The organism is Pseudomonas sp. NPDC007930, from assembly GCF_042958985.1.
Taxonomy (GTDB): Bacteria; Pseudomonadota; Gammaproteobacteria; order Pseudomonadales; family Pseudomonadaceae; genus Aquipseudomonas.
In genome coordinates this window covers 1-46,626 of record NZ_JBIBKC010000026.1, presented here as the reverse complement: position 1 = coordinate 46,626, position 46,626 = coordinate 1, and the positions used below count along the sequence as shown (strand labels likewise).

At 67.4% G+C, this 46,626-nt stretch carries 43 protein-coding genes; 24 read left to right on the top strand and 19 right to left on the bottom strand.

Annotated elements, in window-relative coordinates; all coding sequences use genetic code 11:
• Positions 1-854: 854 nt before the first annotated feature.
• From ACFZCE_RS25990 to ACFZCE_RS25975, 4 genes are all read right to left on the bottom strand, one after another.
• Entirely contained in the window at positions 855-1,925 is a 1,071-nt protein-coding gene (locus ACFZCE_RS25990; protein WP_390943421.1) for a nitronate monooxygenase, read from the bottom strand.
• Complete coding sequence (locus ACFZCE_RS25985; protein ID WP_390943420.1) at positions 1,922-3,100, bottom strand: YbfB/YjiJ family MFS transporter; 1,179 nt, start codon at positions 3,098-3,100, stop codon at positions 1,922-1,924. The genes ACFZCE_RS25990 and ACFZCE_RS25985 overlap by 4 nt, the downstream gene beginning before the upstream one ends.
• A complete protein-coding gene (locus tag ACFZCE_RS25980; RefSeq protein WP_390943419.1) occupies positions 3,097-3,987 on the bottom strand; it encodes a LysR substrate-binding domain-containing protein in 891 nt (296 codons plus the stop codon). Before ACFZCE_RS25980 ends, ACFZCE_RS25985 begins: the two co-directional genes overlap by 4 nt.
• A gap of 116 nt (positions 3,988-4,103) precedes the next feature.
• A complete protein-coding gene (locus ACFZCE_RS25975) occupies positions 4,104-5,018 on the bottom strand; it encodes a LysR substrate-binding domain-containing protein (RefSeq protein WP_390943418.1) in 915 nt (304 codons plus the stop codon).
• Positions 5,019-5,519: 501 nt separating this feature from the next.
• On the opposite strand from ACFZCE_RS25975, the gene ACFZCE_RS25970 reads away from it, so the two are divergent.
• From ACFZCE_RS25970 to ACFZCE_RS25950, 5 genes are all read left to right on the top strand, one after another.
• Positions 5,520-5,771, top strand: coding sequence for a DUF485 domain-containing protein (locus tag ACFZCE_RS25970; RefSeq protein WP_390943417.1), 252 nt, complete (start codon positions 5,520-5,522; stop codon positions 5,769-5,771).
• A gap of 1 nt (position 5,772) precedes the next feature.
• The gene (actP, locus tag ACFZCE_RS25965; RefSeq protein ID WP_390943416.1) at positions 5,773-7,350 is read left to right on the top strand and encodes a cation acetate symporter; all 1,578 of its coding nucleotides are present in this window, start codon (positions 5,773-5,775) and stop codon (positions 7,348-7,350) included.
• A 31-nt stretch (positions 7,351-7,381) separates the two neighbouring features.
• The gene (locus ACFZCE_RS25960) at positions 7,382-8,821 is read left to right on the top strand and encodes a CoA transferase (RefSeq protein ID WP_390943415.1); all 1,440 of its coding nucleotides are present in this window, start codon (positions 7,382-7,384) and stop codon (positions 8,819-8,821) included.
• 203 nt (positions 8,822-9,024) lie between these two features.
• Entirely contained in the window at positions 9,025-10,173 is a 1,149-nt protein-coding gene (locus tag ACFZCE_RS25955) for an acyltransferase family protein (RefSeq protein WP_390943414.1), read from the top strand.
• 237 nt (positions 10,174-10,410) lie between these two features.
• Positions 10,411-11,823: a Dyp-type peroxidase gene (locus ACFZCE_RS25950; protein ID WP_390943413.1), complete on the top strand. Its 1,413-nt coding sequence runs from the start codon at positions 10,411-10,413 to the stop codon at positions 11,821-11,823.
• Positions 11,824-11,937: 114 nt separating this feature from the next.
• On the opposite strand, the gene ACFZCE_RS25945 is transcribed toward ACFZCE_RS25950, so the two are convergent.
• From ACFZCE_RS25945 to ACFZCE_RS25905, 9 genes are all read right to left on the bottom strand, one after another.
• Positions 11,938-12,384, bottom strand: coding sequence for a hypothetical protein (locus ACFZCE_RS25945; protein WP_390943412.1), 447 nt, complete (start codon positions 12,382-12,384; stop codon positions 11,938-11,940).
• 54 nt (positions 12,385-12,438) lie between these two features.
• Positions 12,439-13,689: an NAD(P)-binding domain-containing protein gene (locus ACFZCE_RS25940; RefSeq protein WP_390943411.1), complete on the bottom strand. Its 1,251-nt coding sequence runs from the start codon at positions 13,687-13,689 to the stop codon at positions 12,439-12,441.
• 206 nt (positions 13,690-13,895) lie between these two features.
• The gene (locus tag ACFZCE_RS25935) at positions 13,896-14,828 is read right to left on the bottom strand and encodes an NAD(P)-dependent oxidoreductase (protein ID WP_390943410.1); all 933 of its coding nucleotides are present in this window, start codon (positions 14,826-14,828) and stop codon (positions 13,896-13,898) included.
• A gap of 2 nt (positions 14,829-14,830) precedes the next feature.
• On the bottom strand, positions 14,831-15,271 hold the full coding sequence (locus ACFZCE_RS25930; RefSeq protein WP_390943409.1) for a type II 3-dehydroquinate dehydratase: 441 nt from the start codon (positions 15,269-15,271) through the stop codon (positions 14,831-14,833).
• A gap of 16 nt (positions 15,272-15,287) precedes the next feature.
• The gene (locus tag ACFZCE_RS25925) at positions 15,288-15,899 is read right to left on the bottom strand and encodes a glutathione S-transferase N-terminal domain-containing protein (protein WP_390943408.1); all 612 of its coding nucleotides are present in this window, start codon (positions 15,897-15,899) and stop codon (positions 15,288-15,290) included.
• Positions 15,900-15,910: 11 nt separating this feature from the next.
• Positions 15,911-16,915, bottom strand: a complete 1,005-nt coding sequence (locus ACFZCE_RS25920) for a zinc-binding dehydrogenase (RefSeq protein WP_390943407.1) — start codon at positions 16,913-16,915, stop codon at positions 15,911-15,913.
• An 81-nt stretch (positions 16,916-16,996) separates the two neighbouring features.
• Complete coding sequence (locus tag ACFZCE_RS25915; protein ID WP_390943406.1) at positions 16,997-17,830, bottom strand: transporter substrate-binding domain-containing protein; 834 nt, start codon at positions 17,828-17,830, stop codon at positions 16,997-16,999.
• A 27-nt stretch (positions 17,831-17,857) separates the two neighbouring features.
• Positions 17,858-18,730: a phytanoyl-CoA dioxygenase family protein gene (locus tag ACFZCE_RS25910; RefSeq protein ID WP_390943405.1), complete on the bottom strand. Its 873-nt coding sequence runs from the start codon at positions 18,728-18,730 to the stop codon at positions 17,858-17,860.
• Between the two features lie 28 nt (positions 18,731-18,758).
• Positions 18,759-20,279: an ABC transporter permease subunit gene (locus ACFZCE_RS25905; protein WP_390943404.1), complete on the bottom strand. Its 1,521-nt coding sequence runs from the start codon at positions 20,277-20,279 to the stop codon at positions 18,759-18,761.
• A gap of 317 nt (positions 20,280-20,596) precedes the next feature.
• Between ACFZCE_RS25905 and ACFZCE_RS25900 the strand changes: the two genes are divergently transcribed.
• Positions 20,597-20,830, top strand: a complete 234-nt coding sequence (locus ACFZCE_RS25900; RefSeq protein ID WP_390943403.1) for a hypothetical protein — start codon at positions 20,597-20,599, stop codon at positions 20,828-20,830.
• On the opposite strand, the gene ACFZCE_RS25895 is transcribed toward ACFZCE_RS25900, so the two are convergent.
• The 3 genes from ACFZCE_RS25895 to ACFZCE_RS25885 all read right to left on the bottom strand — a co-directional run bounded on the left by ACFZCE_RS25895 (position 20,827) and on the right by ACFZCE_RS25885 (position 24,165).
• The gene (locus ACFZCE_RS25895) at positions 20,827-21,735 is read right to left on the bottom strand and encodes an alpha/beta hydrolase fold domain-containing protein (protein ID WP_390943402.1); all 909 of its coding nucleotides are present in this window, start codon (positions 21,733-21,735) and stop codon (positions 20,827-20,829) included. The genes ACFZCE_RS25900 and ACFZCE_RS25895 overlap by 4 nt on opposite strands.
• A gap of 161 nt (positions 21,736-21,896) precedes the next feature.
• Positions 21,897-23,258 (bottom strand): 2-hydroxycarboxylate transporter family protein, encoded by a 1,362-nt coding sequence (locus ACFZCE_RS25890; RefSeq protein ID WP_390943401.1) that lies wholly within the window; start codon positions 23,256-23,258, stop codon positions 21,897-21,899.
• Between the two features lie 46 nt (positions 23,259-23,304).
• Positions 23,305-24,165 carry an aldolase/citrate lyase family protein gene (locus ACFZCE_RS25885; protein WP_390943400.1) on the bottom strand — a complete coding sequence of 287 codons (861 nt, stop codon included), beginning with the start codon at positions 24,163-24,165 and terminating at the stop codon, positions 23,305-23,307.
• Positions 24,166-24,348: 183 nt separating this feature from the next.
• On the opposite strand from ACFZCE_RS25885, the gene ACFZCE_RS25880 reads away from it, so the two are divergent.
• Positions 24,349-25,230: a LysR substrate-binding domain-containing protein gene (locus ACFZCE_RS25880; RefSeq protein ID WP_390943399.1), complete on the top strand. Its 882-nt coding sequence runs from the start codon at positions 24,349-24,351 to the stop codon at positions 25,228-25,230.
• Here ACFZCE_RS25880 and ACFZCE_RS25875 read toward each other — a convergent pair.
• A complete protein-coding gene (locus tag ACFZCE_RS25875) occupies positions 25,227-26,474 on the bottom strand; it encodes an MFS transporter (protein ID WP_390943398.1) in 1,248 nt (415 codons plus the stop codon). The genes ACFZCE_RS25880 and ACFZCE_RS25875 overlap by 4 nt on opposite strands.
• A 183-nt stretch (positions 26,475-26,657) precedes the next feature.
• On the opposite strand from ACFZCE_RS25875, the gene ACFZCE_RS25870 reads away from it, so the two are divergent.
• Entirely contained in the window at positions 26,658-27,599 is a 942-nt protein-coding gene (locus ACFZCE_RS25870) for an SMP-30/gluconolactonase/LRE family protein (protein WP_390943397.1), read from the top strand.
• Between the two features lie 697 nt (positions 27,600-28,296).
• On the opposite strand, the gene ACFZCE_RS25865 is transcribed toward ACFZCE_RS25870, so the two are convergent.
• On the bottom strand, positions 28,297-28,614 hold the full coding sequence (locus ACFZCE_RS25865; protein ID WP_390943396.1) for a hypothetical protein: 318 nt from the start codon (positions 28,612-28,614) through the stop codon (positions 28,297-28,299).
• Positions 28,615-28,761: 147 nt separating this feature from the next.
• Between ACFZCE_RS25865 and ACFZCE_RS25860 the strand changes: the two genes are divergently transcribed.
• From ACFZCE_RS25860 to ACFZCE_RS25850, 3 genes are all read left to right on the top strand, one after another.
• Entirely contained in the window at positions 28,762-29,301 is a 540-nt protein-coding gene (locus ACFZCE_RS25860; protein WP_390943395.1) for a GNAT family N-acetyltransferase, read from the top strand.
• A gap of 173 nt (positions 29,302-29,474) precedes the next feature.
• On the top strand, positions 29,475-31,172 hold the full coding sequence (locus ACFZCE_RS25855; RefSeq protein WP_390943394.1) for an AMP-binding protein: 1,698 nt from the start codon (positions 29,475-29,477) through the stop codon (positions 31,170-31,172).
• A 9-nt stretch (positions 31,173-31,181) separates the two neighbouring features.
• A complete protein-coding gene (locus ACFZCE_RS25850) occupies positions 31,182-32,066 on the top strand; it encodes a MaoC/PaaZ C-terminal domain-containing protein (protein ID WP_390943393.1) in 885 nt (294 codons plus the stop codon).
• 76 nt (positions 32,067-32,142) lie between these two features.
• On the opposite strand, the gene ACFZCE_RS25845 is transcribed toward ACFZCE_RS25850, so the two are convergent.
• Positions 32,143-33,771 carry a sigma 54-interacting transcriptional regulator gene (locus tag ACFZCE_RS25845; protein WP_390943392.1) on the bottom strand — a complete coding sequence of 543 codons (1,629 nt, stop codon included), beginning with the start codon at positions 33,769-33,771 and terminating at the stop codon, positions 32,143-32,145.
• A gap of 229 nt (positions 33,772-34,000) precedes the next feature.
• Here ACFZCE_RS25845 and ACFZCE_RS25840 point away from each other — a divergent pair, with 229 nt between their 5' ends.
• From ACFZCE_RS25840 to ACFZCE_RS25780, 13 genes are all read left to right on the top strand, one after another.
• On the top strand, positions 34,001-35,224 hold the full coding sequence (locus ACFZCE_RS25840) for a CoA transferase (RefSeq protein ID WP_390943391.1): 1,224 nt from the start codon (positions 34,001-34,003) through the stop codon (positions 35,222-35,224).
• A gap of 24 nt (positions 35,225-35,248) precedes the next feature.
• Positions 35,249-36,028, top strand: a complete 780-nt coding sequence (locus ACFZCE_RS25835) for an enoyl-CoA hydratase-related protein (protein WP_390943390.1) — start codon at positions 35,249-35,251, stop codon at positions 36,026-36,028.
• Positions 36,029-36,048: 20 nt separating this feature from the next.
• Entirely contained in the window at positions 36,049-37,215 is a 1,167-nt protein-coding gene (locus tag ACFZCE_RS25830) for an acyl-CoA dehydrogenase family protein (protein ID WP_390943389.1), read from the top strand.
• 12 nt (positions 37,216-37,227) lie between these two features.
• Positions 37,228-38,100, top strand: coding sequence for a 3-hydroxyacyl-CoA dehydrogenase NAD-binding domain-containing protein (locus tag ACFZCE_RS25825; protein ID WP_390943388.1), 873 nt, complete (start codon positions 37,228-37,230; stop codon positions 38,098-38,100).
• 3 nt (positions 38,101-38,103) lie between these two features.
• Positions 38,104-38,754, top strand: a complete 651-nt coding sequence (locus ACFZCE_RS25820; protein ID WP_390943387.1) for a 3-hydroxyacyl-CoA dehydrogenase family protein — start codon at positions 38,104-38,106, stop codon at positions 38,752-38,754.
• A gap of 69 nt (positions 38,755-38,823) precedes the next feature.
• Positions 38,824-39,936: a CoA transferase gene (locus tag ACFZCE_RS25815; RefSeq protein ID WP_390943386.1), complete on the top strand. Its 1,113-nt coding sequence runs from the start codon at positions 38,824-38,826 to the stop codon at positions 39,934-39,936.
• Positions 39,937-39,948: 12 nt separating this feature from the next.
• Positions 39,949-40,947, top strand: coding sequence for a zinc-binding dehydrogenase (locus tag ACFZCE_RS25810; RefSeq protein ID WP_390943385.1), 999 nt, complete (start codon positions 39,949-39,951; stop codon positions 40,945-40,947).
• A gap of 2 nt (positions 40,948-40,949) precedes the next feature.
• Positions 40,950-42,479: a 3-hydroxyacyl-CoA dehydrogenase PaaH gene (gene paaH / locus ACFZCE_RS25805; RefSeq protein WP_390943384.1), complete on the top strand. Its 1,530-nt coding sequence runs from the start codon at positions 40,950-40,952 to the stop codon at positions 42,477-42,479.
• Between the two features lie 131 nt (positions 42,480-42,610).
• Complete coding sequence (locus tag ACFZCE_RS25800; protein ID WP_390943383.1) at positions 42,611-43,399, top strand: glucose 1-dehydrogenase; 789 nt, start codon at positions 42,611-42,613, stop codon at positions 43,397-43,399.
• A 31-nt stretch (positions 43,400-43,430) separates the two neighbouring features.
• Complete coding sequence (locus ACFZCE_RS25795) at positions 43,431-44,198, top strand: enoyl-CoA hydratase-related protein (RefSeq protein ID WP_390943382.1); 768 nt, start codon at positions 43,431-43,433, stop codon at positions 44,196-44,198.
• A 2-nt stretch (positions 44,199-44,200) separates the two neighbouring features.
• Positions 44,201-44,941: an SDR family oxidoreductase gene (locus ACFZCE_RS25790; protein ID WP_390943381.1), complete on the top strand. Its 741-nt coding sequence runs from the start codon at positions 44,201-44,203 to the stop codon at positions 44,939-44,941.
• Positions 44,942-45,135: 194 nt separating this feature from the next.
• Positions 45,136-45,864, top strand: a complete 729-nt coding sequence (locus ACFZCE_RS25785; protein ID WP_390943380.1) for an MFS transporter — start codon at positions 45,136-45,138, stop codon at positions 45,862-45,864.
• Positions 45,834-46,472 (top strand): MFS transporter, encoded by a 639-nt coding sequence (locus tag ACFZCE_RS25780; RefSeq protein ID WP_390943379.1) that lies wholly within the window; start codon positions 45,834-45,836, stop codon positions 46,470-46,472. The genes ACFZCE_RS25785 and ACFZCE_RS25780 overlap by 31 nt, the downstream gene beginning before the upstream one ends.
• Positions 46,473-46,626: the final 154 nt, after the last annotated feature.

Genomic DNA, 46,626 nt, shown 5'->3' with positions numbered 1-46,626 from the left:
CACGGGTTCTATATTGCCCTGGAAATCAAGGGTTTACACGAGTCTGGTGGGAGGCCGGCTGTGCCGGGCGATGGGCCAGTCAGGTCACGCACTCAATAAAACCATTTATAGAAATCAGTGCTTTTAACCCTGAATCTAGCGCTCTGATTGCTCAAGTGAACAGTATTACCCCACTGCCTGCTCAAGCTCTTCCACCAGTACCGCCAGCGGCGCGCCCTGGCGTTTGTGCCGAGGGCCCTTAACCCGCCACTGCCTTGCTGTTCACCTAAGCCATTGGAGGGGATCAATCTGTGAGCGCTGCTGATTTTGTGCATGAGCTTCAGGGCCTATCGCCCGGCACAGCCGGCCTCCCACGGGTTCTATATTGCCCTGGAAATCAAGGGTTTACACGAGTCTGGTGGGAGGCCGGCTGTGCCGGGCGATGGGCCAGTCAGGTCACGCACTCAGTAAAACCATTTAAAGAAATCAGTGCTTTTAACCCTCGATGTAGCGCTCTGATTGCTCAAGTGAGCAGTATTACCCCACTTCCTGCTCAAGCGCTTCCACCAGTACCGCCAGCGGCGCGCCCTGGCGTTTGTGCCCCCCCACTGCCTTGCTGTTCACCTAAGCCATTGGAGGGGATCAATCTGTGAGCGCTGCTGATTTTTTGCATGAGCTTCAGGGCCTATCGCCCGGCACAACCGGCCTCCCACGGGTTCTATATTGCCCTGGAAATCAAGGGTTTACACGAGCCTGGTGGGAGGCCGGCTGTGCCGGGCGATGGGCCAGTCAGGTCACGCACTCAGTAAAACCATTTATAGAAATCAGTGCTTTTAACCCTCAATCTAGCGCTCTGATTGCTTAAGTGAACAGTATTACCCCACTGCCTGCTCAAGCTCTTCCACCAGTACCGCCAGCAACGCCCCCGCCGGCATCGCCCGCGCCAGCGGCGCGCCCTGGCCCGCCCATTCGGCGGCGAAGGCGCTGCTGCCGCGTTGCTGGGCCAGGGCATGGAGGGCCTTGCCGGCGTCATAGGCCAGGGGGTATTCGGCCGGCAGCGGCAGGGCGCTGCCGGGGTGTTCAAGGTACAGGCGGTTGGCCAAGCCCCGCGCCGGGCGGCCCGACACGCTGCTGGTGATGCGCGTGGCCAGGCCGCGCTCGCCCAGCAGTGCCTCGCGGTGGGCGGCACTGGCGCTGGATTCGGGGCAAAGGATAAACGCCGTGCCCAACTGCACCGCGCTGGCGCCCAGTTGCAGCGCGGCGGCGATGCTGGCGCCGTCCATCAACCCGCCCGCGGCGATCAGCGGCAGCTCGATACGGCGGGCCAGCAGCCGCAGCAACGGGATCAACCCCAGTTGCGGGTCTTGCCCGGGGGCGTCATCGAATACCCCGCGGTGGCCACCGGCCTCCGCGCCCTGGGCGACGATTGCGCGCACCCCGGCCGCGGCCAGTTGCTCGGCCTCGTGCAGTTGGGTGGCGCAGCCAAGGGTGACGATGCCGGCGGCGTTGAGGCGTTGCACCCAGGCCTGTGGTGGCACGCCGAAGTGGAAGCTGACCACCGCCGGCTTGACCTCCAGCAGCATCTCGAGCATGGCGCCGTCGGCGAGGAACGAGGTGTAGATTTCCTTCAAGGCCTGCGGCGGCTGGCCGCCGAGTTCCGCGAACAACTCGCCCAAGTGGGCCAGCCAGGCAGCGTTGCGGGCCTGGTCGAAGCGCACCGGCGCGTGGCAGAACAGGTTCACGTTGAACGGCAGTGGGGTCAGCGCGCGGGTGGCCTCGATCATCGCCCGGGCCTGCGCCGGGGTGCTCGCGCCCAGGCCCAGGGAGCCCAGCCCGCCGGCATTGGAGACCGCCGCGGCGAGCGCGGGGGTCGACACGCCGACCATCGGCGCCTGGATGATCGGGTGGGTGATCTGCAACAACTCAAGCAAGCCAGGGCGGGTCATGGGCGTGGGCTCCGATGAACGTGAGAAGGCTGGAGGGTGAACAGTGCGCCGGCCACCAACGCCAACGCCGCGCTGGCCAAGGCCAGGCTAAAACCCCCGGTGAGGTTGAACAAGGCGCTGGCGGCCAGCGGGCCGAGAATCTGCCCCAGGCCATAGGCGGCGGTCATCGCCGCCAGCAGGTTGGCCTTGAAGGTGTGGGCCACGCGCTTGGCGGCGGGCAGGGCGATGGTCACGGTGCCGGTAAAGGTGGCGCCCACCAGCAGCGCGCTGCCCAGGTAGCCGGCGGCGTTGGGCAGCAGCACCGGCAGCACCACCCCCAGCGCCTGCACCAGCAGGTTCAGGCGCAAGGCGCGGTGGGTGCCCAGGCGCAGGTGCAGGCGCTGCCACAGGTAGCAGGCCGGCACCGCGCCCAGGCCGAACAGCGCCCACAGGTGGATCGGGTTAAGCGGACCGAGCAGGCCCTTGACCAGCAGCGGCAGGTAGGTGGCGGTGATGATGTAGCCGTAACCGGCCAACCCGTAGAGGGCGATCAGCGCCCAGGCGCCGAGGGCGAAGTGGCGTTGCCCGTGCACATCGCTTGCCGGCGCCGGCGCCGCTGGCGCGGGGTCTAGCCCGAGCAGGCCGAGGCCGCCCAGCAGCAGCGCGGCGGCGGCCAGGCCGGCCCACAGCGCCGGGCTGGGCAGGGCGTACGCCTCGCCCACGGCGAGCAACTCGGCCGACAGCACGATCCCCACGCCCACCCCGGCATACAGCAACGCCGCCTGCTCGGGCCGGGCGCGGTGCTGCAACAGCCACAGGGAGGCGGCGATCATCGACAGTGCGCTGAACACCCCGGCCACCCCGCGCACCACCACGACCATCCAGGGCTGGTGCAACAGCGCCAGCGCCGCCAGGCAGAGCACGCTCATCAGCACCGAATGGATCGCCCAGCGCCGCGCCTGGGCCGGGGCCAGCCGCGCGGCCAGCAGGGCGCCGAGCAGATAACCGGCGTAGTTGGCCGAGGCGGCGAGGGTGCCGTCGTGCACGCTGAGCACGCCCTCCTGCACCATCTGCGGGTACAGCCCGGTAAAGGCAAAACGGCCAAAGCCCATGCCCACCGCCATCACCAACGCCGCGGCCACGGCACCGGCCCAATGGCTGCGGGGTGCGGCCTGGGCCGCGGTGCAGGTGCTCATGGCGCCACCCCCTGGCGGGCCAGGGCGCTGAGCTGGGCCAGCGCCGGGGTGTGGTAGCCCTGGCGGTGCACCAGCCAGGTGTCGGCGTTCAGCGCGTGGCTGACGCGTACGCCTGGCAGCGCGCCGTTACGTTCGAGCACGCTCTGCGGCACAAAGCCGGCGCACTGGCCGGCGGCCACGCGGGCGATCATCTCATCGTAGGAGTTCACCTCCTGGGTTTCCAGTTGGCGGCCGGTGGCCGGCCACTGGTTGCTCAGCCAGCGCTGGCCGAGGGCGCGATAGGTGCAGCCCGGCTTGAACGCCGCCAGCCGCAGCGGGGTGTCTGCTGGCGCCTGGGCAAATGGGTGGGTGGCGGCCACCAGCAGCATGATCCGCTCGGCAAACACCGGCTCGCCCACCAGTTGCTGCGCCGCCAGGTGTGCATGCGGCGCTTCTTGTTCGTGCGGCAGCAGCGCAAGGAAGGCGCAGTCGAGTTGCTCGCCGTGCAGCGCCGCCAGCAGGCCTTGGGAATGGCCGGTGCGCACACTCAACTGCACCCCTGGCCACTGTTGGTGATAGGCACTGGCCAGCGCCGGCAGGCGTGTGGCGGCGGTGCTCTCCATCGCCCCAATGCGCAGCGCGCCGCCGGGTTCGGTGGGGTGCATGGCCTGCCGCGCTTCGTCGGCCAGCGCCAGCAAGCGCCGCGAGTAGTCGAGGAACACTTCGCCACGCTCGGTCAGTTGCAGGCGCTTGCCGTCGCGGTGAAACAGCGGCGCGCCGAGTGCTTCTTCGAGCTGCTGGATGCGCGTCGACACGTTCGACTGGGCCCGCCCCAGGCGGCTGGCGGCCTTGGTCACGCTCATTTCGGCGACAACCACCTGGAAGATGCCGAGGGTGGTGAGGTCCATCTGTATTCTCTCAATAAGATTGAATGTGCATATACAATCTCAAATAAAGAACATAAAAAGCAAACGCCAGTGACCAGCGGCCAGCCCGCCGGTGCCGTCGAGGGTGGTGCAGCCCGCTAGTGAACCTGCCCAGCCCCCGGGGCAGTGCCGTTGAAGGCCGCTTGCAGTTTATCGACGAAGCAGCTCAACGCGGTGGACACAAACCCGTCGCGGCGCCGCACCAGCAGGGTGTCGACCAGCCCCTGGCCCTTGGGCAGCGGGTGGATCGCCAGTTTGTCGGCGCGTGCCCAGGGCTCGACCACCGAGCGCGGCAACAGGCTGATGGCAATGCCGGCGCGCACACAGCCGAGCAGGCCGTCGAGGGTGCCGATTTCCATGCGCTTGATGGTGCGCACGCCCTGGCGGATCAACAGCCCTTCGAGGCGCTCACGGTAGATGCAGCCGTGGCGGAACACCACGATCTTCACCTGGGTGGGCGAGGTGACCCAGGCCGGGCGCTCGTCCAGCGGGCGCACGAACCAGGGCGCGGTGACCACCACCAGCTCTTCGGTGAGCAGCGGTTGGCTGATCAGCTCGAGGTCATCGATCGGCCCGGCCACCAGCGCGGCTTCCAGGCGGCGTTCTTTGACCTCCTCCAGCAAGCCGCGGGAGGTGCCGGTCTGGAAGCACAGGTCCACATGGGGGTATTCAGCGGCGTAATCCACCAACACGTCGGGCAGGCGAATCGCCGCGGTGGTTTCCATCGAACCGATGCGCAACTGGCCCACCGGCGAGGCTTCGTTGGCGATCGCCCGCCGTGCTTCGTCCATCATCTGGTCGATCTGGCTGGCGTAGGGCAGCAACTGCACCCCGGCGGGGGTCAGGGTCACGCCGCGGCCGTGGCGGTAGAACAGCGGCACGCCGAGTTCGTTTTCCAGCCGGCGGATGCGCTGGGTGACGTTGGACTGCACGGTGTCGAGCAGTGAGGCGGCTTTGCTGATGCTGCCGAACTTGGCGACGGCGGCGAAGAACACAAGGTCCCCGGAGTCCATGCTGGCCTCTGTTGGTAAGGGTGGGCGTGGGAGCAGCAGAGCAACGCCTGTGCCAGGGTGCGTGGCGCGCGCTGGGCTGGGGTGTGGGAGGCTAGGGGTGCCCTGAAAGGGTGCTGGTGGGGCAGGGGGTGTGCCGTTGTGGTGCCTGGGAGGGCCCTTTGCCCGGCACAGCCGTAAAACTGTTCACCTAAGCGATCAGCGCGCTGAATCGAGGGTAAAAAGCCCTGATCTCTCCCGAGGTTTTACCAAGCGCATGGCCTGGCTGGCCTATCGCCCGGCACAGCCGGCCTCCCACGGGTTCTGTGTTGTTCAGTAAATCAATCACTTACACAAATCTGGTGGGAGGCCGGCTGTGCCGGGCGAACGGCCCTGAAGCCATGCCCGCATCCGCCGTTATCACCCCCACAGATACCTCCCATCCCGATCGGTGAACCCTCGCCCCACTGGTACATGCACTGCATCGCTCCCGGCAGCAACCGACCTACCACGCCGAGGGGCAGCATGACCAAGACCATCACACCACCCGCGCAAAGCGATGAAAAACTCACCCTGGGGATCAGCCTGGCCGCCATCCAGGTGCTGGCGTTCTTCGGCTTTGTCTATGCCTGCGCGTTCCACACCCGCGCGTTGGCCGCCGACCCCTTCAGCCTGGGCCTGCCGCTGTCGTTCCTGCTGGGCCTGCTGGTGATTCTCTGCGGCGCGGTGCTGACCACCGTGTACGTGCTGGTGACCAACCATGGGCAGGAGCGCTGAGATGAAGCATCCATTCTGGGCAGTTGCCCTGTTGTTGGTCGCCAGCCCGGCCTTTGCCGCCGGCGGCCAGGCCGTGAGCGGGGTGTCGGTGAGTTTGTTCCTGGCGGTGATCGCGCTCACCCTGGGCATCACCTGGTGGGCCGCGCGGCGCACCCGTTCGGCCAGTGACTACTACAGCGCCGGCGGGCAGATTTCCGGGTTTCAGAACGGCCTGGCGATCGCCGGCGACGCCATGAGCGCCGGCGCCCTGCTGGGCCTCACGGCGTTGGTGTTCAGTTCCGGTTTCGACGGCCTGGTGTACGCCGTGGGCTACACCACCGGCCTGCCCATCGTGGTGTTCCTGATGGCCGGGAAGATGCGCCGGCTGGGCAAGTTCACCTTTACCGACGTGGTCTGCTCGCGGCTGCCTGGCACCCCGGTGCGGGTGTTCTCGGCCACCGCCTCGCTGGTGATCGTGTTGTTCTACCTGGTGGCGCAGATGGTCGGCGCCGGGCAGTTGATCCAGGTGCTGTTCGGCATCGACTACGCCTGGGCGCTGCTGCTGGTGGGCGCGCTGATGATCCTCTACGTGGCCTTTGGCGGCATGATGGCCACCACCTGGGTGCAGATCGTCAAGGCGGTGCTGATGCTCAGCGCCTGCCTGCTGATGAGCCTGCTGGTGTTGCACAGCGTGGGTTTCAGCTTTGCTGCCTTGCTGGAACACGCCGTGGCCGCGCACCCGGCCGGCGCCCAGGTGCTGCTGCCCAGCGCGGTGGCGCGCGACCCGTTGTCGGGGTTTTCGCTGGGCATCGCGCTGATGCTCGGCACCGCCGGGCTGCCCCATGTGCTGATGCGCTTCTTCACTGTGCGCGATGCCCGCGCGGCGCGCAGCTCGGTGCTGTGGGCCACGCTGATGATGAACAGCTTCTACGCGATGATCTTCATCATCGGCTTCGGCGCGCTGTACCTGCTGCGGCAGCAGCCAGCGCTGTTCGGCGCCAATGGCGTGCTGCTCGGCGGCGGCAACACCGCGGCGCTGCACCTGGCGGCAGTGCTCGGCGGCGACCCGTTCTTTGGTTTTCTCTCGGCGGTGGCCTTTGCCACCATCCTCGCGGTGGTCGCCGGGCTGACCATCTCCGGCGCCTCGGCGATCAGCCACGACCTCTACGGCAGCCTGGCCAAGCGTGGCGCGGCGGGCGAGAAAACCGAAATGGCGATCATGAAGGCCTCGGTGGTGGTGCTCGGCGTGCTGGCGGTGGTGCTGGGGTTGCTGTTCAAGGGGCAGAACATCGCCTACATGATCAGCCTGGCGTTTTCCATCTCCTGCTCCTCGACCTTCCCGGTGCTGATCCTGGCCATGTACTGGCCGCGCCTGAGCGCCCGTGGCGCGGTGTGCGGCGGCAGCGCCGGGCTGCTGGCCTCGGTGCTGCTCACGGTGCTGGGCCCGTCGGTGTGGGTGAAGGTGCTCGGCTTCGGCGCGCCGCTGTTCACCCTCGACCCACCGGCGCTGGTCACCGTGCCGCTGGCCTTCGCGGTGTGCGTGGCGGTGTCGTTGCTTGATCGCCGCACCGCGCCGATGGCCCAACCCCGCGCGCTGTGAGCGCCCCTTCGATTTGACTGTGAGCCCCCTTATGCGTGATGTAAACAACAGCGGCGCCTTCGAAGAACTGATGGCCATCCGCGCCGGCAGCCCGCTGCCGGCCGGCGAGGTCACCCTCACCGGCGCGGACCCGTTCTACGACTCGCCGTTTCTGATCGGTGAAACCGCCGCCGCCGCCCTGGCCGCCCGCGGGGTGGCCGCCAACGACCTCTGGCAGTTGCGCCACGGCCGCCGGCAAACGCTCAGCGTAGACGTGCGCGCCGCCGCCGCGACGTCGCTGTACGGCGGCGACATGACCCAGCTCAAGGATGCCAACGGCCAGTACCAGCCGATCCCGTACTCACCGGCGATGAAGCACATGGTCTCGCTGACCCAGCCCTGGCAGGGCGCCGACGGCGAGTGGTTGTTGCCCCACACCAACCTGCCGCACCTTGAGCGGCGGGTGCTGGATGTGCTCGGCGCGAGCAGCTCGGTGGCCTCGGTCAAGGCCGCGGTGGCGCGGCACAGCGCCGCCGCGCTGGAAGATGCGATCGCCGCGGCGCTGGCCTGCGGCGGCCTGGTGCGCACCCCGGAACAATGGCTGGCCCACCCCCACGGGCGCTACCTGGCCAGCCGCCCGGTGGTGGAAATCACCAAGGTCGCCGACAGCGCGCCGGTGCCCTTGCCACCGGCGGCGCAGCCGCTCAGCGGCATCCGCGTGCTCGACCTGACGCGGATCCTCGCCGGCCCCACCGCCGGCCTGGGCATGGCCGAGCACGGCGCCGAGGTGCTGATGGTCACCGCGCCGCACCTGCCGCAGGTGCCGTCGTTCGTGCGCGACACCAGCCACGGCAAGCGCAGTTGCTTTCTTAACATCGGCGTGCCCGCCGAGGCGCAACGCCTCTACCAATTGGTGCAAGACGCCGACGTGTTCATCGACGGCTACCGCCCGCACCGTCTCCAAGCCCACGGTTTTGGCGCCGAGCACCTGTTGGCGCGCAAGCCGGGGCTGGTGCACGTGACGGTCAACTGCTATGGCTCTGGCGGCCCGTTCGCCGACCGCGCCGGCTGGGACCAGGTGGCCCAGGCGGTGACCGGCATTTGCCACACCCAGGGCCAGCTCAGTGGCAGCGACCAACCGCGGCTGACGCCGGTGTTCATGTGCGACTTTCTCACTGGCTTTCTCGCCACCTTCGGCGCCATGCTGGCACTGGCCCGGCGGGCGAAGGAGGGCGGCAGCTACCGGGTGCAGGTGTCGCTGTGCCAGAGCGCGATGTTCCTGCAACGCCAGGGCCTGGTCGAGGGCTTCAGCGGGCTGCCGGGGCGGCTGACCGCGGAAGAATTCGAGCGCCTGGCGGTGCGCAGCGACAACACCTGCTACGGCGACCTGAAAACCCTGGGCCCGGTGCTGAAGATGAGCGAAACCCCCTGCGCCTGGTTCGGCACCACGCCGGCGCTGGGCAGCAGCGAGCCGGGCTGGCTGGCGCGCTGAGCCATTTGCGGCGGGGGCTGAGGGGCGCGTTGGAAAAACACCCCGACCTCCCGTCGGCAGGCTATTGCCTTGCGCCAAACCTCACGCCACTTTAGCGACCAATGCGCTGTGCCATCAAAACAGTGGCGTTAGGGCGTGCAGGCAGGGAAGGCCATCTGCCTCGTAGTACGCAAGGGCCGAGCATGCTCAGGGATCGCCCAACGATGAAACGCTTTACCGCCCTCGACAGTTTTCGCGGCCTGTGCGCCGTGGCCGTGGTGATGTTCCACACCTATGTGGTGCAGAGCATCGCGGAGTTGGAGTTCTTCAAGAACGCCTACCTGTTCGTCGAATTCTTTTTCATCCTCAGTGGCTTCGTGCTGATGCACAGCTACGGCCAGCGCCTGAACAGCGCCCAGGGCCTGAAGGATTTCGTGATCAGCCGCAGTGCCCGGCTGCTGCCGCTGCACTGGGCCATGCTGCTGGTGTACCTGCTGCTCGAAAGCGGGCGCAAGCTGGCCGAGCTCAAGGGCTTCACCTTCAACGACCCGGCCTTTAGCGGCGCCACCGCGCCGGCGGAAATCCTGCCCAACGCCTTGCTGCTGCAAAGCTGGCTGAACAGCGCCATCACCGGCTCGTTCAACTACCCGGCCTGGAGCATCAGCATCGAGTACTACCTGTACCTGCTGTTCGGCGCGCTGGCGCTGCTTGCCCGGCGCGCGGCGCTGAAGGCTTTCGCCGCCCTGGCGCTGGCGGCGTTCGTCACGCTGTGGCACGGCGAGAGCTGGGCGAAGCTGGAGATCTTCCGCGGGCTGTCGTGCTTCTTCGCCGGCGCCTGCCTGTATGGGTTGTACGAGCGGATCAAAGGCCTGAGTTTTTACGGGCTGGACTTCAACCTGCTGGAAATCGCCTGCCTGCTGGGGGTGTACCGGCTGCTGGTCACGCCGATGGCGCACAAGGGGGTGTGGGTCAGCCTGTTGTTCTGCGGGGTGATTCTGGTGTTCGCCTTCGAGCGCGGGGTGGTCTCGCGGCTGCTGCGCCAGCGCGTTTTCGCCTGGCTGGGGATGCTCTCGTTCTCCATCTACCTGACCCACGCCGCGGTGCTGTTCGTCTACAAAAGCGCGGTCATCGTGCTGGAAAAACTCCTGCACACCGAACTCACCACCACCCAGCAAGGCCACGACATGCCGGGGATGATGAAGTACATCGCCACCCACAGCCTGTGGCTCGACAACGCCGTGGTGTTGCTGCAACTGCTGACGGTGCTGGCGGTGGCGGCGTTCACCTACCGCTTCGTGGAGTTGAAGGGGATGCAATGGGGGCGCCGGCTGCTGGGCAAGGACCGCGCGGCGGCGGGGTCGGTGGCGGGGTAACCGGCGCCCGCCCAGGCGACGAAAGGCCATGGCGCACCCCCCGCGCCGGGCCTATACCCTCCCCACGCTGGGGCGTTATGACTCGAATAACAAAACAGGTTAACGCCCCGGTACCGTCGCACCCCCGCCTTACGGTGATCATCGAGTCTCTCCTTGTACGCCCCGCCCTTGCGCGGCGCGCGTTGGCGTTCGCGCGTGGCGGGCCTGATGAGTATAAAAACGATAAGGAGCCACCCCATGCCGTTCAACCTGAACACGCCACTGGACGATTCCAACCTCGACGCCCCCGCCACCCGCCACCTGCTGCAGGCCCTGCAGGCGAACATCCTCAAGGGCCATGGCCGCAACCACGTGGTGCTGCTGTTCCTGGAGATCACCGACGTGGCCAAGGCGCGCCACTTCATGCACCACTACAAGGTCACCAGCGCCGCCACCCAGTTCCAGGAAACCCGCCGCTTCAAAGACACCGGCGAGCCCGGCGGGGTGGTGCGCCTGGCGTTCATCAGCCACGCCGGCCTGGTGCAGTTCGGCAAGGCCGCGCCGTTCGCCCCGGGCGGCACGCCGCTGGATGAATTTTTCGTTCAGGGCATGGCGGCCGACACCGCCGCACTCGACCGGCAAACCACCGACTCCTGGCAAAGCGCGCTCAAGCGCCCGGTGCACGTGCTGCTGTTACTGGCCCACGATGACCTCGACGACCTCTCGCACATGGCCTTCAGCGAAGTACAAACGCTCAACGCCGAGGCCAGCGGTTTCGAGTTGCTGCTGGCCCAGGAGGGCCGCGCTTACTTCAACAAGGCCGGCGCCGGGATCGAGCACTTTGGCTACGTCGACGGCCGCTCGCAGCCGCTGATGACCACCAGCGACATCGCCGCGGAAAAAGGCGCCAAGGCCGATTTCGTTTACGACCCCACCGCGCCGCTCAAGCAGTTCATGTTCGATGACCCGTTGGCCCCCGGCGAAGGCTTGGCCAGCCTGTTTGTGTTCCGCAAGCTGGAGCAGGACGTGGCCAGCTTCAAGGCCGCCGAAGAGGCCATCCAAGGCGCGCTCACGCCGCCGCCCAGCGATGACGAACTAGCCGGGGCGATGGTGGTCGGGCGCTTCGAAAACGGCGTGCCGGTCACCCTCCAGCCGCCGCCACCGGCCGCCCCGGTCGACAACGACTTCAACTACAACGCCGACCCTGACGGCGCCCGTTGCCCGTTCCAGGGCCACATCCGCAAAACCAACCCACGCGGTTCCAGCCCGGGCGGCGAGGTGTTCGACAAGGGCGTGCAGATGGCCCGCCGCGGCATCACCTACGGCCTGCGCCTGCAAGACCCGGCCACTGCTGAATTCGTCGACCAGCCCAATGACGGCGTGGGGCTGTTGTTCATGAGCTACCAGGCGTCGATCAAGGACCAGTTTCACTTCATGCAGGAAAGCTGGGCGAACAACCGCAAGTTCCCCAAGTTCGGCCCGGCGGACCCGTTCGTGGGGATCGACCCGATCATTGGCCAGGTGTTGCTGAGCGAGGAAGCCGAAGCGGCCACTGACCATGTATGGCCCAGCCCGGCGCCCCATGCGCAGAAGAACTTCAGTGGCTTCGTGCACTTGAAGGGTGGGGAGTATTTCTATACGCCGTCGCCGCGGGGGTTGAAGCATTTGTGAGGGTTGAGGCCCTTCGCCCGGCACAGCCGGCCTCCCACGGGATATATATTGTTTTTTTAAATCAATTAGTTACACAGATCTCGTGGGAAGCCGGCTGTGCCGGGCGAGAAGCCCTCAGCGCCCACACGGCCCGCGATCCTTATCGGCCACGATGCCCCGCGCCTCGGCGCCATCGGCGTAGTCGCTGGCGTAATCGAGGGAGGTGATCTGCGCGCGGATCACCGCCACGCAGGTGATGCTGAGGTCACGCCAGGCGCCTTTCTTGAGCACCTCCGGGCTGCTGGCCTTGGCCGGCAGCGGGCCGGGGATCTGCACCGCGTAAGTGGCGCCCACCTGGGTGCCCTGGGCGTTGTAGGCGGCCAGGGTGAGCAGGGCGGATTTCAGCGTGTAGCCATCGCCATTGCGGATAACCAGCGCCACGTCGACCGCGCCGGCGGCGGCATCGGCGGTTACCGCCAGGTGGGTGACTTGCAGCGGGAAGCCCCCTGAGGGTACATCGGGGCCCGTGGCGGAGCAGGCGGTGAGGCACAGCGTTGCGGCCAAAACCCAGAACAGTCTCATAAGCGGCGCTCCGAAAACCTGAGTATAGGAGGGTTTTCGGGGCGCAACGGCTGCTCAGGGCTTGGTGTAGGCCATGTAGGCGTTCTGCTTGACGATGTGGTCGGCGATGTACTTGGCATCGTGCCACACGCCATAGATGAACGACGACGCGCGGTCCACCAGGTTCGGCAGGCCAAGGAAGTACACCCCCCCCTCGGCGGAGATGCCGCGCTTGTGGAACGGCTCGCCTGTTTCCGTGAAGGCATCGACCTGCAGCCAGCTGAAGTCGAAGGTAAAGCCGGTGGCCCAGAGCACCGTGGTGATGCCCGCGGCGTGCACGTCGAGGCTCAGGGTCGGTTCACTCAGGCAGGCCGGGTCGGGCAGCAGTTCCCAGGCCTCGGGCTCGGGCGGGAAGGCCAGGCCGTTGGTTTCGATGTAGGCGTCGGCGTCGCGCAGCACGTCGAAGTAGGCCTGGTCGCCCTGGGCGACGTTTTCCGCCAGGCCCGGGGCGAAGGTCAGCACCCCGTCGTTCCAGGTTTCGGTCAGCCCCACCAGGTGGATGCCCATGTGCGCCAGGCGGCGGAAGTCAACGGTTTTACCGCCTTCATAGCCGCTCACGGCAAAGGCCACGTGTTTCTTCTTCGGGGTGATCTTCACCTCGTCCCACAGGCCCAGGGCGCCCAGCCACCAGCAGTAGTCGCGGCCACGGTAGGCGCGCGGCGGGCGGTAGTGCTCGCCCACCGAGAGGTACACGGTGCGCCCGGCCTGGCACAGTTCTTCGGCGATCTGCGAGCCCGAGGCGCCGGCGCCGACCACCAGCACCGCGCCGGGTGGCAGTTGCGCGGGGTTCTTGTAGGCCGAGGAGTGCAGCTGTTGCACGTTCGCCGTGGCCGGCACGATGTTCGGGTAGGCCGGCTTCTGGAACGGGCCGGTGGCGGCGACCACGTTGGCCGCCTCGATCACGCCTTCGCTGGTGGTCACCTTGAAGCCCGGGCGGCCGACCAGGCGCTCGACCTGGGTCACCGCCACGCCGGTGCGCACGGGTGCCTTGAGCATCTTCACGTAGTCTTCGAAGTACTGCGCCATGCGCTCCTTGGGCGGGAAGGCTTCTGGCGAGATCCCCTCGAAGGCCATTGTCGGGAAGCGGTCATGCCAGGCCGGGCCATTGGCCACCAGCGAGTCCCAGCGCTCTGAACGCCAGCGCTCGGCGATGCGGCTACGTTCCAGCACGATGTGCGGCACGCCCATCAGCGCAAGGTGTTCACTCATGGCGATACCCGCCTGCCCGGCACCGACGACCAGGGTGTTGATTGTTTCCACTGACATGTGAGGTTCCTGTTGAAAGGCGCGAACTTGAAGTGTTTCACCGGCGCGAACTAACTCAGTACAACGCCAGCCCGGGGGCCGGACGTGAAAGAGGCCTGGCAGTCAACTTGTGTTTACCCGGCCAGTGTGGGCACTGGCCTTGAACTTGAGAATTACGCTTTTTGAACTCAGCGCTTCGGAAAAAACAAATCGGTTGGGGCTTACTTTCAATAACCCCGGGTAGGGTCAACTTGATGCAATACCGGCTCCCCCCGTTGCAGCCGCGCAATGTTCTCGGCAATGTGCACCACCGCGGTGGCGGGCAAGGCCATCGAGGCCACGTGGGGGGTGATCAATACGTTGCCCATGGCCCATAACGGGTCGCTGGGCGGCAAGGGTTCGGTGCTGAACACATCGAGGGTGGCGTGGGCCAGGCGGCGGCTGGCCAGGGCGGCGGTCAGCGCCGCCTGGTCGAGCACCTGGCCCCGCGCGACGTTGATCAAACAGGCGCCCTCGGGCAGCCAGGCGAGCCGCTCGGCATCGAGCAGGCCGTGGGTCTGCGGGGTCAGCGGCAGCATCACCACGAGGATGTCGGTGCTGGCCAAAAAGCCTGGCAGGGCCGCTTCGCCATGGCTGCAGGCCACGCCGTCGAGCTGCTTGGGGCTGCGCGCCCAGCCTTGTACGCTGAAGCCTTGGCGCACCAGTTCGAGCGCGGCGTGGCTGCCCAGCTCGCCCAGGCCGAGGATGCCCACCCGCAGCGTGTGCGGCAGCGGCGGGTGGGCGTAGGCCCAGCGGCGCTCGCGTTGGGCCTGCTCCAGGGCGGGGATGCCACGGGCATAGCGCAGCACCGCGAACAGTACGTAACTGCCCATCATGCGGGTCATCGCGGGGTCTGCCAGGCGGGTGATCGGCGCGGCGGGCAGGTCATCGCGGGCCACCAGGGCATCCACCCCGGCGCCCAGGTTGACCACCAGCCGCAGGTTCGGGTAACGGCCGAAAAACCCGCTGGGCGGGCTCCACACCAGGGCGTACAGCACCTGTTCGGGGTGCCGCACCTGTTCCGGCAGGCACACCTGCACGCCGGGCAAGCGCGCCGTGAGCAAGGCCCGCCAGTGCTCGAAGTCGTCACAAGGGCTGGAAAACACCAGGGTGGCGCCCATGCTCAGGCCTCCAGCAGCTCGGCCACGGCGCTCAGCGCCAGGCGGTAGCCCAAGGCGCCGAGGCCGGCGACCACCCCGGTGGCGGCCTTGGACACGTACGAGTGGTGGCGAAACGGTTCGCGCTTCCACAGGTTGCTCATATGCGCCTCGATGATCGGCCCGTCGAAGGCCAGCAGCGCGTCGAGGATCGCCACCGAGGTGTAGCTCAGGCCGGCGGCGTTGATCACGATCGCGCTGGCGCTGTGCCGGGCTTCTTGAATCCAGTCGACCAGCACGCCCTCGTGATTGCTCTGGCGGAACACCAGCGCCAGGCCCAACGCCGCGGCGTGGCGCTGGCAGCCGTGTTCGATGCTGGCGAAGCTTTCGCTGCCGTAGGTGCCGCTTTTGTCGAGGCCGTAGAGGTTGGCGTTGGGGCCGTTGAGAAAGTACACAGTGTGCGGCATGGGGCAGCTCCAGGGCTCAGGCGACCGGGCGGGTCGCGCGCAGGGCAGGGTGTTGCTCAAGCTGGGCGAACCACGCCGCGGTGGCGGGGTGGCCGGCGCGCCAGTTGAGCTCGGCGAAGCGGAAATCCAGGTAGCCGAGGGCGCAGCCCAGGGCGATCAGGCCGATGTCGCTGGGGCCAGGGCTGAACGTCGGCGCCTGGCGCTCGATCTCGGCCAGCGCCGCGCGCACCTTGAGCCACTGCGCCTCGACCCACCCCGGCCAGTGTTTGTCGGCTGGGCGCGCGGTGCTTTCGTAGCGGGCCAGCAAGGCGGCGTCGAGCAGGCCGTCGCCGAGGGCCTGGCGCGCCAGGCACGGCCAGCGCGCGCTGCCGGTGGGGAACAAGCCCCCGCCAGCGTAGGCGTCGAGGTACTCGCAGATCACCCGGCTGTCGTACAGTGCCAGGCCCTCTGGGGTTTGCAGCGCGGGCACCTTGGCCAACGGGTTGAGCCGGGCGATGCGCTCATCCCGCTGCACCGGGTGGGCGGCCGAGTCGAGCAGTTCGATCTGCCCGGCCAGGCCCAGGCAGTGGGCGCTGATCATCACCTTGCGCACGTAGGCGGAGGTGGGCGCGAAGTACAGCTTGAACATGGCGCCTCCGGTCAGTGGGCGTGGGCGGTGAGCAGCACTTTGCCAATGTTGGCGTTGGCTTCGAGCAGGCGGTGGGCCTCGGCGGCCTCGGCCAGCGGCAACTGCGCGTGCACCAGCGGGCGCACCAGGCCGCTGGCCAGCCACGGCAGCAGGTGGGCGCGGATGTTCGCCGCCAGCCGGGCTTTTTCCGTGGCGCTTTTCGGCCGCAAGGTCGAGGAGGTCAGGCTCAGGCCCTTGCGCATCACCAGCGCCAGGTCTACCTCGACCCGCGGCCCTTGCAGGAACGCCAAACTCACATGCCGCCCGCCGCTGGCCAGCGCCGCCAGGTTGCGCGCCACGTAGGGGCCGCCGACGTTGTCGAGAACCACATCCACACCGCGCCCGGCGGTGCATTCAGCAACCACCTCGACGAAGTCTTCACGGTGGCGGTCTACCGCGCGCCACACCCCCAGGGCTTGCAGCGCGGCGACCTTGGCCGCGCCGCCGGCGGTGGCGATCACCTTGGCGCCGGCGGCCTGGGCGCATTGCAGGGCAAAGCTGCCCACGCCGCTGGCGGCGCCGTGGATCAACACCCAGTCGCCGGCCTGCAGGCGGCCCAGCTCGAACAGGTTGTGCCACACGGTAAAGGCCGCTTCCGGCACGCCGGCGGCGCTTTCCAGCGGCAGCCCGGCCGGCACCGGCAGGCAATGGGCGGCCTGGGCCAGGCAATACTCGGCGTAGCCGCCACCGCCGAGTAGGGCCATGACCGGGTCGCCCACGGCAAAATCACTGACCCCAAAGCCCAGCGCCGCCACCGTACCGGCGGCTTCCAGGCCGAGCACATCGCTGCTGCCCGGCGGCACCGGCAGGCCACTGCGCTGCATCAGGTCGGGGCGGTTGACCCCGGCCGCGGCAACGCGGATCAGCACCTCACCGGCCTGCGGGCGCGGCAGCGGGCGCTGCACGCAGTGCAGCACTTCGGGCCCACCCGGGGCGCGCGCGATCACTGCGCTCATCGTTTCTGGAAACGGGCTCATGGCATTCAACTCTGGGCAAAGGGGGCCAGCAGAAAAAAGGTCCTGCGGGGCGTGCCCGCGCGGGGCACGCCGCAGGGGCGGTCAGGGCTTGGGCATCAGTTCGGCGATGTCGGCGTCGGTCGGCGCCTCGAAGTTGTACTTCTTCAGCAGCGCGGCGTATTCCGGGGTGGCGCTGAATTTCTTCAGGCCTTCGATCATCGCGGTTTTTACCTCATCGTTGCCCTTTTTCACGCCGAAGCCGTTGAGCACCGGGTAGATCAGGGTGTCGGAGGAGATCACCACGCGGTTGCCGAGCTTGTCGATCACGCCACGGGCCACGGCCGCGTCGGTGATTTGCGCTTCCACCGCGTGGGCCAGCAGGGCCTGGGTGGTTTGCGGGTCGGTGGAGTATTCGCTCAGTTCGATTGGCTTCTTGCCGTTCTTCACGCAGTACTCATCGGAGAGCTTGTGCAGTTGCTGCAGCCAGGAAGTGGCGCCCATCGAACCGACCTTGTGGCCGCAGAGGTCTTCCGGGACCTTCGGCTGGAACTCGCCGCCCTTCAGCGCCAGCAGCGCTTCGCCGCTTTTCAGGTAGGGGATCATATCGATCACCTTGACCCGCTCGGCGGTGATGTACATCGACGAGTTGGTCACGTCGAAGCGCCCACCCTGCAGCCCGGTGATCAGGTTGGGGAAGCGCGTGTCGAGGTTTTCGGCGGTGCGGCCCAGGCTCTTGGCAATGCCGTCGAGCAGCTCGATGTCGAAGCCGGCCGGCTTGTTGTTGTCCATGTACTCGTAGGGGAAAAACGTGATGTCGGAGCCGGCGATGATCTTGCCCGGCTGCTGGAAGGCCGAAGCCGCCAGGGAAGTCATGGCAACGGCGGCGCCCAGTACACTGAGGGCAATCGGGCGAACGAACTGGCGAAGCATGGTCATGGTGTTTCCCCGCAAGGTTATAGGAAGTTAGGCAGAAGCCAGGTCTTTACCGGCCTGTTGCACAAAAAATGACGCGCCGCGTGGTTTTTGCGGCAAGCGCACCTGGTTGGCGGTGCTGCGCACCAACCCGGTTTCCACGCCGGCCACCATCAGCCCGGCGTGTTCGCTGGGCAGCGGGTTTTCGCCGAATGGCAGCGCATCCTCAGCGGCGTAAACGCTGATGAACAGGGTGCGCGGGTGTTCGGTCTCGTTAGGGCTTGAAGCATGCAGCAGGCGCGTGTGCATGAAGCACACCGAGCCAGACGGGCCATAGCAGGCCACCGGGGCCTGGCAGTGTTCGGCCTCGACGTCCTTGCCAACCGCGCCGGTGAAGCGCTCGTTGTGCCAGTGCGACCACAGCGGGCCTTTGTGGCTGCCGGCGATCACGTTCAGCGGGCCGTTTTCCGGGGTCACGTCGCTGACCATCAACAGCGCGGTGACGATGTCGTCGTTGCTGTGGGGGGTGAACAGGAAGTCCTGGTGCCACTCCACCTTGGTGGCGGTGCGCGGCAACTTGGAGTTGATCTTGCTGTGGTGAAAGCGCGCGCCGCTGCCGCCGATCAATTGCCCGGCAATGGCGGCCATGCGCGATTTCATCGCCACCTGGAAGTAGGCCTGGGAGATTTCCGTCGGCGAGCTGACCCGGCGCAGCGAAGGGTGGTCGGCGCGGTGGTCGGCTTCGAGGTCGAAACGCTCGCGGCCGTCCTGGGTTTCGCCCCAGCCTTCGGTGTGGGCGCGGCTGGTTTCGACCCACTGGTCGAAGTCCTGCTGCAGCCCGGCGACTTCAGCGGCGCTGAGCACGCCCTCGACCACCAGGTAACCGTCTTTATGAAACTGCTCTACTTGCCATTGCTCGATCATGATGGGTCCTTGATGAAACGGTGAAGGCTCAGGCCAGGGAAACGTCTTTGAGGAAGGCTTCCACCCGCGGGTGGCGGCCGCTGCGCAGGGCTTGCGGAGAGTCGTCGCAGACCACCCGGCCCTTTTCCATGAACACGATGCGGTCCGACACCTTGAAGGCGAAGTTCATCTCGTGGGTGACGATGATCATGGTGATGCCTTCCTGGGCGAGGGTTTCGATCACTTGCAGCACTTCGTTGACTTTTTCCGGGTCCAGCGCCGACGTGGGCTCGTCGAACAACATGATTTGCGGGCGCATCATCAACGCGCGGGCAATCGCCACCCGCTGTTGCTGGCCACCGGAAAGTTGGTGCGGGTACTTCCAGGCGTGGTCGAGCATGCCCACTTTGTGCAGCAGTGCGTACGCCTGTTGGGTCAATTCCTCGGTGGCTGCCAAGTTGTGGTAACGCGGCGCCAGCAGCAAGTTGCCCAGTACCGTCAAGTGCGGGAACAAGTTGAAACTCTGGAACACCATGCCGATGTTCAAACGGTGTTCGCTGTGTTCGATGAAGCGCGGTTTTTGCGCGCCTTCGCGGCTCAGGTGAATGAACGGCTGGCCGTTGATCTGAATCTCGCCGTTGTCGATCTGCTCGAGGCCGTTGAGCAGGCGGATCAAGGTGGTTTTACCCGAGCCGGACGGGCCGATCACCGACACCACTTCACCAGGCTGGATCTGCAAGCTGACCGCGCCGAGCACTTCGATGTCGTTGTAGGCCTTGTGCAGGCGGGTGGCTTGCAGGGCAGGGCCGGCGCCTTCCGCGCTGGGGCGCGCCACCGGGGTGCCCTGGCGGGTGGCCAGGGCCAGCACTTCGGCGTCGGGCTGGCGCACCACCTTGCGTTGGGTCACGTCCAGCCAGCGCTCCAGGCGTTTGAGCAGGAAGTCGAACACGGTAACGATCAGCACGTAGTAGAACGCCACCGCCGCCATGGTTTCCATCACCAGGAAGTTCTGCGAGTACAGGCGCTGGCCGACCATGAGGATTTCGGTCAAGGAGATCACCGACACCAGCGAGCTGAGCTTGACGATCGAGATGTATTCGTTGGCCAGCGACGGCAGCGCCACCCGCAGTGCCTGCGGGATCACCACCCGCCATTGCAGGCCGGCGTAGCGCAGGCCCAGGGCGCGGGCGGCCTCGGCCTGGCCCTTGGGGATCGACAGCAAGCCGCCGCGGTGGATTTCCGCAACGTAAGCCACTTCGCTGATCACCATGGCGATCAACCCGGCCCAGAACGGGTCGCCCAGCACCACCGAGGTGAGCGGCACGGCTTGCGGCAGGTTGTAGATGAAGATCAACAGCACCAGCAGCGGCACACTGCGAAAGAACCAGATGTAGCCCCGCGCCGGCAGGTTGAACAGCGGGCGGTTGGACTGCTTGGCCAGGGCCACCAGGAACCCCAGCACGATGCTGAGCAGCCAGGTCAAGGCACTGAGTTTGATCACCGTCCAGGTAGCCAGCCAGAAATCCATATTGCCTACGAGGCTGAACATGTAATGCCAGTCGAATGTCATCGTCAATGCGCTCAACTCAATGAAAAAAGGGGCGCCGCGGGCCGGATTAGAACCCCGGCGCGCTTCGCTGGGTTAAGAGTCGTCCAGGTGGGGGCGCAGCGCAATTCGGATATTTTTTGGGATTGAGAAGGCCGGGCCTATGCAGCGGTGCCAGAGCGGTTGCGCGGGCATTCGCCGGTGGCTTGGGGGCGAATGTGATGCACTTCGCGTTCCTGGCCGTTAGCCGCTCGTTTGCGCGCTAATGTCTGGGAGTGGCGTGGGTTTGCCAGGCAACCTGTGGGCATAATGCCACTACGCAATGACCGTTGGATCCGACGATGCTGTTCAAGACCAACCCGATCATCGAGTGGACCCGCCACTGGGCGCTGGAGGCCGACATGGTGCGCTGCGTGCGCTGCCATGGCATCCAACTGGCCACCGACGCCGACCGCGAGTTCGTGCACCTGCGCGGTTGTACCTCGGGTGGCGCGCCGGCGCCCTGGGCAGCGCTGGCGCTGGCCCTCGACCACAGCCGCGAACAGGCCCGCCGCACCGAGCACAACGGCGCTTAAAGGCGCCCAGCCATCCAGCCGAACCACGCCTGCAGCACCTGTTCGGTGGCGGGGCTGGCCAAGGCCCGCAGGCCGCCGTGCAGCCAGCCTTTGGCCTCGAGATACTCCACGACGGTGCCCGCCGCGGCCAGTTGCCGCGCGTAGAGCGCGCCGTCGTCGCGCAGTGGGTCGTATTCGGCGGTGGCGATGAACGCCGGCGCGGTACCGTGCAGCTCAGTGGCCAGCAGCGGCAAGGCCAGCGGGTCGGCCCAGGCCTGGGCGGGCAGGTAGGCGTTGAGGTACTGCCGCACATCGGCGGCGGCCAGCAACGGCGCCTCGGCGTGTTCGGCGTAGCTGGGGGTGCCGCCAGGGCCCAGCAGCGGGTACACCAGCGCCTGGCCACGCGGCTGCGGCCCGGCCTGGCGCGCCAAGGCCAGGCACAGCCCGGCGGCGAGGGTGGCGCCGGCGCTGTCGCCGGCCACCAGCAGGCGCTGGCTGTCGGTGCCGGGCTGTTCGCGCAGCCAGTGCCAGGCGGCCAGGGCATCGAGCAGCGCCGCCGGGTAGGGGTGCTCTGGCGCCAGCCGGTAGTCCACCGCCAGCACCTGGGCGCGCAGCGCCACGGCCATCGCCCGGCAAATGAAGTTGTGGGAATCCAGGTTGCCCACGCACCAGCCGCCGCCGTGCAGGTACAGCACCGCCGGCCAGCCCGCCGCTGGCTGCGGCCCTTGCGGCTGGTACAGGCGCAGCGGCGCGCAGCCGGGGGGCTGCAGGTCGGTTTCGCCGAGGCCCGCGGGGGCGGCCGGGGTGAAGTGCGCGGCCATGGCCAAATAAGCTTGGCGCTGGCCGGCCAGGCCTGGGCTGGTGGGGGTGAAGGCTTCGCTGTGTTCGACGAAGGCTTGCAGGGTAGGGTGGAGCGAGTAGGGCATGGGCTGGGCTCCTGGGGCAAGGGTAGCGGGCCCTTCGCCCGGCATAGCCGGCCTCCCACGGGGTCTGTGTTGTTTCCAAAATCAATGGCTTACACAAATCTGGTGGGAGGCCGTGGTCCGGCACTCCGGCTGTGCCGGGCGAGAGGCCCTGCAACCCTACCTCAAACCGGCGGCAAGTTGGCCAGAATCAACAACGCCCCCATCACCGTCAAGGCCCCGCCGATGCGCGTGGAAATCTGCGCGTACGGCAGCAACTGCATGCGGTTGGCGGCGGTGAGGATGACGATGTCGCCGGTGCCGCCCAGGCCGCTGTGGCAGCCGTTGACGATCGCCGCCTCGATCGGGTACATGCCCAGCTTGCGCGCCACCACAAAGCCAGTGAGTACCAGCACCACCACGGTGGTGGCGATGGTCAGCACGTTGCCCACGTGCAGCGCCGCGGTCAGCTCGGTCCAGTGGGTCACGGCGATGGAGTTGGCGAACAGCAGCGGGTAGGTCACGCAGGTGGTGAAGAACTTGAACAGCAGGTGCGCGCCCACTTCGAGCTTTTGCGGCACCGCGTTGCCCAGCTTCAGCGCCACCGCCAGGAACAGCATGCACACCGGCCCTGGCAGGCCGAACAGCGCGTGCAGCAGCACCCCGGCCAGGTACAGGGTGATCGCGCACATGCCGGCGGCGATCACCTGGTTGATGGTCTGGGCGTCGTATTCCACGGTCAGTTCCTGGCTGGCGCCGCCGTCGCTGGCCTGTTCGGCCAGTTGCAGGCGGCCATTGCCGGTCAGCCGCGGGAAGCGCTTGCCGAGCATGTCGAGGGCGCCGCACACGAGGATCGCGCAGAGGTTCCCGAGCAGGATCACCGGCAGCAGTTGCGCAAGGATTTTCCCCGAGTCCACCCCGAGGATTTCGCCATAGCCCACCGACAACGGGATGGCGCCTTCACCCAGCCCGCCACCCATCACCGGCACGATCACGTAAAACAGCACCTGGCGCAGTTCCAGCCCACACATCAAGCCCACCGCCACACCGGCGCACAGGGCCAGGACCGACCCCAGCAGCAGCGGCAGGAAGATCTTTGCGAAGCCCTTGACGATCAACCCCCGGTCCATGGTGAAGATGCTGCCCACCACCACCGCCGAGACGAACAGGTAAATGAAGTTGGTCGACTTGGTAAAACTGCTGACCGGGGCGATCACCGCCTGCGGGATCCAGCCGATGTGCACCAGAAACGACGGCAGGAACGCCGACACCACCGCCGCGCCGCCCATCTTGCCCACCAGCGGCAGGCGCTTGCCCAGCTCGCCACAGGTGGCGCCGCCCAGGCCGATGATCGCGACCATGGTCGGCAAGTCGGTTTTCAGCTCGTTGCACAGGTACAGCCCTACCACCAAGGCGGCCAGCAGCAGGTACACCGGCAGCGGGATAAAGCTCACCCGCACCTCCATCGCCCGCCAGAACAGCGCCTGCCGGCGCGCTGGCGCCACCGCCGGCTGGGCCGGTTTTCCAAGCGATTCAACGTTTTGCATGGGGAACCTCATCTTATTGTTGTGATCGGTTGCGCGGCCGTTGCGCTCAGGCCAGCAGGCCGGCCTGTTGTGCCTGGCGCAGCACTTCGCGGGCGCGCACCACGAACGGCCCGTCGACCATCTGGCCGTCGACCGTGTAAGCGCCGATGCCGGCTTTCTCGGCGTCGATCGCCGCCGCCACAACCCGCTGGGCGCTGGCGATTTCCTGTTCACCCGGCAAGAACGCGGCGTTGGCCATGTCGATCTGGCTGGGGTGGATGCACGATTTGCCGGCATAGCCCAGGGTGCGCGCATGCCGCGCCTCGGCCTGGAAGCCGGCGGGGTCGTTGATCGCCGCGAACGAGGAATCGAAGCTGGGCAAACCTGCCTCGCCCGCGGCCAGGCGCACGCTCAGCTGGATATGCCGCACGCTGGCGGTGTCCCGGCGGTCGATGCCCAGCGGTTCGAGCAGGTCGGCAAAGCCCAGTTGCAGGCCCATCAGCCGCGGGTGGGCGGCGGCGATCTCGGCGGCCAGGCGCAGGCCCTTGGGCGACTCGATGTTGGCGAGGATGCGCAGCGGCTGCGCGCGCCCGGCCTGTTGCTCAAGGCGCTCCAGGGTATGCGCCAGCTCGGCGATCGCCGCGGCGCTCTCGACCTTGGGCAGGTTGATCACACCGGCGCGGGTGGGCACCAGGGCCATCAGGTCGGCCATGTAGTGCTCGCTGCCCTGGGCATTGACCCGCACGATCAGGGTTTTCTCGGTTGCCGGGCACGCGCTCAGGAACCCGGCCAATTGCTCACGGGCGCTGGCCTTGGCGCTTTCGGCCACGGCGTCTTCGAGGTCGAAGCTCAGCGCATCGGCCTGGCTGTTGAGGGCCTTGGCGAAGAGTTCGGGGCGGGAAGCGGGGACGAACAGTTTACTGCGCATGGGGCGCCTCTCAGGTAGGCCGGCAGGCGCTGGCCTGCGGGCGCGCCGCACGCCAGGGGTGCCCCTGTGCCCGGCATTGTTCTTGGAATACCGGCCTGGCGCCGGCGTTGGCCCCAGTTTGCAAAAGCACTGAAAATAACTAAAGTGCGTATTTCTACCTTTAGAATCCAAAAATAATTCACTATGGACACCCGTTACCTCGACAGCTTCCTGCAGGTGGCCCAGCTCGGTTCGGCTGCCGCCGCGGCGCGCAAGCTCAACCTCACGCCCACCGCGGTGGCCCAGCGCATTCGCGCACTGGAAGACGAAATCGGCCAGCCGCTGCTGGTGCGCACCGGCCGCACCCTGCAACTCACCGCCGCCGGCTCGGCCTTGCTGGCACCGGCCCAGGCCCTGCTGCTGCGGGCGCGCGAGCTGAAGGCGATTGCCGCGCTGGATTCAGTGGTGGGGGATTTGCGCATCGGTTGCATCACCACCGCGCTGGCCTGGCTGGTGCCCAACGTGCTGGCCACGCTGATCGAGAATTACGAGCACCTGCGCCCCCATGTGGAGCCAGCGTTCTCCACCGAACTGCACCGCAAGGTGCTCGACGGCCAGATCGACATCGCCATCCTGGTGGCGCCGCCGTTCGAGTTGTCCAAGGAGTACGCCTGGCGGCCGTTGGTCGACGAGCCCTTCGTGGTGCTGGCGCCACCGGCCATGGCCGGGCGCGACCCCCATGAGGTGCTGCGCAGTGAGCCGTTCATCCGCTACCACCGGCGCTCCTACGGCGGCATGCTGGCCGAGCAGTACCTGGTGAACGCCGGCATCGTGCCGCACGAGCGCTTCGAGTTCGACGCCCTCGACGCCATCGCGGCGATGGTCCAGGGCGGCTTGGGGGTGTCGCTGGTGCCGCAGTGGCGGCCGATTCACTCGCCACTGGGCCAACTGGCGCAAATCCCCTTGCCAGCCCCGGGGGTGTGCCGCCAGTTGGGGCTGATGTGGAAGCGCAACAGCGCCAAGGAACGCTTGGTAGAGGTGTTCTTGCAGGTGCTGTTTGCGCAGAATGGCCTGAAGCCGGGCTAGCGGGCGACCGCCACCTGCGGCGCCCCACGGCGCCGCGCGGTCAACTGCCCAGACACCAGCAACAGCACCCCGCCGAGGATCACCAGCGCGCCCAGCACCACAAAGCCGGTGGTGTACGAACCGGTCGCTTGGTACAGCATGCCGACCATAAACCCGGCCAGGGTGCCACCGCCGCCAGCGCCCAGCCCGTTCATGATGCCCGAGGCCGGGCCGACCGCGCTGGGCGCCACGGTGGTTTGCAGGATCGACCAGATGTTCGGGGTATAGCTGCTGGCGTAAAAGCCCATGGCTACCGTCAGCACTACTAGCTTGGCGTAGCCTTCGGCGAACTGCGGCAGCAACAGCAGGATAGCGCCAGGGATGATCAAGCCCAGGCTGGCCACCAGCACGCGTTTGTTGCTGCGGTCACTGATCATCGCCATCGGCACCGCCAGCAGCAACGCCGCCGCGTAGGGCAGGGCGCTGAAGCCGGCCTGGGCCCAACCGCTGTAACCGAGCGACTTGACCACCATCGGGATCCACAGGGTGATGCCCCAGAACAGCATGCCCTGGGTGATGTAGCTGATCACCAGAAGCACGAACGCGCTGCCGCCGAGGGCCTGGAAGGTCAGCGCGGGTGGCCGCTGCGCGCTGCTGGCCTGGTAGTAAGGCGCCTGGCGTTGCGGCTTGAGCGCCAGCCAGTACAGCGGCACGATGAACACCAGGCCGATGGCGCCGGTGAGCAAAAAGGTATGCCGCCAGCCGATCGCCTCGCACAGCGGGGTGAGGATGAAAAACCCCAGCGCCAGCGCGCCGAACTGGCCGTAGTACTGGATGATACTGTTGGCCCGGGTCAGCTCGCGGGGGGCGAACCAGGCGCTGGCGAAGCGCGACTGTTGCGGCCAGTACACGCCCTCGGCGATGCCGAGGATCAACCGGCACACCAGCAGCACCGCGACCGAGCTGGCGAAGCCGGCCACCAGGGTGGCCACCGACCACAGCGCGAACATGCTGATCACCACCCATTTGGGGTCATAGCGGCGGGTCAACAGGCCCCCGAGGATGTTCGCCAGGGCGTAGCCGATGAGGAAGATGGTCAACAGCCAACTGGAGGTGACCGCGAAGTCGGCGCCGGCGAAGCCAAGATCCTTGGCGATCTCGGCCAGGCCCACCGAGAGGTTGGAACGGTCGATGTAGGCCACGAACAGGCCCACCATCAATGAGCCGGCGATGCCGAGCCAGCGGGACGGGGAAGCAGGGGTCATAGGGCGCTCGTTTTATTCTTGTGAGTCGGGGGTGTACGGTAAGCGCGGCCCTGGGGTAGGGTGTCGTCGGTCATCGTACGAGTTCAGTGTAATCCCCGGCGGCCGGCTCTGGCGCGGGCCCTTGGCACTGTTTCGATGAACCTTTCTTCAGCTTTTTGGCGTTCAGTTAATAAGGACCTTCCCATGTGGCAGCCCAGCAGCCGATACCCGGACCCAGCCGTCGTCTCTCTCGACCCACGTTTTGATCGCTACCGCCTGGCCAATGCCGCGGTCGAACGGCTGCACAGCGGCTGCCGTTGGGGCGAGGGCCCGGTGTGGGTGGGCGACGGCCGCTACCTGCTGTGGAGCGACATCCCCAACGACCGCATCCTGCGTTGGGACGAACACACCGGGCAGGTCAGCCCGTTCCGCGCGCCGGCCCGCTACGCCAACGGCAACACCCGTGACCGCCAGGGCCGCTTGATCACCTGCGAGCACCAGGGCCGGCGGGTGACCCGCACCGAATACAACGGCGCGATCACCGTGCTGGCCGACCAGTTCGAAGGCAAACCGCTGAATTCCCCCAACGACGTGGTGGTCAAGCGCGATGGCACGATCTGGTTCACCGACCCGCCGTTCGGCATCGCCGGCTGGTACGAGGGCGACAAGGCCGAGCCCGAACTGCCGGCGCGCACCTACCGGGTGTGCCCAGACACCCTGGCGATCACCTGCGTCGATGCCGAGGCGGTAGGCCCCAATGGCCTGGCGTTCTCACCGGATGAATCGCTGCTGTACATCGTGGAGTCCCGCGCCCAGCCGCGGCGCATCCGCGTGTACCGGGTGGAGGCCGGCAACCGCCTCAGCGAAGGCCGCACGCTGATCGACGCCGGCCCCGGCACCCCGGATGGTTTCCGGGTCGACGTAGACGGCAACCTCTGGTGCGGCTGGGGCATGGGCAGCGATGCGCTGGACGGCGTGCGCGTGTTCGCCCCTGATGGCACGCCGATCGGCCACATCCACCTGCCCGAACGCTGCGCCAACCTGTGCTTTGGCGGGCGCCACGGCAACCGCCTGTTCATGGCCGCGAGCCAGAGCCTGTATGCGCTGTATGTGAATACTCAGGGGGCCGACTGGGGCAAGGCGTGAGGGCCTATCGCCCGGCACAGCCGGAGTGCGGGACTACGGCCTTCCACCAGATTTGTGTGGTCTTTGATTTCCAATGCCACACGGGGCTGGTGGGGGATTCTAGGGTTTTGAGCCAGTGAGCTGATCCGTTTTTTCTGGAGACACCACTTCACCTTTCCGCCCTTACGGCGGGTTACTTTTGGTTTCGCCCAAAAGTAACCAAAAGGCATTGCGCTCAATCGTCCGGCCCCCGCCTACGGCGGGGGTTCCCTCGCTCCGGCGCCGCTCCAGGGGCCCGCGGCGAAGGGCCATCCCTGGCCAATCGCCGCTCTCGGCGCATCCCTGCGCCTCGACCCCTTCCGCGACACCTCCACTCGGCCTCCCGAATCGCGCGTTCGGCGGCGCCTGGGCGATCGCGCACCAAAAGCAAGAGCAAGAGCAAGAGCAAGAGCAAGAGCAAGAGCAAGAGCAACCCTCATGCCCTTCCTATAGCTCCAGTTCAATCCGTGGGCGGCTGTGCCGTAGTGCTGTTCACTTAAGTCATTTCAGCGCTGCATGGAGGGGGGCGATCTGTGAGCTCTGCTGATTTTGTGCATGAGTTTCAGGGCCCATCGCCCGGCACAGCCGGCCTCCCACCAGATTTATGTAAGCCATTGATTTACGTAGCAATACAGAGACCGTGGGAGGCCGGCTGTGCCGGGCGAGGGGCCGCCAAAGGCTACACACAGGCCTTCGCCACGCGGCTCAACCCGCCGCTCAACACGCTGCGTTCATACACGAACACCTTGCCGCCGTCGGCCGCCTTGTAGGCATCGATGACTTTGTCCGCCGCCAGCGAGCTGGGCACCACGATCCGGTAGTTGCGCGCCGTTTGCTGCAAGGTGGGGTGCAACGCATCGCCCTCCAGCTTGGGCAGCACGCAGGCGGTGAAGGCCTCGGGGGTTTTGTGAGTGGTGAGGGTCAGGCTGGGCTGGTTGGGGGCGCTGGCGCAGCCGGCCAGCAAGGCAAGGGCGGCGAGGGGGAGCAATGGGCGCACGGTCGGGTTCCTGTTCGAATACTCGGGGGTATTGTCCCGGCCCCGGCCCAACAGCGGAACGCATCACTGATGATGGTGGCTATCAGCGCTTTCGATAAAAGTACCGCAGCGCTTATGCTTCGGGTTATTTCCAAGGCAGGAGCCCCCATGAACCCGTTATGGATTCGCGAAGCCCAGGTGGACGACGCCGCGGCCATCGCCGGCATCCACATCAGCGCCTGGCAGGCGGCCTACGCGCATGTGTTGCCGGCCGCCTACCTTGAGCGCCTGGGCCAGCAACTGGCAGCGCGCGAGGCCCGATGGCGCCAGGCGCTGGCCGCCGAGCAACTGGTACTGGTGGCCCAGCACGGCCCCCAGGTGGTCGGCTGGATCGCCGCCGGGCCCAGCCGCGACGCCGACGCCCACGCCTTGGTGGGCGAGGTCGAAGCCATTTACCTCGCGCCCACCCACTGGCGCTGCGGCATCGGCACCCCGCTGATGCGAGCCGCCCTGGCCAAGCTGCTGCGCCGTGGCTATACCGAAACCACGCTGTGGGTGCTTGAGGGCAATACCCGCGCCGCGGCGTTCTACCAGCACCTGGGCTTCAGCCACCAGCCGCAGCATGACCGGTGCCTGGCGATCGCCGGGCAAGCGCTGACCGAACAACGCCTGTGGCGCACCAACAAAAGCCCGCTGCCCGCGCGCTAACGCCGCGGCGCGGGCGAACCGGCCTGTAGTCGCCCCGGCCAGGGGTGTAGCCGGCAGCGACACTGGCCCGGCGCCGGGGCCGGTAAACCGGGCCCCGGCCGCCTGGCCTGGGTTTTGCAAAACCTGCCTGTACCTTCGCGGTGAACTCCTCACAACAACAATTAGAGGCTTCCATGCGTTCAAATCTGATGACCCTGCACGACCCTTCGCTGGCGCGCCAGTACTACGATCAGGGCCTTTGGCAAAACGTAACGCTGTACGGGATGGCCCGCCGCAACGCCGAGCGCAGCCCCGAGGCCTGCGCCGTGCGCGACCGCGCGCGCAGCTTGAGCTGGCAGCAGTTGCTGGCCTGGAGCGATGCCCTGGCCGCCGACCTGCACGCCGCCGGCCTGCGCACCGGTGACCGCGTCGCCGCCTGGCTACCCAGCCGCGCGGAGTGCTTCGTGCTGTACCTGGCCTGTTCGCGCAACGGCTATGTGTGCTCGCAGTCGCTGCACCAGAACCACACCGTCGAAGACGTGCTGACCCTGCTCGAACGGGTTGGCACCCGCGCGTTCATTGGCCAGCCGGGCTGGGGCGCCGACAGCGACCAGCACTGCGTGTTCAGCCGCTTGGCGGCCAAGGGCGGCATGTGCCGGGTGTACGCCCTCAACCCCCATGGCAGCACCGCGGGCCTACCCACGGGTGCGCTGGCCTTCCCGGGCCTTGAGCGGCAACTGCCACTGCCGCCGGAAAACACCAACCCCGACAAGGTCGTGTACCTGGCCTACACCTCCGGCACCACCGGCCTGCCCAAAGCCTTGATGCACAGTGATAACACCCTGCTGGCCAACGGCCGGGCGCTGGTCGCCGACTGGCAGGTCAGCCGCGACACGGTGATGTTCTGCCTCGGGCCGGTCAGCCATCACATCGCCACGGTGGGCTTCGAGCAGCAACTGGTCAGCGGCTGCGAACTGGTGGTCAACGATGTGGCCAAGGGCGAAAGCCTGCTGCAGCGGATCCTCGCCACCGGCGCCAGCTACCTGCTCGGGGTGCCCACCCACGCCATCGACCTGCTGCAGGCGATGCGCCGCGAAGGGGTAGAGCGCCTGGGCCAGGTGCACACCTTCTACATGGCCGGCGCGGCCATCCCGGCGGAGATTGCCCGGCGCCTGATCGAACTGGGCGTGACCCCGCAGAACATCTACGGCATGACCGAAAACGGCTCGCACCACTGCCCCATGCGCCACGACGAAGTGGCCGTGCTGACCCGCACCGTGGGCCAGGCGGTAGGCCGCCAGCAACCGGTGTATGAGGTCAAGCTGTTCAAGGTCGACGACAAGGACAGCGAAGCCGGCCCCGGCGAAATCGGTGAAATCGGCGGCCGTGGCGCGGTGCTGATGCTCGGTTACTTTGGCAACGACGCGGCCACCCAGGGCTCGTTCAACAGCAGCGGCTGGTTCATGAGTGGCGACCTCGGCACCCTCGATGCCCATGGCAACCTGAGCATCGTCGGCCGTTCGAAGGATTTGATCATCCGCGGCGGCCACAACATCTACCCGGCCGAGATCGAGAACTTCGCCCTGCGCCACCCGTTGGTGTTCAAGGCTGCAGCCTTCCCGGTGCCCGACGAGCGCCTCGGCGAGAAGGTCTGCCTGGGCATCATCACCGTGGGCGGCGAGGTGATCGACGGCCAGCAGATGCTGGAGTTTCTCGCCGACGCGGGGCTGTCGAAGTTCGACATGCCGGAGTACTTCTACTGCGCCGAGGCGTTCCCGCTCACTGCCAGTGGCAAGATCCTCAAGCGCGCCCTGTGCGAGCAGGTCAAGGCCGGCAGCCTGGCGCCGCAGCCGGTGCGCTGGGTGGCCCGCGCCCAGGGCACCTGCGCCTAGGCCGCGGGCATGGCCCTGGCCCGCGAACGCTTGCTCGGCTGGCGCTTCCCCGAGGTGCGCCAGGCATACACCGCCGAGGATTGCATGCGCTATGCGCTGGCGGTCGGCGCCGGCGCCTGGGAGGGCGAGCCGGCGCCGCTGGCGTTCACCCATGAGGCCGGATTGAAGGTGCTGCCCACCCAGGTGGTCACCCTCGGCTACCCGGGCTTCTGGCTGATGGCCCCGGCCACTGGCCTGGACTGGCGCCAGGTGCTGCACGTGGAGCAGGCGATCACCTGGCACCGGCCGCTGCCGCTGGCCGCCACGGTGTACAGCCGCAGCCGGGTGGCCGCGGTGTACGACCAAGGCCCCGGCCGTGGCGCGCTGTTGGTGACCGAGCGCACCCTGCACCTGGCCGGCAGCGGCGAGTGCCTGGCCAGCCTGCGCTGGGTGGAATATTGCCGGGGCGAGGGTGGCTGCGGCGGGCCGCCCGCGCCCCCAGCGTACCGGCCGCAGGCCCCGGCGCGGCCGGCGGACGCCAGCCTGCGCTGGCCGATCAGCCCGCAGGCGGCCTTGCTGTACCGCCTTTGCGGCGACCGCAATCCGTTGCATGTGGACCCTGCGGTGGCCCGCCAGGCCGGCTTCGAGCGGCCGATCCTGCATGGCCTGTGCACCCTGGGCGCGGTGGCCTACGCCCTGGTCAACCTCGGCCTGGGCGGCCAGCCGGAAGGCCTGCGCGCGCTGCGGGCAAGGTTTATCGCGCCGGTATACCCCGGCGACACCCTCACGGTGAGCGTGTGGCGCGCGGAACGCCAGGTGCTGGCCGACGTGGCGGGGCGGGCAGTGTTGCAGGGGGAATGGGAGGGCCCTTCGCCCGGCACAGCCGGCCTCCCACCAGGTCTGTGTTGTCCTTGATTTCCGAGACAATACAAATCTGGTGGGAGGCCGTGGTCCGGCACTCCGGCTATGCCGGGCGAAGGGCCGGGAAACCCTAGCCCAGATCGGCCAGCCGCTTGTACAGGTAAGACCGCGAAATCCCCAACTCCTCGGCCACGCGTTTCTTGTTGCCGTTGAAGCGCTTGAGCGCGTCGCGGATCAGGTTCAGCTCCACGCTGCCCATGGTGTCTTTCATGCTCAGGCTGGCGCTGTCGTCACCGGCGAGCTCCGCGGCGCTGGCCGGGTCGAGCCCTTCGAGCAGGTGGCTGAAGTCCTGCACCGCCAGCTCGGTGTGGTTGGCGAAGATGATCGCCCGTTGCACCTCGTGGTGCAGTTGGCGCACGTTGCCCGGCCAGGGCTGGCGTTGCAGCAACAGCAGCGCCTCGGGGGTGATGCTGCGCACGTTCGAGCCCACCCGCTGGGCAATGTGGGTGATGAAGTGGCGCACCAGGATCGGCACGTCGCCCTTGCGCTCGCGCAGTGGCGGGATGGTCAGGGTCACGCCGTTGATGCGGAAGTACAGGTCGGCGCGGTAGGCCTGCTCGTGGATCGCGCGCTTCAGGTCGCGGTTGGTGGCGCTGATCAGGCGGAAGTCGGTGGAGCGGGCCTTGTTGCTGCCCACCCGCTCGAAATGGCTGCCCTCGAGCACCCGCAGCAGCTTGACCTGCGCCTCCAGCGGCAAATCGCCGATTTCATCGAGGAACAAACTGCTGCGGTCGGCCATTTCGAACTTGCCCATGCGCCCCTCGCGCTTGGCCCCGGTGAAGGCGCCGGGGTCGTAGCCGAACAGCTCGCTTTCAACCAGGGTGCCGGGCAGGGCGCCGCAATTGACCACCACCATGGGTTTTTCGCCACGGCGGCTGAGGTTATGGATCGCGTGGGCCACCAGCTCCTTGCCGGTGCCGCTCTCACCGGCGATGAACACCGGCACGTCGAGCGGCGCGACTTTCCGAATTTGCGCCTTCAGCGCCATGATCGCCTCGCTTTCGCCGACGATCTCTTCCAAACCATAGGCGCGGTGGCGCAGCCGGGTGAGTTCTTTTTCGTAGTAGCTCACCTCCGCGCGCAGCGAGGAAATCTGCCGGCTGAGCTCGTGCACCTCTTCCGGGGCGCGGAACATCACCCGGCCGATGGCGCCCACCACCTCGCCGTCGCGGGTGATCGGGATGCGGTTGACCACCCGCGAGGTGTTGCGCATTTCCTGCACTTGGCCGATCTCCGCCTTGCCGCTGCGCACCACCTCGTGCAGGTGGGTGTTTTCGATCACCTCAGCCACTGGCAAGCCCACCGCGCCGCCGGGCTTGAAGCCGAAAAAGCGCTCATGCACCGGGCTGATGTAGCGCAGCACGGCGTGTTTATCGACCACGGTGATGCCTTCGTAGGGGTTGGTGATGAAGTGCCGGAGGATGTCGAAGGCGATGTCGACCGAGGCAATGAAGTCGAGCAGGGTGTGGTCGATGCTGTCGTCATGGATGATCGCCAGGGTGTGCTCGGCGTGGCGCATCCACAGCAGCAGCCAGGGCTCGCTGTTGTACTCCAGTGGCAGCAGTTGCTGGCGCGCTGGCGCCGCGGCGATACGCGCCTGAACATGCCGTTGCAAGGCCGGTGCCTGGGCCCCTGGGGTATGGAATACCGCCTGCCCGTGGCCATCGAACACCACCAGGTCGAACCGGGGGTGGGTCATGTCACACCTCGCTTGTCATTATTGGGCTGCCTGTTGTCGCCAACGACAGTTTCGCTCTCGGGGGTGTCTGCGCCAGCGACAAAATCGGCCAATGCCGCGGGGCTGTCAATCACCCCCGGCCGGCCTAAACGGCTAACTGCTTGAACGCTAAGCAAACTTTATTCCATGGCATGGGCGTTGCAATCCTCACCTGCAACCGCGAGCACACAACAACAAACAGGTGCCCTTCATGCTAGCCAACTCATTGCCACACGGGCGTTGCGGGTCGTCGTTCTCAGTGCTCGAAGGGGTGCGGGTGATCGACCTCACCACCTCGATCGCCGGGCCCTACGGCACCATGCTGCTGTCAGACCTGGGCGCCGAGGTGATCAAGGTCGAACGCAAGGCCGGCGACGACGCCCGCTACTGGGGCCCGCCGTTTCTCGACGGCGAATCGCTGTGGTTCCTCAGCGTGAACCGCAACAAGCGCAGCGTGTGCCTCGACTACACCCAGCCCGAAGGCCGCCAGGTGCTCGATGCGCTGATCGACCGCGCCGATGTAGTGGTGATCAACCAGACCCCCGACGTGCAGGCCAAGCTGGGCATGGCCCCGGCGCAACTGCGCGAGGGCCGCCCGGGGCTGATCGTGGCCTGCATCACCGGCTTCGGCCTGAGCGGGCGCAACGCCCGGCGGCCCTGCTATGACCTGATCGCCGAAGGCTACAGCGGCATCATGGACCTCACCGGCCCCGCCGAAGCCTCGCCGCAAAAGGTCGGCGCGCCGGCCGCCGACATGCTCGCCGGCAGCGATTGCGCCTTCGGCGTGCTCGCCGCGCTGTACCGGCGCCAGTTGAGCGGCGAGGGCGCCACGCTGGACATCACCCTGACCGAAAGCATGATCCGCTTCACCTCGCCACGGATCGTGCCGTACATGGGCTCGGGCGAAGTGTTCCGCCGCACCGGCGGGCGCGACAGCGTGATCGCCATCTACCAAACCTTCGACACCGCCGACGAACCGCTGACCCTGAGCCTGGGCACTGACCGTATCTGGCAGCGCTTCTGGGCCTTGGTCGAGCGCCCCGAGATGGGCCTGGACCCGAACCTCGCCAGCAACGCCCAGCGCCGCGAACAGCGCGACGACATCGTCGCGGCGATCGCCGCGATCCTGCGCCACAAGCCGCGCGCGCAGTGGCTTGAGCTGCTGGCCGAGGCCGGCGTGCCGGCCGGGCCGATCTACCGGGTGGACCAGGTCACCGACGACGCCCACTTCCATGACCGCGGGTTGTTTTTCCAGATAGAACGCGACGGCCATGCGCTGCCCCAGGTGGGCCTGGGCATCCAGCTCGACGGCCAGGCCGCCGGTTACCGCAGCGCGCCGCCGCGTTTGGGCGAACACACCGGCGAAGTGCTGGGCGATGTGCTTGGCTATTCGCCAGAACACTTGCAGCGCCTGCGCCAGAACAAGCTGATCTGACCCCTCCAATAACAAGGAACGGCCATGCACTACGACACCATCCTCTACCACGAAGACGGCCCCATCGGCACGCTCACGCTGAACCGCCCCGAAGACGGCAACATGTTCACCAAGGCCATGTGCCTGGAAATCCGCGACTGCATCGAAGCGGTGCGCTGTGAAACCCGCACCCGGGTGCTGGTGATCACCGGCGCCGGTGATCGGTTCTTCTGCGCCGGTGGGCGCAAGGACGGCATGGAGGATTCACTGCTGTACGCCGGCGTGCTGCCGACCCTGGAGATGTACGACGCCATCGAGCGCCTGCAAAAACCGGTGATCGCCAGCGTCAACGGCTACGCGGTCGGCGGCGGCAACGTGCTGCAAGTGGTGTGCGACCTGTCGATCGCCAAGCAAAGCGCGGTGTTCCGCCAGGTCGGGCCGATGGTCGGCAGCTTCGACGCCGGCTACGGCACCTGGTACCTCGAAGACCTGGTCGGCAAGCGCCGGGCCAAGGAAATGTGGTTCCTCAACGACAAACTCAGCGCCGAGCAGGCGCTGGCCTACGGCCTGGTGAACAAGGTGGTGCCCGACGCCGAGCTGGAGGCCGCCACCCGCGAAATGGCCCTGCAAGTGGCCGAGCGCGGCGCCTATGCGCTGGCCGCGCTGAAGGCCGCCTTTACCGCCCGCCACAACGGCGTGGCCGGGTTGGCGCGGGTCAGCCACGACCTGCTGCTGCGGCCTTACCTGGACTCGGCCGAAGCCCATGAGCTGAAAGAAGCCTTTGCTGCCAAGCGCAAGCCCAACCCCGACACCTTCGGCCACTGAGCCCGGAGCAAGGAACCGCGATGAACGTGATCGAACGGCTCGACCGCCAACTGGGCCTGAACGCCGAAGAAGCCATGCTGCTGGAGTCGGTGCAGGCCCTGGCCCGGGACGAAATCGCCCCGCGCGCCGCCCATTACGATGAAAGCAAAAGCTTCCCCTGGGCGAACATCGAGGCCATCAACGCCCTGGGCCTGAACGCGATGTTCATCCCCGAGGCCTACGGCGGCGCCGAGATGTCTTACCTGGCGTATCTGGCCTGCGTGCGCGAGATCAGCGCCGCCTGCGCCAGCACCGGGATCATCTGGGCCACCAACTACCACGCGATCAAACCGATCGTCGAATTCGGCAACGAGGAACAAAAACAGCGGCTGTTGCCGGTGATCGCCGGCGGCGGCCTCGGCGCGCTGGTGATCACCGAGCCAGACGCCGGCTCCGACGCCACCGGGATGCGCACCACGTTCCGTGAAGACGGCGAGCAGATTGTCGTCAACGGTTCGAAAACCTTCATCACCAATGGCGATGTGGCCGACCTCTACCTGGTGTTCGGCAAATGGGCCGGGGTCAGCGATGCGCGCCAGGCGATCGCCTGCCTGGTGCTGGAAAAAGGCACCCCCGGCCTGAGCGTGGCGCGCCTGGAAGACAAACTCGGCCACCGCGCCTCGAGCACCGCCACGCTGAACTTCGACCACTGCCGGGTGCCCCGGGCCAACCTGCTGCGCGGCCCGGGCGAGGGCCTGAAGATACTCCTGGCCTCGCTGAACAAATCCCGCCCCAGCGTGGGCGCGCACTCGCTGGGCATCGCCCGCGCGGCGTTCAGCGATGCGGTGGCCTACATCAACGGGCGCAAGCAGTCGGGCAAACGCATCATCGAGTTCCAGGGCATTCAGTTCCTGCTGGCCGACCTCGCCTCGGAACTGGCCCTGTGCGAAGCCTGGATGCTCAACCTGGCGCGCCAGGTCGACAGCGGCGCGCACGACATCGGCGTAGAGGCCTCGATCCTGAAAATGCGCGCCTCGGACCTGGCCATGCGCATGGCCACTGAAGCCATCCAACTGCACGGCGGCTACGGCTACTGCAAGGAATACCGGGTAGAGCGGCTGTTCCGCGACGCCAAGATCGAGCAGATCTGGGAAGGCACCAACCAGATCCACCGGCAAATCATCGGCCGCAGTTTCATCGACCGCTAAGGGAGCCCCCAGATGAACACACTTTCCATCGCCGTGGCCGGCTGCGGCACCATGGGCACCGGCATCGCCATCGTCGCCGCGCGCGGCGGCGCGCGCACCACGCTGTTCGACAAAGACCCCAGCCGCCTCGACGCGGCGCGGCAGAACATGGCGGCGTTTTTTGCCAAGTCGGTGGCCCGCGGCAAGCTCAGCGAAGCGCAGGTGGCCGAGATCATGGCGCGGGTACAGCTGGCCAGCGACCCGGCCGAGGTCGCCGGGGCAGACCTGGTGATCGAAGCGGTGTTCGAAGACCTCGCGGTCAAGGCCGAGGTGTTCCAGGCGCTGCACGCCCACTGCGGCGAGCACACCCTGTTTGCCTCCAACACCTCGACCCTGTCGATCACCGAGATCGCCGCCGTCAGCGGCCGCCCCGAGCGCTTTGTGGGCATGCACTTCTGCTTGCCGGCGCAGCTGATGAAACTGGTAGAGATGTCGCCTGGGCTGCTGACCGCCGCGGCGACCTTCGAGCGCGCCTGGGAGATCTGCCTGCAACTGGGCCAGCAGCCGGTGAAAACCCAGGACCAACCCGGGTTCATCCTCAACTGCTTCCTGGTGCCGTTCAACAACGACGCCATTCGCCTGGTGGAGCAGGGCGTGGCCGCGCCGGCCGAGATCGACAAGGCCATCAAGGGCGCGCTGGGCTACGCGATGGGCCCGATGGAGCTGCTCGACCTGGTCGGGTTGGACACCCAAGTGCTGCTCTGCGAAGCGCTCCACGGCATCACCCAGGAACCCCGCGCCGCTTGCCCACCGCTGTTACGGCGGATGGTCGCGGCGAAGCGCCTGGGGCGTAAAACCCAGGGCGGCTTTCTCAACTACGCCTCCAACACTATCTACGGGAGCTGACCGATGAGTCACACCCTTGTGCGGGCCGGCGCCAGCCGCTCCTTCGCCGCCGACCACCCGCTGTGCCAGGCCGCCACCACCCACGCCGAGGTGCTGTTGATCCTCGGCAGCGAGGCCGGCCAAGCCTACGCCGAACTGGCCGAACCCGGCTGCTTCGCGTTGATTTTGATCGAGCTGGGCGATGAATGCCTGGGCGTACACACCGGCGAGCAGCGCGGCGAGGAGGGCAGCCAGGTGCTCGGCTTCGCCCGCTTCCGCCTGGGCCATGGCGCGCCCAGCGACCTGGTCGAGATCGTCCGCCAACCGGCCACCCCGGCGGCGGCCATTGCCCAGGCCCGCGGGTTGTTCGAAGCCCACGGCCTGCTCACCGCGGTGTGCGCGGACTTCCCCGGGCGCATCGTCAACCGCCTGGTGCGCCCCTACTACAACGCCGCCCTGGCCAAGCTCGACGCCGGCCTGGCCAGCGCCGCGGACCTCGACCTCACCCTCAAGCTCGGCCTGGGCTACCCCGAAGGCCCCATCGAACTGCTCGAACGCACCGGCCTTGCCGAGCACTGCGACACCACTGAGGCGCTGTACCAGGCGCTGGCCGAACCGGCCTACGCCCCGGCGCGGCGGGCGCGGGTGGCGCGCCAGCGCAGGGACGGCGCGTGAACACAAGGGGCCAGTAGCCCCAAAACCCGCGTAACCCACACCCCATAACACTAACAAGAAGGTGACCCTATGCAACCGCTGCAAGGCATGCTCGTGCTGGACTTCAGCACCCTGCTACCCGGCCCGCTGGCCAGCCTGATCCTCGCCGACGCCGGCGCCCGCGTGGTCAAGCTGGAAAAACCCGGCCGCGGTGACGAAATGCGCAGCTACGAACCCCGCCTGGGCGAAGACAGCGTCAACTTCGCCTTGCTCAACCGCGGCAAGCAAAGCATCGCCCTCGACCTCAAGGCGCCGGATGCCCTGGCCCGCCTGCGGCCGCTGCTGGAACGCGCCGACGTGCTGATCGAGCAGTTTCGCCCCGGGGTGATGGAGCGCCTGGGCCTGGGCTATGAAGCCGTGCGGCGGATCAACCCGAAGCTGGTGTACTGCTCGATCACCGGCTGGGGCCAGACCGGCCCCAAGGCCCAGGACGCCGGCCATGACCTCAACTACATGGCCGAAACCGGCGCGCTGAGCCTGACCGGCGCCGGCGGTGCGCCGGTGCTGCCGCCGATCCTCGCCGCCGACGTGGCCGGTGGCGCCTACCCGGCGGTGATGAACATCCTCCTGGCGGTGGCCCAGCGCGACCGCACCGGCTGCGGTTGCTACCTCGACGTGGCGATGGCCGACAACCTGTTCCCGTTTCTCTATTGGGGCCTGGGCAACGGCTTTGCCCTCGGCCGCTGGCCGGGCATGGCCGATGAGCTGGTCACTGGCGGCTCGCCGCGTTACCAGATCTACCCCACCCAGTGCGGCCGCTACCTGGCCGCGGCGCCGATCGAGGCGAAGTTCTGGGCCAACTTCTGCCGGTTGATCGAGCTGCCCGAGGCGCTGCAGGCCGAGGATGCCCCGGCCGAGCAGGTTAAGGCCGCGGTCGCCGAGCGCATCGCCGCGCGGCCGGCCGAGCACTGGCGGCAGTTGTTCGCTGGGCAAGACGTGTGCTGTTCGATCGTCGCCACCCTCGAGGAAGCCGCGCACAGCGCCCAGGCCAGCGCGCGCAAGCTGTTCGAGCGCGAGGTCGAGGCCGGTGGCCAGCGCTTGCCGGCCCTGCCGACGCCGATCGCGCCGCTGTTCCGCGCGGCCCAGGCCTGCGCCGGCGCGCCGCGCCTGAACGAAACCCAAGACCCTTTGCTGCTTATTTGACCGGAGGCCCCCATGCTCAGTTACCGCGTACACGAACACGGCGAACCCGATGTACTGACCATCGACGAGGTCCCCGACCTGGTGCCCGGCCCCGGCCAATTGCTGGTGCAGGTAAAAGCCGCCGGCATCAACTTCCCCGACGTGCTGGTGGTGTCGGGCAAATACCAGTTGCTGCCGCCGCGGCCGTTCACCCCAGGCAAGGACTTTGCCGGGGTGGTCAGCGCGGTGGGCGAGGGCGTGCAGGGTTACCGCCGCGGTGACCGGATCATGTCGCAGATCGAGTGGGGCGCGCTGGCCGAGCAGGCGCTGACCACCCCGGCGCAGAGTTTCCACCTGCCGGAAGGGCTGGACTTCCCCGAAGCCGCCGCCATGGGCCTGGTGTACCAGACCGCCTACTTCGCCCTGGTTGAGCGCGGCCAGTACCGTGCCGGTGAAACCGTGCTGGTTGGCGGCGCCGCCGGCGGCATTGGCCTGGCCTCGGTGCAGATCGCCAAGGGCCTTGGCGCCACCGTGCTGGCGGCGGTGCGCTCACCGATCGAGGCGCAGGTGGCGAAAGAGTCTGGCGCCGACCACATCATCGACCTCTCTGGCGGCAACCTGAAAGACAGCATCCGCGAGCAGGTGTACGCCGCCACCGAGGGCCGCGGCGCGGATGTGGTGATCGACCCGCTGGGCGATCAGTTTTTTGCCGGCGCCTTGCGCGCCACCGCCTGGTGCGGGCGGGTGGTGATCATCGGCTTTGCCGCCGGGGAGATCCCCACGCTGAAGGTCAATTACCTGCTGCTGAAGAACATCGCCGTGTGCGGCCTGCAATGGAGCGACTACCGCGACCGCACCCCGCAGAAGGTGCTGGCCGCCCAGGATGAACTGTTCCGCCTGTGGCGCGAGGGCGCGGTGCGCCCACGGGTGATGCGCCTGTTTGCCTTCGACGGCGCCGCCGAAGCACTGAGCCTGGTGCGTGACGGCCAGGTGCAGGGCAAGGCGGTGGTGTCGATGGTCAGGGGCGCCTGACCGTGGCCGCCTTGAACGTGTCGGCCACGGTCGCGGTGATTGGCGCTGGCGCCATGGGCAGCGGCATTGCCCAGGTGGCGGCGGCCGCCGGGCACCCGGTGTGGCTGTTCGATGTGCGTGAGGGCGCCGCCGCCAAGAGCTGCGAGGCGGTGCGGGCGAACTTTCGCCGGCTGGTTGAAAAGGGCCGCATGAGCAGCGAACAGGCCACCCGCGCGATCGCCGCGCTGCGGGTGGCCGAACGCCTGGAGCAGGTGGCCGAGGCGCAGTTGGTGATCGAGGCGATCGTCGAAGACCTGGCCGCCAAGCAGCGGTTGTTCCAGCAGCTCGAGGCCATCGTGCCACCCCGGGCGCTGTTGGCGAGCAATACCTCGTCGGTGTCGATCACCGCGATCGCCGCGCCACTGGCGCACCCGGAGCGGTTGGCCGGGTTGCACTTCTTCAACCCGGCGCCGCTGATGGCCTTGGTCGAGGTGGTGTCTGGCCTGGCCACCAGCGAGGCGACCCGCGCCACCCTGTTTGCCACCGCCAGCGCCTGGGGCAAACAGGCGGTGTACGCGCGCTCGTCGCCGGGCTTTATCGTCAACCGCGTGGCGCGGCCGTTCTACGCCGAGGGCCTGCGCTTGCTGGAGGAGGGCGTGGCCGACGTCGCCACCGTGGATGCCCTGCTGCGCGAAGGCGGCGGTTTTCGCATGGGCCCGTTCGAGCTGATGGACCTGATCGGCCATGACGTGAACTACGCGGTCACCTGCTCGGTGTACAACGCCTACTTCCAAGACCCGCGCTTCAAGCCGTCGCTGGCCCAGCAAGAGCTGGTCAGCGCTGGCCGCCTGGGGCGCAAGAGCGGCCGCGGCTTTTACGACTACAGCGGCAGCGCCGCGGCCCTGGTGCCGCGCAGCGAACCACCGCGGCCGGCGCCGGCCGTGGTGCGGGTAGAAGGCGACCTGGGCCCGGCCGAACCCTTGGTGGCGGCCTTTGCCGCGGCCGGCATCGAGGTGCAGCGCGCCATCGGCCAGGGCCTGCTGCGCCTGCCGGGTTGCACCCTGGCCTTCAGCGACGGCCGCAGCGCTACCCAGCGCGCGGCCGAGCAGGGGCTGGAGCAGCTGGTGCTGTTTGACCTCGCGCTGGACTTCGCCAAGCCCGGGCGGCTGGCCCTGGCCAAGGCCGACCAGGCCGGTGAAGCGGCGCTGGTGGCCGCCGCCGGGTTGCTGCAGGCGGCCGGCTGGGTGGTCAGCCGGGTCGAAGACAGCCCGGCGCTGGTGGTGCTGCGCACCGTGGCGATGCTCGCCAACGAGGCGGCAGACACCGTGCTGCAAGGGGTGGCCAAGGCCGAAGACATCGACCGCGCCATGGGCTACGGGGTGAATTACCCGCGCGGGCCGCTGGCCTGGGCCTCTGAACTGGGCGCGGTCAGGGTGGCGGCGGTGATCGAGGCGCTGCAGGGGCATTACAGCGAAGACCGCTACCGGCCCTCGGCGTTGCTCAAACGCTGTGCGCTGACTGACCGGCCGTTGGTGGGGGTTGAAGAATGCTGAGCATGGTTCGAGGGCCCATCGCCCGGCACAGCCGGCCTCCCACGTGAGTCTTAACACAGACCAGGTGGGAGGCCGGCTGTGCCGGGCGAAGAGCCAGCAACCCCCACAAACACATTAAGGCAGACCACACCATGAGCCTCACCCCGAACCACATCGCCAGCCTGCTCAGCCTCGACGGCCAGGTTGCGCTGATCACCGGCGCCGCCTCTGGCATCGGCCGGGCCCAGGCCGAGTTGTTCCTCGCCGCCGGCGCCCGGGTGGTCGCGCTGGACCGCGACAGCCAAGGCTTGGCGCGGCTGGCCGATGAACAGGCGGCCGGCGCGCGGCAGTTGTGCTGCCTGCCGGTGGACCTAACCGATGGCGCGGCGTTGGCCGAGGCCGCCGGCCGCGCCGAGGCAGCCTTCGGCGCCATCGATATTCTGTGCAACACCGCCGGCGCGCTGGACGGCTACGCCCGTTGCCTCGACACCCCGGAGGCGCTGTGGGACCGGATTTTCGACGTCAACGTGAAAAGCCTGTTCCGCCTCACCCACGCGCTGCTGCCGGCCATGCTCGGCCGCGGCCAGGGCGTGGTGATCAACGTGGCCTCGGTGGCCGCCTGCTTTGCCGGCGGTGGCGGCGCCGCCTACACCTCGAGCAAGCACGCGGTGCTCGGTTTTACCCGGCAACTGGCCTATGACTACGGACGCAAGGGCATCCGCGCCAACGCCATCTGCCCCGGCATGATCGACACCGCGATGACCGAAACGGTGCTGGCCGAGCGTGATTCCAAATTGATGAAAGTGGTCACCGCGGTGCCCGCCGGGCGCGTCGGCCAAGCGCTGGACATCGCCCATGTGGCGCTGTTCCTGGCCGGGCCCGGGGCGGCGTTCATGCATGGCGCGGCGGTCATGGTCGACGGCGGCCTGACCATCAAGTAACCCCTTTAGGCACCCTCACAGGAGCACCCCGATGGCTGTAGAACTGACCCGCGAAGGGCCCTTCGGCCTGATCACCCTGAACCGCCCCGAGGCGCTCAACGCCTTGAGCTTCGAGATCCTCCAGGAACTGCGCGAGGCGCTCGACGAGGCCGCGCACTGGGGCATCCGCGCGCTGTTGATCACCGGTGCCGGGGCCAAGGCGTTCTGCGCCGGCGCCGACATCAAAGAGCTGCAAAACCGCAGCCTGGCCGAGCAACGCGCCGGCCTGGAGGCCGGCCAACGCACCTTCGCCCGGCTCGATGGCTTCCCGGTGCCGAGCATCGCCGCGATCAACGGCTATGCCTTTGGCGGCGGCCTGGAACTGGCCATGGCCTGTACCTTCCGGGTGGCCAGCGCACAGGCCAAGCTCGGCCTGCCGGAGGTCAAGCTGGGGCTGATGCCCGGCTATGGCGGCACCCAGCGCTTGCCCCGGTTGGTCGGCCAGGCGCGGGCGCTGGAACTGGTGCTGACCGGCCGCACCCTGCTGGCGCCGGAGGCACTGGCAATGGGCCTGGTCAACCAGGTGGTCGAAGGGGACGCGCTGGCCGCGGCACTGGCCCTGGCCGAGCAGTTCAGCGGCCACAGCCTGGCAGCCATGGGCTTTGCCCGCCAAGCGGTGGAGCGGGCCTTGGGCAGCCACCTGGCCGACGGCCTGCGCAGCGAGGCCGACCTCGCCAGCCTGGCGTTTCAAACCGAAGACGCCAACGAGGGCATGGCCGCCTTTGTTGGCAAACGCGCCCCCCACTTCAAGGACTGCTGACCATGCCGAGCAAACATATCTTCCTCACCGGCGCCAGCCGTGGCATCGGCGCGGTGGTCGCGCTGGAACTGGCCCGCCAGGGCCACCGGGTCGGCTGCCTGTCGCGCCGCGGCGAAGGCCCGGAGGGCATCGAGGTGCCGGCGGCGTTGAAGGCCAACCTGGTGCTGCTCAAGGGCGACATCCTCGACCGCGCCAGCATGGGCCAGGCGCTGGCGGCGTTCGCCGCCGAAGTGGGGCGCATCGACGGGGTGGTCAACAACGCGGGTATCCACCTCGAAGGCCCGGCCCGGGAGCAGAGCCTGGCCGACTTCGACCAGGTGCTGCAGACCAACGTCACCGCGACCTTTTCACTGTGCCAACTGGCCTACCCGTACCTGCAGGGCGAGGGTGGGCTGATCGTCAACCTGGGCTCGTTCTTCGACAAGCTCGGGGTGCGCCGCAACGCCGCCTATGCCGCCTCCAAGGCCGCGGTGGCGGCGGTCGGGCGCTGCCTGGCGGTGGAATGGGCCAGCCGCGGCATCCGCGTGTTGACGGTGGCCCCGGGGTATATCGAAACAGACCTCAACAAAGACTTTCTCGCCAGCGAGAAGATCAAGGCGTTTCTCGCTTCGCGCATTCCGGTCGGTGGCCCCGCCCAGGCGGCCGACGTGGCGCGGCTGATCGGCCTGTTGTACGCCAGTGACATCGGTTTTTTCACCGGCGAAACCCTGTACCTCGACGGCGGCCAGGGCATGGCGCTGTAGCCGGTGTACGCGGCGAAGACACCGGCGCCCCACACGCGCCAGTGACCGGCCAGCAAAGGCAGTGGAATCAAAGGGTTGGTGGTTGCCGGCGAACTGGTACAGCCCTTGCAAAACAGCACTCAGGCCATCGTGGGCACACCGCGCCGGTCAGGATGGTGAACAAACACAATAATACGCATCCCTCGGAGGCAACCATGCCACACCTCAACGCAGGCACTGCCCACACCTCGATCGTGAAGGTGGCGGTGGCCAGCTTCATCGGCACCTTGATGGAGTATTTCGACTTCTTCCTGTTCGGCACCGCGGCGGCGCTGATCTTCAACAAGGTGTTCTTCCCCACCCTCGACCCGCTGCTCGGCACCCTGGCGGCGTTCGGCACCTTTGGCGCGGCGTTCATCGCCCGGCCGCTGGGCGGGATCGTCTTCGGCCACTTCGGCGACCGCCTCGGGCGCAAGACCATGCTGGTGCTGAGCCTGCTGATGATGGGCCTGGCAACCCTGTCGGTGGGCTTGATGCCCACCTATGAGCAGGTCGGCATCTGGGCGCCGGTGCTGTTGATCACCGCGCGCCTGGTGCAGGGCGTGGCGATAGGCGGCGAGTGGAGCGGCGCGGTGCTGATGGCGGTGGAACACGCGCCACCGGCGCGCCGGGCGTTCTATGGCAGCTGGCCGCAGTGTGGTATCCCGGCCGGGTTGGTGCTGGCCACCGCGTCGTTCTACTTCGTGCAACTGCTGCCCGAGGAGCAAATGCTCAGTTGGGGCTGGCGGGTGCCGTTCATCGCCAGCGCGCTGCTGGTGGTGCTGGGGTTGTACATCCGCTTGAAAATCACCGAAACCCCGGCCTTCACCGAGGTCAAACGCAGGGCCTGGAAGCGCGCTTCCCGGTGGCCCAGGTGTTCAAGCGCGCGGGTAAATCGGTGCTGATCACCATGTTCGCCATGGCCGCGGCGAACATCCTGTTCTACATCGCCACGGTGTTCATCCTCAAGTACGGCTCTACCACCGTCGGGCTGTCGCGGGCGACCATTCTGGGCGCGGTGTGCCTGGCCTCGCTGGTGCAGATCTTCACCATCCCGCTGATTGCCCTGGTGGCCGACCGGCTGGGCCGGCGGGTGGTGCTGATGGCCGGCTGCGTGGCGACCATGCTGTTGGCGTTTCCGATCTTCTGGCTGGTGGATTCGGGCAGCGCGCTGAACGTGTACCTGGCGCTGATGCTGTGCCTGCCGCTGCTGCATGCGTCCACTTACGGGCCGCTGGCGAGTTTCGTCACCGAGCAGTTCGACACCGAACTGCGCTACACCGGCTCGGCCATCGGCTACCATGGCGGCGGCTTGATCCACAGCGGCCCGGTGCCGTTCGTGGCGGCCACCCTGGTGGCCTGGGCCGGCGCTTCGTGGCCGCTGGCGGTGTACATCATGATCGGCGGCGCGCTCACCTTCATCGCCGTGGCGCTGTCGCGGGAAACCGCGCCCCATGCGCAAACGGCGCCGAGGGCGGCCACGGTGCCGGTGGGCGGGCAGGTGATTCGTTGACTGCAGGGCCCATCGCCCGGCACAGGCGGAGTGCGGGACTACGGCCTTCCACCAGATTTTGGCCTGGTCAAGTTTCTCCGGACACCTCAATAAGTGGTGTCTAGGCAGCTAGCCGCTCGTACTCGTTCGGTGCTCTGTAGCCCAAGGTCGAGTG

What these genes read in the sequence shown, in the direction of transcription:
- ACFZCE_RS25905 (WP_390943404.1), bottom strand. Translation starts at nt 20,279, where the DNA reads ATGACATTCGACTGGCATTACATGTTCAGCCTCGTAGGCAATATGGAT.
- ACFZCE_RS25920 (WP_390943407.1), bottom strand. Translation starts at nt 16,915, where the DNA reads ATGAGCCCGTTTCCAGAAACGATGAGCGCAGTGATCGCGCGCGCCCCG.
- ACFZCE_RS25910 (WP_390943405.1), bottom strand. Translation starts at nt 18,730, where the DNA reads ATGATCGAGCAATGGCAAGTAGAGCAGTTTCATAAAGACGGTTACCTG.
- ACFZCE_RS25930 (WP_390943409.1), bottom strand. Translation starts at nt 15,271, where the DNA reads ATGCCGCACACTGTGTACTTTCTCAACGGCCCCAACGCCAACCTCTAC.
- ACFZCE_RS25800 (WP_390943383.1), top strand. Translation starts at nt 42,611, where the DNA reads ATGAGCCTCACCCCGAACCACATCGCCAGCCTGCTCAGCCTCGACGGC.
- actP (WP_390943416.1), top strand. Translation starts at nt 5,773, where the DNA reads ATGAAGCATCCATTCTGGGCAGTTGCCCTGTTGTTGGTCGCCAGCCCG.
- ACFZCE_RS25950 (WP_390943413.1), top strand. Translation starts at nt 10,411, where the DNA reads ATGCCGTTCAACCTGAACACGCCACTGGACGATTCCAACCTCGACGCC.
- ACFZCE_RS25890 (WP_390943401.1), bottom strand. Translation starts at nt 23,258, where the DNA reads ATGCAAAACGTTGAATCGCTTGGAAAACCGGCCCAGCCGGCGGTGGCG.
- ACFZCE_RS25790 (WP_390943381.1), top strand. Translation starts at nt 44,201, where the DNA reads ATGCCGAGCAAACATATCTTCCTCACCGGCGCCAGCCGTGGCATCGGC.
- ACFZCE_RS25955 (WP_390943414.1), top strand. Translation starts at nt 9,025, where the DNA reads ATGAAACGCTTTACCGCCCTCGACAGTTTTCGCGGCCTGTGCGCCGTG.
- ACFZCE_RS25970 (WP_390943417.1), top strand. Translation starts at nt 5,520, where the DNA reads ATGACCAAGACCATCACACCACCCGCGCAAAGCGATGAAAAACTCACC.
- ACFZCE_RS25830 (WP_390943389.1), top strand. Translation starts at nt 36,049, where the DNA reads ATGAACGTGATCGAACGGCTCGACCGCCAACTGGGCCTGAACGCCGAA.
- ACFZCE_RS25870 (WP_390943397.1), top strand. Translation starts at nt 26,658, where the DNA reads ATGTGGCAGCCCAGCAGCCGATACCCGGACCCAGCCGTCGTCTCTCTC.
- ACFZCE_RS25915 (WP_390943406.1), bottom strand. Translation starts at nt 17,830, where the DNA reads ATGACCATGCTTCGCCAGTTCGTTCGCCCGATTGCCCTCAGTGTACTG.
- ACFZCE_RS25855 (WP_390943394.1), top strand. Translation starts at nt 29,475, where the DNA reads ATGCGTTCAAATCTGATGACCCTGCACGACCCTTCGCTGGCGCGCCAG.
- ACFZCE_RS25900 (WP_390943403.1), top strand. Translation starts at nt 20,597, where the DNA reads ATGCTGTTCAAGACCAACCCGATCATCGAGTGGACCCGCCACTGGGCG.
- ACFZCE_RS25990 (WP_390943421.1), bottom strand. Translation starts at nt 1,925, where the DNA reads ATGACCCGCCCTGGCTTGCTTGAGTTGTTGCAGATCACCCACCCGATC.
- ACFZCE_RS25875 (WP_390943398.1), bottom strand. Translation starts at nt 26,474, where the DNA reads ATGACCCCTGCTTCCCCGTCCCGCTGGCTCGGCATCGCCGGCTCATTG.
- ACFZCE_RS25880 (WP_390943399.1), top strand. Translation starts at nt 24,349, where the DNA reads ATGGACACCCGTTACCTCGACAGCTTCCTGCAGGTGGCCCAGCTCGGT.
- ACFZCE_RS25795 (WP_390943382.1), top strand. Translation starts at nt 43,431, where the DNA reads ATGGCTGTAGAACTGACCCGCGAAGGGCCCTTCGGCCTGATCACCCTG.
- ACFZCE_RS25980 (WP_390943419.1), bottom strand. Translation starts at nt 3,987, where the DNA reads ATGGACCTCACCACCCTCGGCATCTTCCAGGTGGTTGTCGCCGAAATG.
- ACFZCE_RS25925 (WP_390943408.1), bottom strand. Translation starts at nt 15,899, where the DNA reads ATGTTCAAGCTGTACTTCGCGCCCACCTCCGCCTACGTGCGCAAGGTG.
- ACFZCE_RS25810 (WP_390943385.1), top strand. Translation starts at nt 39,949, where the DNA reads ATGCTCAGTTACCGCGTACACGAACACGGCGAACCCGATGTACTGACC.
- ACFZCE_RS25835 (WP_390943390.1), top strand. Translation starts at nt 35,249, where the DNA reads ATGCACTACGACACCATCCTCTACCACGAAGACGGCCCCATCGGCACG.
- ACFZCE_RS25985 (WP_390943420.1), bottom strand. Translation starts at nt 3,100, where the DNA reads ATGAGCACCTGCACCGCGGCCCAGGCCGCACCCCGCAGCCATTGGGCC.
- ACFZCE_RS25895 (WP_390943402.1), bottom strand. Translation starts at nt 21,735, where the DNA reads ATGCCCTACTCGCTCCACCCTACCCTGCAAGCCTTCGTCGAACACAGC.
- ACFZCE_RS25935 (WP_390943410.1), bottom strand. Translation starts at nt 14,828, where the DNA reads ATGGGCGCCACCCTGGTGTTTTCCAGCCCTTGTGACGACTTCGAGCAC.
- ACFZCE_RS25815 (WP_390943386.1), top strand. Translation starts at nt 38,824, where the DNA reads ATGCAACCGCTGCAAGGCATGCTCGTGCTGGACTTCAGCACCCTGCTA.
- ACFZCE_RS25840 (WP_390943391.1), top strand. Translation starts at nt 34,001, where the DNA reads ATGCTAGCCAACTCATTGCCACACGGGCGTTGCGGGTCGTCGTTCTCA.
- ACFZCE_RS25940 (WP_390943411.1), bottom strand. Translation starts at nt 13,689, where the DNA reads ATGTCAGTGGAAACAATCAACACCCTGGTCGTCGGTGCCGGGCAGGCG.
- ACFZCE_RS25960 (WP_390943415.1), top strand. Translation starts at nt 7,382, where the DNA reads ATGCGTGATGTAAACAACAGCGGCGCCTTCGAAGAACTGATGGCCATC.
- ACFZCE_RS25820 (WP_390943387.1), top strand. Translation starts at nt 38,104, where the DNA reads ATGAGTCACACCCTTGTGCGGGCCGGCGCCAGCCGCTCCTTCGCCGCC.
- ACFZCE_RS25845 (WP_390943392.1), bottom strand. Translation starts at nt 33,771, where the DNA reads ATGACCCACCCCCGGTTCGACCTGGTGGTGTTCGATGGCCACGGGCAG.
- ACFZCE_RS25825 (WP_390943388.1), top strand. Translation starts at nt 37,228, where the DNA reads ATGAACACACTTTCCATCGCCGTGGCCGGCTGCGGCACCATGGGCACC.
- ACFZCE_RS25975 (WP_390943418.1), bottom strand. Translation starts at nt 5,018, where the DNA reads ATGGACTCCGGGGACCTTGTGTTCTTCGCCGCCGTCGCCAAGTTCGGC.
- ACFZCE_RS25850 (WP_390943393.1), top strand. Translation starts at nt 31,182, where the DNA reads ATGGCCCTGGCCCGCGAACGCTTGCTCGGCTGGCGCTTCCCCGAGGTG.
- ACFZCE_RS25945 (WP_390943412.1), bottom strand. Translation starts at nt 12,384, where the DNA reads ATGAGACTGTTCTGGGTTTTGGCCGCAACGCTGTGCCTCACCGCCTGC.
- ACFZCE_RS25785 (WP_390943380.1), top strand. Translation starts at nt 45,136, where the DNA reads ATGCCACACCTCAACGCAGGCACTGCCCACACCTCGATCGTGAAGGTG.
- ACFZCE_RS25860 (WP_390943395.1), top strand. Translation starts at nt 28,762, where the DNA reads ATGAACCCGTTATGGATTCGCGAAGCCCAGGTGGACGACGCCGCGGCC.
- ACFZCE_RS25885 (WP_390943400.1), bottom strand. Translation starts at nt 24,165, where the DNA reads ATGCGCAGTAAACTGTTCGTCCCCGCTTCCCGCCCCGAACTCTTCGCC.